The organism is Knoellia sp. B-D-2, from assembly GCF_057714695.1.
This window is the reverse complement of sequence record NZ_CM173189.1, coordinates 1,410,484-1,467,121: the sequence shown is the minus strand read 5'-3', so window position 1 is coordinate 1,467,121 and position 56,638 is coordinate 1,410,484. Positions and strand designations below refer to the sequence as shown.

Genomic DNA, 56,638 nt, shown 5'->3' with positions numbered 1-56,638 from the left:
TTCGGCAACGTCCGTGACAGCAGCTGGCTCTCGGACGACCACTTCCAGGCGCATCCCGGCACGTGGCGCGTCGTCATCGACCACCCCTTCGACGAGGCCGGCCACTCCTCCGCCGAGGACCTGCGCCGTCTCGACGAGCTCATCACACGCGGTGTGCAGTCGCAGACCATCGTCTGGCTGCCGCACTTCCTCTCCGATGAGCGGATCCGCGACCTCCGGCGACTCGTGATCCTCAACTGGCTGCTCGAGGGATCCGGTGACAGGTGGCAGAGCCACGCCGACCACCTCAACGAGGGTGACCGGGCCCTGGCGAAGAACATCCTCGAGTCGAACCGCAACACGCTCCGCCGCAGCCTCGAGGACGCGATCCAGCAGGCCTACGGCGCGGCGAGTGTGCGACCGGGGACGCTGGTCGACGACGCCGCCCACGACCGCATTCTCGTCTCGCTCGACCGGTCGTTCGCCCCGGCGAAGCCCGTCGGTGCCACGTTGGGAGCAGCGTTCGAGCACCTGTTGGGGCAGGCCTTCGAGGCGACGTGGCCCGGACACCCGCACTTCGAGCCCGGAGACATCGAGGTGCGTCCGGCCCAGCTCAAGCTCGTGGCGGCACATGTGGCGCGAGCCATGGCCGACCGGGACAAGCGGGTCGAGCTCCAGGGTGACCCGCTCGCCGTACGCCGCGTGGCCAACGCGCTCGGTGTCGGCGCCGCTTCCGAGATGCACTTCATCTTCGGTGACGACCGGTTCAGCCCGTGGAGTCAGGAGATCGAGAAGGCCCTCGGCCGACGCGCGCAGGAAGGTGGCGCGGCACCCGAGGCGCCGGTCACCGTGTCGGAACTGCGGGGCTGGATCGACGCGGTGCGGCCGGCTCACGGGCTGCGGCCGGAGGTGAGCGACCTCGTCATCATCGCCTGGGCAGCCCTGCGTCAGCGGGCGTGGTTCCAACACGGCGCTGCTCTGCAGGCTCCACCGGAGCCGGGCTCGCTCACTCCTGCAATGGAGCTGCGCACGCAGCCGATGCCCACAGCGTCTGAGTGGTCGGAAGCGGTCGCGGTGGCAGCTGCTCTGTTCGGCATCAACAGCAGCCCGCACCTGACGGCACCGGCCGTGGCCGGTTTGGTCGACGCAGTGAAGTCCGCCGCTGATCAAGGAGTGGCTGTGGCGCCGGGTCTGGTGACCCAGCTGGAGCAGGCTTACCGCCGCGCCGGCGTCGACACGACGGCTGGGGATCCGCAGCGTCTTGAGTCAGCCCGAACGGTTGCCGCGCTCGTCCAGCAGCTCAGGCACCTGAGTGGAGTCGCGCTCGTGCAGACGCTGGCTTTGGCATCGTTGGGGTCGCGCGCCACGGCAGCCGGCAAGTCGCTCTCGTCGGCGTCGGCCGTCACGTCGAGCCTCAGTGGATTCGCCTGGGAGCGGCTCACACCTCTGTTGGACGCCATGAGGGGCGAAGGGGCTCGCGCGGACTCGGCGGCGGTGATCGTCAATGCCCTGCGTGGAGCGCTGCAGGCCGACGAGATCGTCACTCCCATCGCCGCGGCGCTGCGAGGAACCGACGATGCGATCTTCACCTGGTTGGCGGGAGCAGGCCCCGGTCCGGATCCTGAACCGGGCCCCGGTCCCGGGTCGAGGGCCTCGGGGCGTGCGACGCGCGCCGCGAGGAGTAGCGACGAGGAGCTCCTCGAGCTGGTGAAGGCGTTCTTGGCTGAGCACGCGGACGAGGCTGTCGACGTGTCGTGGCGAGTTCTCGAATGACGACGTCAACCTACGTCGCCCCTGTCACGCCGGCCATGGCGCTGGCGATGGTCGACGAGGCCAGCAGTGCGCGGTTCCGCTATCCGCACGGCGTGATCGGCCTCGTCGCACAACCGGATCCTGCGGCGCGAGCCGAACTCGAAAGGGACGGAAGGGTTGTGCGCATCCGACCAGCGGAGTCCGCGCTCGCCGTACGTGAAGCACTTCAGGAGCACCGCGACGGTGACTGGATGGTCATCCTCACCGACCGGTCCGAGGACGACCTCGGCGCCGGCATCCTGTCCCACTTCATCTGGGGCCGACTTCGCCGCCCCGACCCGTGGGAAGCCGTGCGTCACCGGTTCAAGGCCAATGGGATCGACCCGCTGCTGACCACCGCAACGGCGAACCGCGACCTCGCCACCGCCATCTTGGCCGCGACCCCACCCGATGGATGGCCCGCTGCCCCGGCTGGGGTCCTCACGCGAAACCACGCCATGCGAGCCCTGGCGCGGACGACGCTGGGGATGACGAGCGAGACGATCGACCTCATCTCCGTCCTCGCATGGTCGGTGCTCCCTTCTGCAGTGAGGGACCTCTCCGAGCTGCGCAGCCGGCACGGCGATCGCCTGGCCGATGAGCTGCTCGCCTGGCTGGCGGAGAACTGCGGTGCCGGGGCCGCCCCGGTGCGCGCGCTCCTCGAGCGTGGCCAGCTCGGTGACCTCGTGCCTCTCGGGCTCGTGGCACACCTGCTCACCCACGACACGGACTTCTCCGACTCTGAACGTCATGTGGCACAGCTGGCGTTGGTGCGCCTGGAGCCCCTCATCGGGAAGCAGCCGAGAACGGTGGTCGCTGAATGGGGGCGGGCTACCACCACCGTCGCGGTCGACCTTGCGGCGGACAGCCGCCAAGCAGCGCATCGCACTCGTGTCCTCACGCGCACGGACGCCCTGCTTGAGCAGCTCGACGCGAACTCTCTGGCCATCCACTCGGAGCTCATGCCACGGGGGTTCCGGTCGCGGCTCGCGGTTGTCGCCGAAGCGCTCTCCCACGGGTGCTCCGCGCTCCAGGATGACCGCGAGCGTGCGCTCGCGGCCGCAGTCGCGGTGGAGAGCGCATGGGCCAGAGCACGGGCGCATCGCCTCGCGTCACAGGACTCGGCTGAGGTCCGTGCGTTCACGGCCGCGATCCGCCTCTGGCGATGGCTGCTCACTCCCGACGCGACGCCCGATGCGGCACTGGCCGAGCGAGCGCAACGGCACATCAGCGTCGACTCCTGGGCGGATGCGGCGATCAACGACACCGCCGCAGGCGTCGACGATGCGACCCTGTCGCAGGCACTTCGCCACGTTGCGGAAGCCGCTCTTGCCCGACGCGACACAGAGGAGCGGGCCTTCGCATCAGTCCTTGCCTCGTGGACCTCTGCCGACCAAGGCGCAGCCTCAGGTGCTCTCACCAGCGGCAACGGCCCGGTGTGGCCCCTTGAGGACCTCCTGCCCCGCGCCGTCATCCCCATGGCGAAGAAGACGCCCGTCATGCTCCTCGTCATGGACGGCATGAGTGCCGCGTCCGCGAACGAGATCCTGCGCGATGCGGTCGACAACCTCGGCTGGGTCGAGGCGGCGTTGCCGAGTGCGGGGGTCGAGCGGACCGCAGCACTGGCAGCGCTGCCGTCCCTGACGAACGTCAGTCGCGCCTCCCTCCTGTGCGGCAAGCTCACCCGTGGTGAGCAGACGATCGAACTCTCCGGCTACCGCGCGATCACGAAGGACGGCGCCAGGATCACGGCCGAGCTCTTCCACAAGAAGGGCGTCGACACCACGACTCCCGGCGCGCTCGTCAACGACGGCGTGGGAGCGGCCATCGACGACCCCGAGACGCAGCTCGTCACCATCGTCCTCAACACCATCGATGACGCCCTCGACCGGAGCGACCCGTCCGGCACGGTGTGGACCGCCGATGCCGTGAAGCACCTCGCTCCGCTCCTGGCTCGCGCGCGATCCGCCGGGCGTGTGGTCGTCATGACTGCCGACCACGGCCACATCGTCGAGAGACGGCAGAGCGTGATGCGCGGAAACTTCGGATCCAGCAACCGCTGGCGGCCCGCCGGCGGTGATGTCGGGCTGGACGAGGTGGCGATCCGCGGGCGTCGAGTCCTCGCCGATGGCGACGTGGTCCTCGCGGTCAGCGAGAACCTCCGGTACGGGCCCCTCAAGGCCGGATACCACGGCGGCGCGAGCGCGGCCGAGGTCGTTGTGCCGGTCGCCGTGCTCCTGCCGGATGCGGAGACCAACCCGCTCGACCTCACACTCCTGCCGCCGCAAGCTCCACCGTGGTGGGACCTTCCGACGACGGAGGGCGGCACCGGACCCGTCAACGTGGCACACGGCATACCGACATCTATCAAGGCGCCGCAGGCGACCTCGCTCTTCGACGACGTGACTCTCGCGGCACCCGGCACCGAGGTCAGCGCGTCCGCGGCGCTCGCCGATGCCGTCGTCGCGAGCGATGGCTTCCGCGCCCAACGTGGGCTGGCGGGTCGACTGATCGTGGACGACCAGCAGATCAGCGTGCTCATCGGTCGACTTGCCGACGCGCCCGGGCAACGCATTCCGCTCAGCAGTGCTGCGTCCGCGCTGCGGGTGAGTGAGGTGCGAGTCCGGGGTGCACTCGTCCAGGTCCAACAGCTCCTCAACGTCGAGGGATATCCCGTCATTGAGGTGGAGCCGGAGACGAGGACGGTCGTTCTCAACGAGCGGCTGCTCCGCGAGCAGTTCGGGATCCGCCGTGGCTGAGGTCTCTCCACGCCGCCGCCGAGAAGTCATCGACGCGTTGCGTCGAGGCACCGTGCCTGAGTCGGGTCTCGACCTCTTGGCGGTCGGGCTGGACCGGTTTTCGGCCGCCATCGATGGCGAGCTCGACACGGTCTCGGACCGCGGCGCCGTGTTCAAGGCGGTACGTGGTGAGTACGGCGCGGGCAAGACCTTCTTCACCCGCCACCTCGCGGAACGTGCATTGCGTCGGGGTTTCGCTGCCGCTGAGGTGCAGATCAGCGAGACCGAGACACCACTGCACCGACTCGAGACGGTCTACCGCCGAATCACCGAGTCACTGCGGACGGCGTCGATCCCTCCGAGCGCCTTCCGAGGCATCCTCGACTCGTGGCTCTTCACGTTGGAGTCTGACGCGCTGACGGCGGACCCCTCGCTCGAGCAGGCAGGTCCAGCGGCGCTGGCCTCCGCCGTTGATCGACTTCTGGAACGGCGGCTCGCTGAGGTGAGCAGTCGGACCCCGGTCTTTGCTCAGGCCATCCGCGGTTATCGCGCCGCTGTGGCGATGGGTGACAGTGCCACGGCCGACGGTCTGGCTTCGTGGATGGGTGGACAGCCGCAGGTGGCCGCGTCAGCCAAGCGCTCCGCCGGAATCCGTGGCGACCTCGACCACTACGGTGCGCTGGGATTCCTCCAAGGTCTGCTCATCGTGCTGCGGGACGCTGGGCATCCCGGTTTGGTGTTGGTTCTCGATGAGGTGGAGACGCTGCAGCGGATCCGCGGAGACGTCCGTGACAAGGCCCTCAACGCGTTGCGTCAGCTCATCGACGAGATCGACTCAGGACGCTTCCCCGGCCTCTACCTCGTCATCACCGGCACTCCGGCCTTCTTCGACGGCCCATCTGGAGTGGCGCGCCTGGCTCCGTTGGCGCAGCGGCTGTCGACCGACTTCGGATCCGACGCACGGTTCGACAACCCGCGTGCGGTGCAGGTCAGGCTGCCTGGGTTCGACCACGATGCCCTCGTCGCCCTTGGTCGGAAGGTCCGCGATCTGTTCGCTGGCGGAAGTGAGTCGCCCGCCCGGATTCGCAGCGTTGTCGACGACGGCTACATCGGCGATCTCGCCGATGCCGTCGCCGGCAAGCTCGGCGGTCGCGTGGGTGTCGCACCGCGCATCTTCCTCAAGAAGCTCGTCTCCGACGTGCTGGACCGCGTCGACCAGTTCGAGGACTTCGACCCGCGCGTTCACTACGCCCTCACCGTGGCGCCCTCAGAGTTGACCGAGGTGGAGCGGGCGGCGCAGTCGTCCAGTGGCTCGCCGGACGACATCGACCTCGATCTCACGACCTCGGACGAGTAGCCACCGGTGGAAACAACGCAGGGATTCGACCGGCTGCATCCCGTGGTGCAGCACCACATCGTCAACTCCCTCGGTTGGCCAGCCCTGCGGCCACTGCAAGAGCAGTCGATCGACCCGGTCATGAGCGGCCATGATGCGCTCCTGCTGGCACCGACGGCCGGTGGGAAGACGGAAGCAGCCATGTTCCCGATCCTCAGCCGGATGGAGGCCGAGCAGTGGCGTGGGCTGTCAGTGCTCTACGTGTGCCCGCTCAAGGCCCTGCTCAACAACCTCCAACCCCGACTCGAGACGTATGCCGGGTGGCTGGGTCGCGAGGCGCAGGTGCGGCACGGCGACACGACGGCTGGGGCCCGCAAGCGCCAACTGCTGCACCGGCCTGACGTCCTGCTGACGACGCCCGAGTCGTTGGAGGCGATGCTCGTGTCCACACTCGTGGATGCGCCTCGCCTGTTCGGCGACCTGCGGGCTGTGGTCGTGGACGAGCTCCACGCCTTCGCGGGCGATGATCGTGGGTGGCATCTCCTGGCAGTCCTCGAGCGCCTGACGGAACTGACCGGGCGTCCACTCCAGCGGCTCGGGCTCTCCGCGACCGTGGGCAACGCTGAGGAGCTCCTGTCCTGGTTCCAGGGCGCGGCCAACCGTTCCCTCCCGCTTGCGGTAGTCGCGCCCGCGGCCGAGGGACCCGTGGAACCTGCGCTCTCACTCGACTACGTCGGGAACGTGGGCAATGCCGCGAAGGTCGTGGCCGGCATACACGTCGGTGAGAAGCGGCTCGTCTTCGCGGACTCCCGGCGCACGGTGGAGTCGATGGCCGCTCGGCTGCGTGAGCTCGACGTCGACACCTTCGTCTCCCACTCCTCGCTGTCGATGGACGAGCGGCGGCGGGCCGAGCAGGCCTTCGCCGAAGCGCGCGGATGCGTCATCGTCTCGACATCGACCCTCGAGCTGGGGATCGATGTGGGCGACCTCGACCGGGTCGTCCAAGTGGGTGCGCCGTCAACGGTCGCGTCCGTGCTGCAGCGGCTGGGGCGAACCGGCCGCCGAGCGGGAACCAGTCGCAACCTGACGTTCCTCGCCACCGACGACGACGAGTTCTTGCGTGCCGCTGGACTGCTCCTGCTGTTGGGGGAGGGGTTCGTCGAGCCGGTGCAGGCGCCCCCGGAGCCAAGGCACGTCGCTGCCCAGCAGATCCTCGGCCTCGCGCTCGAGAGGGGACGCATCAACGTGACGGAACTGAGCTGGCTCGTCGACCTGGGACTGACGGATGGCACGGACAAGGACGACATCGTCCAATGGCTGTGCGACACAGGGCACCTCGACACAGACGAAGGGCTGCACTTCATCGGGCCGGAGGCCGAGCGGCGGTACGGAACGAAGAACTTCCTCGAACTGTTGGCGGTCTTCACGGCGGCGCCTGAGGTGACCGTGCTGCATGGGAGGCAAGAGGTCGGGAGCGTCGACCCCATGCTGCTCATGAGCAAGGTGACCGGCCCGCGCATCATCGCCTTGGCCGGACGCCCATGGCAGGTGACCCACATCGACTGGAAGCGCCGGCGCGCCTTCGTTGAGCCCAGTGACCAGCGAGGGAGGTCGCGCTGGTCGGGTGACGCTCGGGCGTACTCGTTCGAGCTCTCGGACGCCATTCGTCGCCTACTGCTGGGTTCCGATCCAGTCGGGGTGGACCTGTCCGATCGAGCTCACACTCGGTTGGAGACGTTGCGCGAGGAATGGTCCAGTCGAGTGTCTGCCGACTCCACCCTCCTCGTTCACGACGGGACTCGTCTGCGGTGGTGGACCTTCGCCGGGGCGCGCGCAAACACCGTGCTCAGCGCAGCCTTGGCCGCGGTATTGCCGTCGTTGGTGGAGGACTCCGCCGTGACGAACATGTCGGTGTCATTGCGGTCGGACGCCACGGCGGCTTCGATCTCTTCAGCCTTGGGTGAAGCTCGTGTGCAGTTCGGTGAAGGCTTGGAAGGTCTCGTGCCTGAGGTGAGCGAAAGCGCGTTGCGGAAGCTGAAGTTTGCGGAACTGCTGCCGCCCGAACTCGCCTGCTCCACCCTTTCGGCTCGGCTGGCTGATCCTCGTGGTGCCATGATGGTCGCAAATCAAGCGGTGCAAATGAAATACGTGACTCAGGCGCATGAGTCGCCCCATAGGTGATAGGAGACCACAGATGCCAACGAAGGCTGGAATCGAGCGAGACCGCGAAATCGTGCGCCTCTATGCCGAGGGGGTACCGGGAACCGAACTCGCCGTACGCTATGGGGTGACAAGGCAGCGAATCGATCAGATCCTCAAATCCCAAGGCTCCATAAGCGCGGACGAGGCGCGACAGCTGCGCAGTCGGCGAAGCAAGCAGGAAAAGGATGAAAAAGTCCAGAGATTTCTTGCAGAGTACGGAGATCTCGTTCACGTCTTAGCAAGATCGGGCGCGGCGAGGAATGAGGTCGAGGCAAAGTTCCAATATCTGCTGCCAGACCTTGAGCGAGACGTTCTTGGTGCTGCCCTGAGGAAGTCGGGGGCCCTCTTCGATGTGAACCGCGAGGAGTTCCATTTCGGCCTATCTCTGGTCGAGCTCGGAGTTTGGTATGTACTCGCCAAGAATAGTGATTTAGCGGGGGATCTGGGTGTGGCCCTGGATGAGCTTGCGCTCGACGAGATGGCCGAACTCTCAGAGTTGTTGCTCGAGCTCGGTTTGTCTGCGAGTCGGATTCCACCCGTTCTGCAGTCGATCGGTGCTTCTCGCCGGCGTCTCGTCGCCGACTCGGGTCTGACTATTACGAAGAAGCGATATGACGAGATTCGTGAAGTGGTTCTCGCGGACTTCGATTTAGTTGGTGGCCGAGGGTCCATGGTCTGGCCGCCCACCTCACAGACCGTAATGAAAAGGATGGGGGGCGGATATTGGAGTGATGCCCTCGCCTCACTTGGCATCACCCCGTCGGATCGTGGCCGTAGCCGGGGGCTGCTAATTTTTGATGACCTTGATTACCAAAACGCTGTCCGCGACTTCTTGGAGCATTCTCGTGCGACCGGAGGGCCGGAGTCATTCGATGCGTTCGAAATCTGGGTGGGTAATGAGGATAGGCATGGCCGTCAGCGACCGTCTGGTCCTGCGGTTCGCCTCTATTATCGTTCATGGATAAATGCGAAAAGGTCTGTCGTGCTCGGGTCCACTGGGATCCTTCCGACCCGTGCTACCACCACGGTCGCAGCCTCGGCTGCTCGCACGGCACTGCATGATGCCCGCAGTACCCAACAAACGGAACTCGAGAGGATTCGACAGCTGAAGCCGAAGGACCGGGCCACTGCACTCATGAGCTTCGTGAAAGAGTTTATGGGGGTGTTCGAAGCTCGTCGTCGCATTTGGTTGAGAGCGCTGGTCCTGGGTGACCCATTGGCTGTGTCCCGACGACTCGCTGCACCGGGTCTCAGACCTGCCCTCCGAACGCGACTCGAGGCTGTCCCGCCTGAAGTTGGGGAGGTCCTTACGGATGCATACTTGGACAGGCTGCTGAGCGGACCAATGGGGGTCTTAAACACGGATTCCTGGCTTTCGCCGGAAGCGCAGGCGGAACTCGACGCTATCGACCCCGTTCAGACGGCCTCCGCGTACGTAATGCGTGAGCTTCGCAACTTCTTCACCCACGATTCGACCGAGTCGGCCGAGCGATTGGCTGCGGCTCTACGGGAGCTTGGCGCACTAGACGAGAGGTTCGCGACCGATCGACCGATCACCCGGCGAGCCGTGTGTCAGTGGCTTCTCGGCGACGGCGCACGTCGTCTTGAGGTGCTCTCAGGCTCCGTACTCGCGGCATGGCGCGCCATGCTCGCCGCTGAAGCCGTCGCCGCTGGTTGAGTTGCGGGGCTTGGCAAAGTCGGCGACCTACAGGGTCCCTTAGGGGGCGATTCAGTGACGCGGTCGTGCTCATGCCGCCGAGTCGACCTCGTCTGGCGTGTGCGTGAAGGTGGGTTCACGCACTGGTTTCGCCGTAGGCCACCACCGCTTGCCCTCCGCCGTGCATTTGCCGCGCTATTGCGTCCGGAAGGTATCTGGACGGCATACGTCGCCTCCTTCCTCTGTAGCCGTCACCGTGACGGCGCAGGGGAACGCAAGGGAGCACGACATGGCCAAGTACGTGGGGTCGTGGTGGATCCGCGACAACATCGACGGGCGCCGGCTCGAGGCTGAGACAGCGTCCCGTGGAGTGGTGGGGTTTGGGTGACGGCGCGGCGTCCTGATTGAGGGGGCCACCGGCGAGATTCTCGATGTGTACCGCCAAGTACTCAATCGAAGGAGATCTCACCGATGGCCTTGTCCCAGTCTGCCGTGTCCGAGCTGCTCGAGGTGTTCCGCACCGGCGAGGGCACCGAATTCATCCGCGAGTGTGTGCGGGTCGCGATGCAGGAGCTGATCGACGCCGAAGCCACGTCTGCGGTCGGCGCCGGCCGCTATGAGCGCACCGGGTCGCGGGTGACCGAACGCAACGGGTCACGCCCGCGGCTGTTGACCACGACCGCTGGGGACGTGCCCTTGGCGATCCCGAAGCTGCGGGCGGGCTCGTTCTTCCCGAGCATTCTGTCGCCGCGACGGCGGATCGACCAGGCCCTGTACGCGGTGGTGATGGAGGCCTACGTCCACGGGGTGTCCACCCGCAGCGTCGACGACCTGGTCGTCGCGTTGGGCGGGTCGGGGATCTCGAAGTCCGAGGTGTCGCGGATCTGCGCCGGCCTGGACGAAGCGGTCGGCGCGTTCCGTACCCGCCGGCTGGACCACGTCGACTTCCCGTACGTGTACCTGGACGCGACGTACCTGCACGTGCGCACCGAGCAGGGCATGGTCACCTCCAAGGCCGTCGTGGTCGCCACCGGCGTCACGTCTGAGGGGCGCCGGGAGATCCTGGGCGTGGACGTCGGTGACAGCGAGGACGAGGTGTTCTGGCGCGCCTTCCTCACGTCCATGAAGAAGCGGGGCCTGGCCGGGGTCAAGCTCGTCATCTCCGACCAGCACGCCGGCCTGGTCGCCGCCATCGGCCGGGCGATGCAGGGCACCGCGCATCAACGCTGCCGCGTCCACTTCATCCGCAACGTCCTGGCGCACGTGGCCAAAGGTGAAGGTGAGATGGTCGCCGCGGCGTTCCGCACCATCTTCGCCCAACCCAAGCTGGCGCCGATGAGCAAGCAGTGGGACAAGGTCCGCGACGAGCTGGCGGCCCGCTACCCCAAGGTCGGCCCGCTGATGGACGACGCCAAGGCCGAGGTCCTCGCGTTCGCGGCGTTCCCGCGCGAGCACTGGCGCAAGATCTGGTCCACCAACCCCCTCGAGCGCCTGAACAAGGAGATCAAGCGTCGCGCCCGCGTCGTCGGGATCTTCCCCAACGAGGCTGCCGTGATCCGTCTCGTCGGTGCCGTGCTGGCCGACACCCACGACGAGTGGGCCACCGACGAACGCCGCTACCTCTCCGAAGAATCCATGGCCAAGATCGACAGGAGCGACGACAATGACACCGTCGCCCTCACCAAGGGCTGGCCGGTCGGCATCGAGATGACCTCAAAGCCCACCACTCCGAGGGACTCTTACGAGGCTGAGGGCTTCGCCTCGACGCTGGGCGGCCTCGCCGAGTTCGACTGGACCCAGAACCACGGCGAGAGCGACGTCAAGGAGTCCGACTTCGTCACGACCGCGAGCACCACGCAGCGCAGCGACCAGGTCGACGCGATGCAGATGAGCTCGCACGGCTGGCAGGACGGGTTCCTCGTCTGGGGCGGCAGCGTCGACACGAGCGAGGCGGTCGACTTCGGCAAGAACGACCTCGAGATCTTCGCGACGCACGCGTGCGACCTGCTCCACCACGGGTCGGACAACTCTGTCGGCCGCTGGATCCCCGCCTTTTCTCGGCTGCACTACATGCTCGGCTTCCACAACAGCAGCTACTCCGGCGGTGGCCAGAACGCGCGCGGCCAGTGGTTCGCCATGTACGCCGCGTGGTTCTTCTACGGCCCGCTGAGCTGGCTCTTCAAGATCGACATGCCGGTCCGCGAGGCGTGGGCCGAGGCCAACGAGATCGTCGAGGGCAGCAACGTGCAGTGGGCCTACCTGCGGGCCGAGGCCCCCGGCGCCCCCACCTACAACGAGCGGCTGCGCGTCGCCGAGACCACCGACCCCGTGAGCAACCGGTCCTTCTGGACCGCGCGCGGCACCTGCTGACCGCGCCCCAGCCGGCGCCCGAGACGTAAAGGAACCAGCCATGCCACTGACCTTCAACGAGATCGACTTCAAGGTCGAGCTCCCCGACATCCCCCACTCCACCCCGGTCGTCTCGCACACCGCGCCCTGCCTCAAGGAGCACGACGAGACGACCCGGGCCATCGCCACGGTCCTCGACATCGACGTCCGCGGCACCGCCCAGGTCCCCCACGGCTACGCCATCGGCAGCAGCCGCGGCCAGGTCGAGGTCTTCGCCGCGAGCGGCGCGGTCCGGGCGCGCAACACCGAGCGGCTCACGGCATACGAGGATGAGAGCCGTCGCTGGGAGGGTGTCGAGCGCGGCGACGACGGCACCTACCGGCTCTCCGACGACGCCGGCAAGCGCCTCAGCCACCACGGTCTCGAGGTCCTGCACCAGGTCGGCATCCGCGCCGAGTACGCCAACCTCGACGTCACCCTCGGCCAGTGGGCGCGCCTCAACGAGGACGGCAAGGAGGAGGACTCCGGTCCCGGACGTGCGACCGTCCGTCTCTCGTATGCCGTCCACGGCCTGCCGCTCATCGGTCCCGGCGCGAAGACGAACCTGCACTTCGACCCCGAGGACGACGGCCAGACACCGGCGCTCGCGCGGATGTTCCACGTCAACCGCGGCATCGAGACGACCGGCGAGGTCGCGACACAGTCGCTCGACGAGGCGTTCTCCGGGCTGCTTCGGCAGAGCTGGTCCGGCAAGGGCATCCGCGACGGCGAGGGCCGGATCACGATCACGGCGGCGACGTTCGGACTGCTCGCGCTGCCGGCCGACGTCGTGCAGACGTTCGCGGCACCGGCGCTCATGGTCGAGGGATCGGTGAGCGGCGTCGAGGTGGGCAAGGACGAGACGGTGACGGTGCGCTTCGGCCAGTACCTCCCGCTCGCCCACCCCAAGGCGCTCGCCGAGGCGGGCTACGGCGGCGGACGGCTCGAGCCGGGCGTCGTCGTGAGGGGCCGCGCCAGAGGCGCCTGATCGCCACCCGGCGTCGGGTGGGTTGCGCGTTCTGCCGAGCGACTCAGCTCGGCTGGACGGTCCACTCCGGCGGCTCGTCGGTGCCGGCGTCCTCGTCCTTCTCCGCGTCCTCGGCCGTCTCGTGCACCGTGCCCTGGGCGTGGTGCGAGGGGGCGTAGATCGCATACAGCTGGAGCGGCTCGTCGCCGGTGTTGACGACGTCGTGCCACGTGCCGGCAGGCACCTGGATGGACCAGCCGTCGCTGACCTCGGTGTCGGCGAGCTCGGTCTCGGACGGGCCCATGCGGCATACGCCGGTGCCGGCGTCGAGGCGCAGGAACTGGTCGGTCTCCGGGTGGACCTCGAGTCCGATCGAGGAGCCGGCGGGGATCGACATGAGCGTCACCTGGAGGTACTTGCCGGTCCACGCCACCGAGCGGTAGGTCGTGTTCTGCTTCGTCGCCGTCTCGATGTCGAAGGCGTTGGGCTTCGGTCCGTTGTCCTTGACGCTCATGGCAGAGGTCCTCTCACTCGAGTGGTTCGAGCCTATCGGGGGCTCAGGAGGCGCGAGGGGGAGGCGGCGGCGAGGGGTGGTCGGGTCCACCGAAGCCCACCTGCCAGCCATGGGGCGTCCACGAGTCCGAGAAGGCGACGGGCACGGTGGGGACGCGTTCGCACTCGGCGAGCAGGCCGGCATACCACCGCGTGTATGCCGAGTCGTCACCTCGCAGGGTCGCCTCGGGCAGGTGCGTGAGCACCACGTCGGCGACCTCGTCAGGGGTCGTGCGCGAGGTCATGATGCTGCCGCCGAACTCGGGACTGGCCCCGGACGTCCACGACACCGTGGTCGCGCCGGTGCGGATCCCCTTGCCGAGCCGGTCGCCCGCATCGACGTCGTCGCTCGCGACGACGGTCAGTCGCCAGTACATCCCAGAGGGAGGGAGCCCGAGACGATCCGGGTGCGTTCGAGCCCGCGCTCGTGCAGTACCCGGATGCCGCGAAGCAGCAGCAGGCAGTGGTCCATCACCGGGAGGTCGCTCACCCGGACATCGTGCAGAACGTCAGCCGGCTACGCGCTGGCGACGTCCCCGCGGGCGACGTGCGGGTAGGTCGCCTCACGACCTTGGAACGACAGGATGTTGGCGTTCTTGATCTCGCCGTCCTGGATCTCGATGGCGCGCGCGATCGTCGGCTCGTCCTTCCAGGCGTCCGGGCCGCCGAGCACGGTGCGCAGATGGGGGAGCAGCGCCGAGCTGATCTCCCAGGTCGCGGAGTTCCACAGGTAGGACGGGGTGTGGTCGACGGCGTAGTAGGTGATGTTGTCGCCCACGACGAAGGTCGGGTCCTCGAAGGTCGTCGGCTTGGCCCAGCTGAAGCCCATGCCCTCGTCGCACGAGACGTCGACGATGAGGCTGCCCGGGCGGAACTGTGGCAGGTCGTCCTCGGTGAGGAAGGTCCACGGCGCCTCGGTGTCCTGGAGCACGCAGTTGACGACGATGTCGTTGTCGGCGAGGTAGTCGGCCAAGGGGACGCGCCCCTCGTTGGTGACGACCATCGTCAGCGACGGGTCCTCGTCGTGGTGGTCGAGGTGGACGATCTCGACCGAGTGGATCGGGGAAGCCACCGCGGCCACCTTGCGGTTGGTGAGGACGCGGACGTCGGCGATGCCAAGCGCGCTCAGGGCCGTCACGGCGCCGCGGGCCGTCGCGCCGAAGCCGATGACGACCGCGCGCAGTTTCCGTCCGTAGCTGCCGGTCGACCCGATGAGCTCGAGCGCCTGCAGCACTGAGCAGTAGCCGGCGAGCTCGTTGTTCATGTGGAACACGTGCAGCAGGAAGCTGCCGTCGCGGGCCCAGTGGTTCATTGCCTCGAACGCAATGAGCGTCTGTCGCCGGTCGACGGCCTGCTGGGTGAGCGCGGCATCCTGGACGCAGTGCGGCCAGCCCCAGACGATCTGCCCGTCACGCAGGTCGGCGAGGTCCTCGGCCTGGACCTTGGGGAGCAGGACGACATCGCAGTCGGCGATCAGCTCGTCCCGGGTCCGGACGCCGCCGATGAGGTCGGCGACGGCCTCGTCGGACATCCCGAAGGGAAGTCCGTACCCCTGCTCGACGAAGATCTGCGACCGGAGGTCGTCATCAATCCTGGCGAGGTGCTCCGGGTGGATCGGGAGCCGGTGCTCGTTCTCCTTGCGGGAGTGAGCGAGGACGGCGACGGTGAGCAGGGGGTCCAAATCAGCGCTTCTTCCCGTGGAGCGTGGTCTCGATGCCGGAGGTCGCCGAGCCGTCCGACTTGGCCTTCTTGTCGGCGCGCTTCTCCTTGATCGACTTGCCGGACTTCTTGGAGAGCGAGTGGCGTGGAGATTTGTCGGACATGACCGGCTCCTAGGTGAGGGGACCAGAAGGGTCCCGCTTCCTCGGAGGGTACGCCCTGTGCATGAGGCAAGGCTCCAGCCGACGTGGGTCGTCATCGCGCCAACCCGCGGTCGACGGGCACACTTGAACCTGTGAACGGCTCCGAGCACGCGCTCCTCGTCACCCACGCCACCCGATGGGCCGAGGCCAGGAAACGGCCGCTCGACGCCGATCTGCTCGAGACGGTCCTCGACCTCGTGTCGGCCTATGACGATCGCTCGCCGCAGGCGTGGCCGGAGGGGTCAGCCACCAACCTCGTCCTCCACCGTTGGCCGGCGAACGGTCCCGCCGAGCTGCCGGACGCGACGACGCTGCGGGACACTCTCGACACCTACTGGCGGTTCCTGCGAGGCACTGGCCGCATGACCAGCGCCTCGGCCGCCCCCGCCGACCTCGTGAAGGAGCTGCGCCGGGCGCTGCCGCGGATGGCCGAGGCAGCGCAGGACCGGTCGAACTGGTCCCAAGGACGGGTCCTGCAGGACTTCGGCGAGTCGATCGGCATCAGTCTGGAGGGTGCCGGAACGAAGGAGGAGCTGCAGGGACGACTGGACCGCGTCATGACAGCGTGGAACGATCTGCCGACCGAGGAGCGGTTTCGCCTCATGCCGGACGCGAGCCCCAAGTCGGCGCCAGGCGCCACCGCCACGGCCAGGATTCACTCGACGGGCCTGGGTGGTCTGGACGACGACGACCGGGCGAGCGTCTATCCGCACTACCGGCGCGGCATCCCCGCCGTGGCTGCACAGGAGGCGCGCGCGTCCGGTTTCGCGCGACGGGTGAGCCGGCTCGTCGACTGGCTGGGCGCGGGGAGGCCGGTGACCCGGATCGGGGTGCTGAAACCGGCCGTCGCACGCCAGGCCTATGTCGAGCTCGACCTCGCGACGTGGGACAGGCGCTACCTGATGGCCGTCGGAGTCCGTTCCGCACGCCGCAGTCTCAGTGCCGAGGACAAGGCCGAGTATGCCGCCGCGCGGGCTGCCGAGATCACTCGCGCCGGCGAGTGCCTTCCCTTGGATCGACTCTGGTGGTCTGCCGTCGCGGCCGACCTCATCAAGGTGACCTCCACGACGGCCACGCGTGGTCGTGACGTCGAGCCCGAGGCCGACGGGGAGGCGTTGATGCTGGGGCTCACTCTTGTCACGGCGCTGGTGGGCCGCTTCGGGAGCGTGCACGTGGACGTGCTGGCCTCGATCCTCGTGCCCGCGATGATTGCGCCGGACGGGGAGGTCGACCTCGCCGAGGTCCGTGAGGCTCGGTGGCGTGCAAGCCCTTTCACGGAACGGGCGTCCGACGACCCGGAGCTCGAGGAGATCTGGCGGGACATCGCCACCTACGACGTCACCCGCTGCGTCGCCATTTTCGACGACACCGGCATCTGGGTCCGTCGCGGGGACGACCTGACGATCACCGACTTCGGCAGGGAGTTCGCCGTGATCGTGACCGCGATGGCGGACGAGCTCCACGAGGAGAACGGTGTCTAGCTCGGAGAGCGCGGCGCACCCGGACGGGCGTCGTGCACCGTCGGGTTCACCGGATCGACCCGCCGGGTACGCGCAGGAGGCCTAGCGTGGAGACATGCCGACGACTGTGGGGACAGAGGCGCAGAACGCGGGCGCGCGAGGAGGTTCCGCCACCGGATCGGTGGACGCGGTGCTCGTCGTGGAGGGGCTGGCCCGCTCGTTCGGGTCGCTGCGAGCGGTCGACGGGGTGTCGCTGCGGATCATGCCCGGCGAGACCTTCGGGCTGCTCGGGCCCAACGGCGCCGGGAAGACGACCGTGATCTCGATGATCGCGGGGTTGCTGCAGCCCGATGAGGGCACGGTCACCGTCGCCGGCGTCCCGATGGGGCGCTCGTCGGTGGCGGCCAAGCGCCACATCGGCCTCGTCCCGCAGGACCTCGCGATCTACCCGGAGCTGTCCGCGCGGGACAACCTCCTGTTCTTCGGGAAGCTCCAAGGGATGCACGGCCGGGCGCTGCGCGACCGCGTGGCCGAGGTGCTCGACCTCGTCGGCCTCGGTGACCGGGCCAAGGAGCAGAGCAAGAAGTTCAGCGGCGGCATGAAGCGCCGCCTCAACATCGGGATCGGGCTGCTCCACCAGCCGGACCTGCTCATCCTCGACGAGCCCACCGTCGGGGTCGACCCGCAGTCCCGCAACGCCATCCTCGAGTCGGTCGAGGCGCTGTCGGGCGAGGGCATGGCCGTCCTCTACACGACGCACTACATGGAGGAGGCCGAGCGGCTCTGCGACCGGATCCTCATCCTCGACTCGGGCCGCGAGCAGGCCGAGGGCACCCGCGACGAGCTCATCTTGCTCACCGGTGACGCCGACCGGGTCCATCTCTCGGGCAGCGGCGACCTGGCCGCAGCGGAAGGTGCCGTGGCCGGCATACCGGCTGTGGCGAGCGTCCATCGCGACGCCCACGGGTTGGATCTCACCGTGCGGGGGGCGCCCACCGCGATCGCCTTGATCGTCAACGCGGCCACCGGGGCCGGCATGACGCTCTCCGACGTGGAGATCAGCCGGCCCGACCTCGAGTCGGTGTTCCTGCACCTCACCGGCAAGGCGCTGAGGGACTGACATGGGGCGGGTCCTCACGATGGTGCTCTCGGACCTCAAGCAGCGGGTGCGGGACTTCTCGGTCCTCGTCTTCGCGGTGCTGGTGCCGCTCGCGCTGATGTTCGTCATGAACCTCGTCCTGTCCGGTGTCGCCGACGAGGGGCTGCAACCCATCACCGTCGCGGTCTCCGTGCCCGAGGGCGACCAGCTGGCGGCGGTGCTGCCGCAGGTGCTCGGTTCGGACAGCGAGGGTGAGCTCCGGATCACCCTGCGCGAGGCGGGTCCCGGGGAGGTCAGGGGTCTCGTCGACGACGGGACCGCGGGTCTCGGCGTCGTCGTGCCCGCCGACTTCACCGCCGCCCTGACCGGCGGCAGGGGCCCCGAGGTCGAGATCGTCAGGGGTGACGACTCGGGCATCGCCGGGAGCGTCGTCACCGCGATCGTCGACGGTGTTCTCGCCCAGCTGACCGCCGGCACCCGGGCGGCCGTGGCAGCACAGGGCCTGGGCGTACCCCCGGCCCAGCTCGGTGCCGTGGCGCAGGCTGTCGCCACCGAGGCCCCGCAGGTGACGTGGACCGAGGGTCGGACGGCGACCGAGCAGCTCGGCCTGGGCGAGAGCATCGTCGCCGGGCAGAGCGGGATGTTCCTGCTCTTCACCGTGGGTTTCGGCGTGCTGGCGCTCGTGACCGAACGCGGTCAGGGCACCCTGGGCCGCCTCCTCTCGATGCCGATGAGGCCGTGGCTCATCGTGCTGGCCAAGGGCATCGTCAGCTTCGTCCTCGGGATCCTCGCGACCTCGGTGCTGCTGTTCGCGGGGGCGACGTTCTTCGACGACGTCGACTTCGGCTCTCCCGTCGCCGTCGGGGCGCTCGTCCTGCTCGTCGTCGCGGCCACGACCTCGATCATGTTCGTCATCGCCAAGGTCGCCCGGACCGCGGAGCAGGCGGGCATCGCCCAAGCGATCGTGGCCGTGTCGCTGGGCATGAGTGGTGGCGCGTTCTTCCCCATCACCAACACCGGGTGGGTGGGCCAGCTGCTGTCCGTCAACCCGGTCAAGGCGTTCACGAACGGTCTCGGCATCACGGCCGGCGGCGGTGGGGTCGGTGACCTCGGCCCGACCGCGCTGACCATGGCCGTCTTCACCGTGGTGTGCCTCGCCCTGGCGTGGGTGCTGCCCCAGCGGAAGGACGTCCTGTGAGGTCGGTGCTCGCGATCGCCGAGGCGGAGCTGCGCCGCTTCCTCGCCGACCGCTCCAACATCTTCTTCGTCTTCATCTTCCCGCTCGTCCTCGTGGCCGTGCTCGGTTCGTCGTTCGGCGGCGGGGACGCCCCCAGCGCGAGGGTGGCCGTCGTCGGTGGCCAGTCCGCTCTGCGCACCGCGGTCGTCACGCAGCTCGAGAGGGTCGACGCCGACGTCACGGTCACCGGGGACGACGACATGCGCCAGCGGGTCGCCCGCGGCGGCGCCGACGTCGGGATCGTCGTCACGCAGGAGGCCGACCGGGCGTTCGCCGCGGGCGAGGGCCCCGCGCTCGAGATGGTGACGGGCAGCCAGTCCAACGCGCAGGCGGCGGCCCAGGTGGTCCGGACCGCCGCAGCCGCGGCCACGCTCCGCTCGGGTCAGGAGCGGGCGCTCGCGGCTGCGGCCACCGCTGCCGGCGTCGACGGGGACATCGGCAGGGCGCTCGACCGGGCGGGCACGAGCATCCGGCCCGCCGAGACCCAGGTGCGCGACACCAGTGGTCTCGCCCAGGAGTTCGGTGGTCTCGGCCAGTTCGACCTCGGGGCCTCGACCCAGCTGCTGCTCTTCACCTTTCTCACGACCCTCAGCGGCGCGGCCGCCCTCATCCAGGCCCGGCGAGACGGAGTCATCCGGCGCGTCATGGCCAGCCCGGTGAGCTCGGTCCAGACGATCCTCGGGCTCGGGCTCGGGCGGCTGGCGATCGCGCTCTTCCAGGGCACCTACATCGTGCTCGCGTCGCGGCTGCTCTTCGGCGTCAACTGGGGGAACCTCACCGCGGTGCTCGGCCTGCTGCTCGTCTTCGGGCTTGTTGCGGCTGGCCTGTCGATGGTCGTCGGCGTCGTCGCCGACAACGAGGGCCTGGCGAGCGGGCTGGCCGTCGGTGGGGGCCTCGTCCTCGCCGCACTCGGTGGCTGCATGATCCCCCTGGAGCTCTTCCCCGACTCGCTCCGTCCGGTCGCCTTCCTCACGCCGCACGCCTGGGGCTACGAGGCGTTCGCCGAGATTCAGCGGCACGGCGGGACCCTGCTCGACATCCTCCCGCAGCTGGGGGTGCTCACCGGGATGGCCGCGTTGTGGCTCGCCCTCGGCTCGTTCCTCTTGCGTCGCTCCCTCGCCCGCGCGATGTGAGGCCACTGGTACGCCTTCGTATGCCGTGTCGCGCATCGCCGCCGTACCCTGCCGGCCCGCCGGGGCCGTTGGTCCCTGTGCCGGGTCACGTCCGCGGGCTTGACTGGCAGTGGTCCATCACCAACAGAGGAGTGCAGCATGAACAGGCTCGAAGGTCGCGTCGCCCTCGTCACCGGCTCGGCCAGTGGCATCGGCAAGGCCACCGCGCAGCGTCTCGCCGACGAGGGCGCCGCCGTCCTGGTCACCGACATCCAGATCGAGGCGGGCGAGGCCACGGTGAAGGAGCTCGTCGACGCGGGTCACCGCGCAGCCTTCTTCAGGCACGACGTGACGAGCGAGGCGGACTGGGAGGCCGCAACGGCCAAGGCGGTCGAGGAGTTCGGCGGGCTCGACATCCTCGTCAACAACGCCGGCATGGGTGACATCAAGCCCATCGAGGACACGACGCTGGCGGAGTGGGACCGCACCGTCGCGATCGACCAGACCGGTGTCTTCCTCGGCATGAAGATCGCCGCGCCCCACCTCAAGGCGTCCGAGCACGCGTCCATCATCAACATCAGCTCGATCTTCGGCACGAGCGGTGGGTTCGGGGTCTCGCCCGCCTACCACGCAGCCAAGGGCGCGGTTCGCACCCTCACCAAGAACGTCGCGCTCCATTGGGCCACCGAGGGCATCCGGGTCAACTCCATCCACCCCGGCTTCATCGAGACCCCGATCCTCGAGCAGGCCAGGGGCACCGAGATCTGGGACGGCATGACCGCGCTCACCCCGATGGGCCACCTCGGTCAGCCAGCCGACATCGCCGCGGGTGTCGCCTACCTCGCGAGCGACGACTCCGCGTTCGTCACCGGGCTCGAGCTCTACATCGACGGTGGCTACATGGCTCGCTGACTCGGCCACCCCAGGGACGCCGTATGCCGCGGACCCGACCCCGCGGCATACGGCGCATGTCCGTTCCCCACGTCACTCACCGGTGAGGGACCGCTGAGGACGGAGCCAGCGCTAGGGGGAGATCAGGTCGATGAACCGCTCTGCGTCGCGTACGCGGGGGAGGTTGTTGAACATGACGTAGGGCGACGGTCGGCCGTCGACCAGGTCCCGCAGCCGGCGCAGCTCGTCATCGGTGTGCACGTGCCGCGAGCCCGTGGTGCCGTGCAACCGGTAGTAGGTCTGGTCCGGCGTCACCGTCTCGGTCTGCATGGGGTCCACGACGTGCACCAGATTCAGCTCGGCACAGAGCTCCGTGAGCAGTGGCGTGGCCCAGTCACCACGGGGCTCCCACAGCAGCCGCCCGGCTGGCCGCTCCACCTGCGACATGAAGCTGCGTAACCGTGCGACGTTGTCGGCCGTCGGGCGAAAGCTTCTTGGGCACTGCAGCAGCACGGCAGTGGCCTGCAGGACCCGGGCACACTCGAGCGTCCGCTGCCAGCCCGCCAGGACCGGAGGTGTCGTCCGGAACGCCCCGACCTGGCCGCGTGCGCTGTCCGGCAGCGGCTGCTTCATGCGTCGGTAGGTGGGGCTGTTGGACTCGTGGGTGATGATCTGCCACGCCTTCATCGTGAACTCGAAGCCGGCCGGCACCTGCGTCCGCCAACGCGTCAGCACTGCGTCCGCTGGGGGCTCGTAGAACGTGTGCTGCACCTCGACGACGGTAAAGCGCTGCACGTAGGAGGACTGGGAGACCGTCCACCCACACAGCCCGACGCGAACATCCACCTGACTATCCGTCCCACGTGGAGCGGGCTTGATCCGACGCCGTGCACGGCGCCATCCAGTCGGCCATGCAGTGAGTCTCCCTGAAGGGACGCCTGCGCAGTGGCCGTGCCATCGGGATCGGTTCCAACGACGCCTGGCGGGAGCCCTGGGTCATGTCAGTGCCAGGAGCTGAGTGCAGCAGCCACGGCCTCGCCCGGGGGCGGCGTGCGGGTGAGGAGGTCTCGACCCGTGAGGCGGCGAGCGACACCACGATGATCACCAGCGCTGGTGAACGTCCTCGACCCACCCGAACAGCCTGTCCACGACCACCTCGCCGACGCGCCCCTTTCACGTGCCGAAGCACTGCTGCGTGCGCGAGGCCAGGACGCCGAGCTGGGTGACCGACCGGCGGAGGTGCTCGGGATGGAAGGTCAGCGCCACTGGCCCTCCCTCGATTCGCCACGGTGCCATCCAGTCCTCCGGGGAGTACTCCCACCGAAGGTCGTCACTGATCTTGGTGAGCCGCCCGTCCACGACGACGGCGTTCTCGGTGGACCCGGTTCCATCGGTCCACCTGCCGCCGAGCTGGAGGCCGATGGTGCGCCCCTCGACCGTGCCCGAGCCGGAGCCCCAGTTCCAGGAGATGGCATACGGCCAGCGCCCGCGGCCGTGGTCCAGGGTCGCCCACGAGGCTCCGTCGGGCATCGCAAACGACGTGCCATCCACGGTCAGCCGGCCCACCGCCGGGCGGGCCGGGTCCTTGACCGTGTATTGGAAGAGCCGGTCGCTCCACGGCACCACGACGCCGAGCCGTTCATGTCCGGGCTCGAGGTGGGCGATGACGTCGAGGTCGACGCGCTCGGAGTGGGCGCGCAGCCGCGTGCCGTCGGGCCTGGGGTCGATGTCGATGGACAGGCTCTTCGTGCGCGCACGGGCCGAGCCCCGGTCGAGGGTGCCCGGCGGGGTCGTGCCACGGCCGAAGGGCGAGATCGCGTCCACCGCGATCTGCGCGCCCGAGCGCCGGTCGAGGACGAACAGTGACGGCACCGCGGCATACCCGATGTCGGACACCACGAGTGCGGCGACGTGCGTCTCAGACGTGACCGCCCAGTACTCCCAGCGCTTGTTGCGGCCCCAGCCGACCCGGCCGCGACCGACGCCGTCGGTGCGGTGCAGCGGGGTGCGTGTCCAGCCCACGGCGTCGGGGTTGAGCCGGCCGTTCGCCAGCGTGAGGTCGACAGGTTCGGTGATCTCGCGTTCCCGGGGCACGAGACCCATCATCCATCGGGGGTCGGGCTGCCGGACGCGACGAAACCGGCGCCACCGCTGGCCGCGGACGCAACAGGGAGTTCCGCCTGCTGTCAGCCGGTGGGTAGTTCGAGCACGAGCTTGCCTCGGCTCTCGCCGGCGACGAGTCGGGCGAATGCTGCGGGTGCATCACGCAGTGGGTACACGTGGTCGATCCGCGGCGTGACGACGCCCTGGGCGACGAGTGCGGTCACCGCCTCGAGCTCGGCTCGCGACTGGGGGACCACCAGCACGCCGACTCTCTTTCCCGTGGCAAGCCCCACCATGGGGCCGGCGACCGCGGTCCCCAGCAGGATCCTGGCCGGGCCGCCGACCATCGCGTACCTGCCGCCGCGCCGCAGAGCGCGGTGCACGCGGAACGGCGAGCGATGGGCGACGAGATCCACGATCAGGTCGTAGCGGTCGCGTTCGTCGGCCCAGTCCTCGGTGGTGAAGTCGATCGTGCGGTCGGCCCCGATCTCGCGCAGGAAGTCTCCCTTGTCGGCTCTGTCGACCGCCGTGACCTCCGCGCCGGCATGCTTGGCCAGCGCGACAACGAACACACCGCCGGCGCCGCCCGCGCCGTTGACCAGAACCCGATCTCCCGGCCGGACATCGGCGGTCGCCCTGCGCGCGATGCCGCCCGCCTGCGGGATCGTCGAGGCCACCGCGAACGACAGCCCGCCAGGCTTGCGGGCCAACAGGTGGGGTCGCGTGCAGACGAGCTCGGCAAGCCCGCCCCGGTATCCGGCCAGTTCGCCGAACAGCTCGTCTCCCACGGCATACTCCGTCACCGCACTGCCCACCGCCGCGACGACGCCAGCGACGTCGGATCCCGGCACCGGGTGCCGCGGGCGGCGCAGCCCGTTGGACCATCGCGCGTACGCCGGACTTCCCAGGAGGTTCTCGCGGTCCGAGCCGTTCAAGGAGACCGCACGCACTCGCAGCAGAATCTCGTCGTCGGCGGGGACGGGCTCCGGCAGTTCGCCCAACCGGAGGACGTCCGGCGGGCCGTACCTGTCCTGGATGACCGCTTGCATCGGGACCCTTCAGGTGCCCGTTCTGGGATCCGACAGGACGTCGCGCCACGAGTGCTGGGGTGCATAGCCGAGGAGATCCCGCGCTTTGTCGATGGAGTAGAAGGTCTCGTCCGGTCCCATCTGGCGACTCACCTTCACCCCGTCGTAGAAGCGGTCCCGGATCTCGTCGGTCGTGTCAGCGACGGACATGTCCGCGTTGGCAACGTTGAAGACCTCGTAGCCGAGCCCGTCGACCTCGAGGCACCGCTGCACCATCTGGCCGAGGTCGCGTGTGTCGATGTAGGCGAAGATGTTGCGTCGTCTCAGCGACGAGTCCGCGAGGAAGGCCGGGAACATCTCGGCGTACTCGTGCGGCTCGATGACGTTGTTGATCCGGAGCCCGTACACGTCGGCACCGGTGCGGACCTGGAAGGAGCGTGCCGTCACCTCGTTGGCCACCTTGGACATGGCGTAGGAGTCCTCGGGGACCGTCGGGTGTCCCTCGTCCAAAGGCAGGTACTGGGGTCGCCTCTCGCCCTGGGCGAAGCAGATCCCGTAGGTCGTCTCCGAGGACGCGAACACGATCTTTCGGACGCCCAGCCGCGTTGCGGCTTCGAGGACGTTGTAGGTACTGAGCACGTTGGTCGAGTAGGTCTTGGCGTCCGACGTGAGCAGGATCGCCGGCACGGCGGCGAAGTGCACGACAGCGTCGTACGCGGGCTTCTCAGCCAGCTCCAGCTCCTGCATGCGGGCCAGACCAGCCATCGCCGAGTACGTCTCGCCGGTGTCCGTGAGATCGACCTTCAGATCAGCCACGGCTGGGTTCCTCAGGGGAACGAGGTCGGCGTTGGTGACCTGATGACCGCAGTCGGCCAGGTGCGACGCGACGTGCTTTCCGGCCTTGCCGCTGCCGCCCGTGAAGAAGATGCGCATGCGTCGATGAAACCACCGACACGTCCAGTTCACGCTCCGGAGCATGGGCCGGCCCTCGCACTCTGATGCGGGCAGACGCAGATGCCGTCCCCAAGAACGTATCTGGCCGGCACACCTGCTCCTCCTCTCCCCTGTAGCCACCACCGAGGTGGCACGACACAGTCAGGGGAACCAACATGGCCAAGTACGTGGGGTCCTGGTGGATCAAGGACGGCATCGACGGCCGCCGACTCGAAGCCGAGGGCTTCGCGTCGACGCTCGGCGGGCTGGCCGAGTTCGACTGGACCCAGAACCACGGTGAGAGCGACGTCAAGCAGTCCGACTTCGTCACCACCACCAACGTCACGCAGCGCTCCGACACCGTCGACGCGATGCAGATGAGCTCGCACGGGTGGACCGACGGGTTCCTCGTCTGGGGCGGCGACGTCACGACGAGCGAGGCAGTCGACTTCGGCAAGAACGACCTCGAGGTCTTCGCCACGCACGCGTGCGACCTCCTCCACCACTCGTCGGGCAACTCCGTCGGCCGCTGGATCCCCGCGTTCCAGCGCCTGCACTACATGCTCGGCTTCCACAACAGCAGCTACTCGGGCGGCGGACAGAACTCGCGCGGTACGTGGTTCGCCATGTATGCCGCGTGGCTCTACTACTGGTCCGGCAGCTGGCTGTTCCGCGTGGACATCCCGCTGCGCGAGGCCTGGGCCGAGGCCAACGAGATCGTCGAGGGCAGCAATGTCCAGTGGGCGTACCTGCGCGCGCAGACCCCCGACGCACCGACCTACAACGAGCGGCTCCGGGCCGCCGAGACCACCGACCCCGTGAGCGGACGGTCGTTCATGACCGCTCGCGGCACCTGCTGAGGAGCGAAGCCATGCCACTGTCACTCCGGGACGTCGACTTCAAGGTCGACCTGCCCGACATCCCTTCCACCGCACCGGTGGTCAGCCACACCCCGCCGTGCCTCAAGGAGCATCGCGAGACGACCCGCGCCGTCGCCGAGGCCCTCGACATCGACCTCAAGGGCACCGCGCAGGTGCCGCACGGGTACGCCGTCGGCAGCGACCGCGGCCAGGTCGAGGTCTTCGCCGCGAGCGGCGCGATCCGCGCGCGCAACGCCGAGCGACTCACGGCATACGACGACGAACGCCGGAAGTGGAGCGACGTCGAGCGCGACGACGACGGCACCTACCGTCTCGGCGACGATGCGGCCAAGCGCCTCACCCACCACGGGCTCGAGCTGCTCCACCGCGTCGGCATCCGCGCCGAGCACGCCGGCCTCGACGTCGTCCTCGGTCAGTGGGCCGAGCTCGACGAGGACGGCGCCGAGGTCGACAGCGGACCCGGGCGTGCGACCGTGCGCTTCTCGTATGCCGTCGACAGCCTGCCGCTCATCGGTCCCGGTGCGAAGACCAACCTCCACCTCGACCCCGAGGAAGGCGGCCGCAGCGTCTCGGTGGCCCGCATGTTCCACGTCAACCGTGGCGTCGAGGCCACCGGCGAGGTCGCCACGCAGTCGCTCGACGAGGCGTTCTCCGGCCTGTTCGCGCAGAGCTGGTCGGGTCACGGGCTGCGCGACGGCCAGGGCCACATCACCATCACGGGGGCGACCTTCGGGCTGCTCGCGCTGCCGGCGGACGTCCTCCAGAGCTTCGCCGCCCCCGCCCTCATGGTCGAGGGCGAGATCAGCGGCATCGAGGTCGGCAAGGACGAGACGGCGACGGTGCGCTTCGGCCAGTACCTCCCCCTGGCGCACCCCAGGGCGCTCGCCGAGGCCGGCCACGGCAGTGGCCGTCTCGAGCCGGGTGTCGTCGTGAGGGGTCGGACGAAGGGCAAGTGAGCGGGGGTCGGGACGTCCGGTGGCCGCGTGCCACCGGACGTTTCGACGGCGTTCGCCGATCACTCAGGATCCGTGAATGCTGTTGCGCCACAGTGGAACTCGCCCGAAACAACCTGTGGAGAACTCTTGACCCTCGAACTTGCGTTCGACTATCATGGAGCGTATGGACGACGTCGTCGACACCGACCCGAGCAGCCCCCGCGGCTCGCTCGAGACGGCACGCGCGGCGCTCGTCCAGCTCCGTGACGTCCTCCCCACCCTGACCGGCGTCGAGCTCGCCGAGGCCATGGGCCTCGTGGACGCGGTGAAGGCCGAGGCCTCGGCGTGTCAGGTCGTCATCACGACCGAAGCCGCGCACCGCGGTGAGTTCGCGTCGGCCCGCCGCGGCGTGGGTTCGGCCCACGACTGGGTCCGCGAGCACGCTCCGTCCCTGCGCCAGGGAGGCGCGGGGCAGCTGGCCTCGTTCGCCCAGGACGTCGCCCACGCCACACCCGGAGGCCAGTGGTCCACGACCGGCCCCTTCGCCGGGGCGTATGCCGACCCGGAGCGTCCCGAGGGCATCGTCTGGGCCCGGGTCGTCACCGGAGAGGTTGGCATCCCGCTCGCCCTCACCGCGCTGTCCGAGGTCCGGCGGATGGTCGACCTCCTCCGGCCCGAGGCCGTGCCCACGGTGACCAAGGCGATCCTCGACCTCGGCGTCGAGTGGGGGATCGCGCAGGCCAAGAAGATCCGTCCCCGGCTCCTGGCCGCCCACGGCGCCGACGGCGAGTTCGACGACAGGCAGCGTCGCCTGCGGGCGGGGGCGCACCTGTCGAGCCCTCGCATCCTCGAGGGTGACCTCACCGGCTACTCGATGTTCCTGACGCCGGAGCAGAGCGCCATCCTCGAGGCCGCCCTCGGACCGCTGTCCGCTCCGGCTCCCAATGCCGTCACCGGGGAACGCGACCTCCGCCCGGTCGGGCAGCGTCGCGCCGAGGCCCTCGCCGCGATCTGCGCGGGCCACGCCGCGACGGACGCCGATGGCCGCGCCCCGGCTGCGGCGCCCACGGCGCTGCACGTCCGGATGACCCTCGAAGGCCTCATGCGACTGGTCGGCGACGAGCCCGGCTCCACCGCGAACGGGTGCGGCACGACCATCGGGTCGGTCGCCGCGGGCACCCTCCTCAGCCCGGCCACGATGCGCCAGCTCGCGTGCGACGCCGACGTCATCCCGGTCGTCCTCGGCTCGGACGGCGAGGTCCTCGATCTCGGCCGGGCCGTGCGCCTCGTCACCCGAGGCCAGCGCCGCGCCCTCTGGCACCGCGACACCGGCTGCACCTGGGTAGGGTGCACCGCACCACCGGACTGGGCCAAGGCGCACCACATCGTCCACTGGGCCGACGGCGGTCGGTCGGACCTGTCCAACGCTGCGCTCCTCTGCCAGCGCCACCACACCCAGGTCCACGACCAGCGCCTCATCGCGACGGTCCATCCACCCGACGAGCACGGTCGATCGGTCACGTGGGACCTCACCCACGGCAGCTACGACCGCGAGCTCCCGCACCGCCTCACCCAAGAGCGTCGAGAGCGGCAACGACGGCGCGCTCGGCTCGACACCGGCGGTCCGGACCCGTGGCTGGGCGCCGCGGCCGATGACCTCGACGAGGCGGATCGCCTCCTGGCGTGGCACGACGCGTTCGACTGGCAGGACGCGCAGAACTGGCGGGACTGGGACGCCGCCGACGCCTACCTGCACGCCCACGCTGCCTGACGCCCCGACCGAGGGCGGAGGGAACCCGCGGGCGGTCCTGCGCAAGGGTCGCGGCTACCGTGACCGGGTGCACCCACCCTCCGCCCTGCTGGCCCTTCCCGGACTGGGACTCGGCCCCGAGTCGTGGCGACCCACGCTGGGGTACCTCACCGGCGGCGGGACGGCATACGTGCGGGTGAGTCCGGGCTACGGCGAACCGGCACCGAACGGGCAGGACCTCAGCCCCCGCGCCCTGGCAGCAGGCATCCTCGCCCGGGTGCCCGCGGGCGTCCCGCGGTTCCTCGTGCTCGGGCACTCGGCCGGGTCCCAGGTCGCCGCCCACGTCGCCGCGCTCGACCCGTCACGGGTGGCCGGCCTCGTCCTCGTCGGGCCGAGCACGGACGTGCGGGCCGCGACCTGGCCGCGACTGGTGAAGCGCTGGCTCCCGACGTCGTGGCGCGAGCCGAAGCGTCAGGTGCCGACGCTGGTGCGCCAGTACGCCCGCAGCACCCTCCCGGCGATGGTCCGGTCGATGGAGGCCGCGCGGCAGGACTCCATCCTCGAGACGCTGCGCCCCGTCACTGCTCCGGTGCTCGTCATCCGCGGCCCGCACGACCACATCTCCCCGGCCGACTGGGCCGTCGCGGTCGCCGCCGAGGGTGGCCCGGGAAGCCGAGCGGTCACGCTCTCCGCGGGCGCCCACATGGTCCCGTTCACCCACGGCCGGCTGGTCGCGGCCGCCGTCAGTGACTTCCTGACCGACCTCGACGCCCTGACCTGAGTGCGGGGATGAGCACGCGCTCGTAGTCGTCGACGAGGGAGCGCTCGTCGCTGAGCAGCAGGAAGAGCGCCGCGCGCAGCATGGCCTGCCGCCGCTCACCCTTCGCCCACTCGCGCAGCGCGGCCCCGTCGGCGCCGAGCGACACGACGGCGTCGAGGACGGTCACCGCTTCGGCCCACAGCACCGGCCGCCAGTACGCCGAGACGTCGATGACGAGCGGGACGCCGTCGGCGTCGAGCAGGACGTTGCCGGCGAGGTCGCCGTGGACGAGCTGGTTCGGTCCGAACGCCGTGTCGTCGAGGGCCGCCATGATGCGCGTGGCCATCGGCACGAGGACGTTGGGTATGCCGGTCGGCTGGCTCTCCCCGAACGCCACCTGCGCGGCCCGCGCCCACCGGTCGGTGCGGCTCTCGATCCCCGGCGGTGGCGCGGTGACGCGCGACGCCAGCCGGGCGTGGAGCAGGCGGCCCGTGGCGACGAGCACGTCGAGGTCGCGGCACTGCCGGGCGTTCGGCTCGAAACGGGTGGCACTCCAGCCGTCCACGACCCACGTGAGGTCGCGGGTCGGGATCGGCATGGCGATGCGCAGCGAGCGCGGCCGCTCGTGGTCGAGCTCGACGGCGAGCGGGGCGAGGATCGGGTTGAGCCACGCGCTGGTCGCGGCGTCCCGCCCCGGCGACAGGACGAGGTCACCGGCGACGACGCTGTAGCCACGCCCGCCCGGCACCGGACGGACGTCGTCGGGCACCGCGAAGAGGTCGAGGACGCGAGCGGACGGCTTCACCCCTCCACGCTGCCACACCTCGCCGTCGAGGGATCAGGAGTGTGAGCGAGGGATGACAACCGTCCGCGCGACCAGGCTCGGATCGGCTACCCCGTGACGATGATCCCGACCCAGATCGCCGACTCGTTGGTCTTGCAGGAGATCGATGTCGTCTGACCCGGTCCCGCGTACCCGGAGTAGCGCATGGTGGTGTTCCAGCCCTGCGTAAGGGTCCACCACCGGCACTGGACGGAGACCTTGAAGAGGAACGAGTCACCGTTGGCCCGTGGTGAGCAGTGGCCCGTGGCCTTCTTGCCGGAGATCGCCTTCGTGCACGACGGGAACGTGCTGGCGGCCTCTGCGGACGTGGGTGCGACGACCCCCAGGGCTGCCGACGCAGCAAGTGCCGTGACACCCGCGCCCAGTCGCCGAAAAAGCGTTGTGCTCATGATGGTTCCTCCCGAGAAGGAGAGGTTCGTGGCGAACCCCTGCGGGTTCACCAAAGCACCGAGGCCCACGCCCCATAACCCACGAAAACGCGGGCCCTCCCAGAGTCAGGTGTCCATCGCGGGGCCGAGGAGCTCGCGCACGCGCGGTGCGACCTCGTCGGCGAAGAGCCGGATCGACTCCATCCGCAGGTCGTGCGGGAGTTGGCCGTTGGAGTACTTGAACTGGAAGCGCCACGCCCCGAGCACCTGCATCGTCGCGGCGACCTTGCGCGCCACCGTCTCCGGCGACCCGCAGTACACCGCACCCTCCGGCGACATCTGCGCCCGCGCGGCCGCCTCCGACATCGGCGCCCACCCGCGCTCGCCGCCGATCTTGCGCATCTGGTGGAGGAAGTGCGGCAGGTACTCCTCGACCGCCTGCTCGTCGGTCGCCGCGACGTGGCCCGGGGAGTGCACCCCGATCGGCAGGCCCTCGTGCCCGAACTGCGCGCACGCCCGCCGGTAGAGGTCGGCCAGCGGCTCGAACGCCGCGCTCTGACCGCCGATGATCGCGATGACGACCGGGAAGCCGTACTGCGCCGCCCGCACCACCGACTGCGGCGTCCCGCCGACGCCGACCCAGGTTCGCAGGTGGCCGGACTCGGTCGGCGGCATCACCGGACCCGCCGACACCGGCGGCCGGATCGTCCCGGACCACTCGAACGGCTTCTCCTTCAGCACCTCGGCGAGCAGGTCGAGCTTCTCGCTGAACAGCGCCTCGTAGTCGTCCAGCGACAGCCCGAAGAGCGGGAACGACTCGACGAACGACCCTCGCCCGACGGTGATCTCGGCCCGCCCGTTGGAGAGGGCGTCGACGGTCGAGAAGCGCTGGAAGACCCGGATCGGGTCGTCCGACGACAGCACGGTGACCGACGTGCCGAGCCGGATGCGCGTGGTCGTCGTGGCCAGGCCCGCCAGCACGGTGTCTGGCGCCGACACCGCGTAGTCCGGCCGGTGGTGCTCCCCGACGCCGAAGAAGTCCAGGCCCAGCCGGTCGGCGAGCTGCCCCTCCGCGAGCACCTCACGGATCACCCTCGCCGCGGGCAGCGGCGAGCCGTCCGGGCCGAGGGCGATGTCGCCGAACGTGTCGAGCCCCAGCTCGATGGGTGCAGTCGTGCCGGATCCGGCCCCGCTCGTCTCGCTCATGCGGCCAGCCTAGGAGCACCGGCAACCTCCCAGCGGGCGCACGTAGGGTCGGGCCATGACCGTCAGCCCCTTCGCCCGTGCCCTCGACACCGCGCTCGACCGGAGCGTCGTGCCCGGCTTCTCGAAGATCGGGTATGCCGTCCGCCGTCGCCTCCCGACGTGGCCCGCGGACCCCGCCATCGGCGCCCTCGCCGGCCGCCACATCGCCGTCACCGGTGCGACCTCGGGCCTCGGCACCGCCACCGCCCGGCAGCTGAGTGACCTCGGCGCCCACGTCCACCTCATCGTCCGCAACACCGACAAGGCGGCTGACATCGCCGCCGAGCTGCGGGGTGCGTCGACCACGTGGAAGTGCGACATCGGCGACCTCGACAGCGTCCGGGACTGTGCCGCAAGGATTGTCGCCGACGGCCCGCCGCTCGACGGCCTCGTCCACAACGCCGGCGCGATGCCGCCCGAGCGCTCCGAGTCCCCGCAGGGCCACGAGCTCTCGATGTCGATCCACGTCCTCGGCCCGGTCCTGCTCACCGAGCTGCTCCGCCCCGCCATGAAGGGACGCGACGCCCGCGTCGTCTTCGTCACCTCGGGGGGTATGTACACGCAGAAGCTCCCCGTCGACGACCCCGACTACACGCACGGCAAGTACTCCGGGTCGACCGCCTACGCCCGCAGCAAGCGCACCCAGGTGGAGCTGCTCCCGCTCCTCACCACCCGCTGGGCCAAGGACGGCATCTCCGTCTACGCGATGCACCCGGGCTGGGCCGCGACCCCCGGCGTCACCGACTCCCTCCCCGCGTTCGACAAGGTCATGGGCCCGGTCCTGCGCAACGTCGACACCGGCGCCGACACGACGACCTGGCTCATCGCGTCCCAGCCGCGCCCCCGCGGTGGCGGCCTGTGGATGGACCGCCGCGAGCGCCCGACGTCCTTCCTGCCGAAGACCAGACCGACCTCCGACGAGCGTCGCCGCATCTGGGAGTGGGCGGCGCAGGCCGTCGACCTCACCCCCTGAGCACCGTGCACCCGGACGACTGGCACCGCCACGTCACCACGGTGGCCGCCACGGACGAGCACCTCGCCGCCGAGCTGGCCGACCACGGCACGCCGGAGCGGTGGTCCAGGCCTCCTGGCTTCCCCAGCCTCGTGCTCCTCATCCTCGAGCAGCAGGTCTCGCTCGCCTCGGCGGCCGCGACCTACGCGCGGATCCGGGCACGGACCGGGGCGATGTCGCCTGCGGCGGTCCTCGCCACGACCGCCGAGGAGCTGCGCGCCGACGGCGTCTCGCGGCAGAAGGACCGCTACCTGCGCGCGCTCGCCACGGCCGTCGCCGACGGTGAACTGGACCTGGACCGGCTCGTCACCCTGCCTGACGTCGAGGTGGCCGCGGCCCTCGTCGTGCTCCCGGGCATCGGCCGCTGGACCGCCGAGGCCTACCTCCTCGCCTGCCTCGACCGTCCCGACGTCTGGCCGGTCGGTGACCGCGCGCCCCAGGTCGCCGTGGCCGAGCGGCTTGGCCTCGCGGAGGTCCCCGACCAGAGGGCACTCGAGGCCATCGGGGAGCGGTGGCGACCCCACCGGTCCACCGCCGCACGCCTCCTCTGGCACGGCTACCTCGTGCGCCGTGGCCGTCGCGAGACCGTCCTCGACCTCAGCCCCTGAGGAATAGTCCAAACGGGTCATCTTTCTTGACACGTTCCAGAAAAGGGGAGACGCTGGGCGGGTGATTCCGGACGTCGAGGGCCTGCTGCGAGAGGCCCACCTCCGCGTCACGCGGCCCCGGGTCGCTGTCCTCCACGCGCTGCACGAGAGCCCGCACGCGGACACGGCGACGGTCATCCAGACGGTGCGCGGACGGCATACGTCCGTCTCCCACCAGGCCGTCTACGACTGCCTCGGCGCGCTCACCGACGCGGGTCTCGTGCGGCGGATCCAGCCCACCGGCTCGGTCGCGCGCTACGAGCTCCAGGCGGGCGACAACCACCACCACGCCGTGTGCCGACAGTGCGGTTCGATCACCGACGTCGCCTGCGCCGTCGGCGAGGCACCCTGCCTGCACGCCTCGGACCCGGACGGCTTCGCCGTCGACGAGGCCGAGGTCATCTACTGGGGCCTCTGCGAGACCTGCCGGACCTCACCCACGACCACCAGCACCACCCCCACGACCAGCACTGACACCGACAGCACCACAGCGGAAGGACGCCGATGACCGTCAACGACAACATGCCCGACGAGGCCGAGGTCAAGGAGATGAACCAGGAGGCGCCGACCACCCCTGCGGACGTCTCCACCCCTGAGGAGGCCGCCGGGGTCGGCGGCTGCCCGGTCATGCACGGCGCCGCGGCGCACCCCACCCAGGGTGACTCGAACCGCGTCTGGTGGCCGAACCGGCTCAACCTCAAGATCCTCGCCAAGAACCAGCCGGTCGTGAACCCGCTCGGTGCGGACTTCGTCTACGCCGAGGCGTTCCAGGCCCTCAACCTCGCCGAGGTCAAGCAGGACATCGCGGAGCTCCTCACCACCTCGCAGGACTGGTGGCCCGCGGACTTCGGCCACTACGGCCCGTTCATGATCCGGATGGCGTGGCACAGCGCCGGCACCTACCGCGTGCAGGACGGCCGGGGCGGCGGCGGCACCGGCCAGCAGCGCTTCGCCCCCCTCAACTCCTGGCCCGACAACGGCAACCTCGACAAGGCCCGCCGCCTGCTGTGGCCGGTCAAGAAGAAGTACGGCGCGTCCCTCTCCTGGGCCGACCTCATGATCCTCGCCGGCAACGTCTCGCTCGAGTCCATGGGCTTCAAGACCTTCGGCTTCGCTGGCGGCCGCGTGGACGCGTGGGAGCCCGACGCCGACGTCTACTGGGGCCCGGAGAACGAGTGGCTCGGCGACGACCGCTACACCGGTGACCGCAAGCTCGAGAACCCGCTCGCCGCGGTCCAGATGGGCCTCATCTACGTCAACCCTGAGGGCCCCAACGCCAACCCGGACCCGCTGCTGTCGGCGATCGACATCCGCGACACCTTCGGCCGCATGGCGATGGACGACGAGGAGACCGTCGCGCTCATCGCAGGTGGCCACACGTTCGGCAAGACGCACGGAGCCGGTGACCCCGGCGCCCACGTCGGCCCCGAGCCGGAGGCCGCGCCGATCGAGAACAACGGCCTCGGCTGGATCAGCGACTTCAACACCGGCAAGGGCCTCGACACGATCACCAGTGGGCTCGAGGTCACGTGGACCTACCACCCGACCCGCTGGGACAACGAGTTCTTCCACATCCTCTTCGCCTACGACTGGGAGCTCACGAAGTCCCCGGCCGGTGCGAGCCAGTGGAAGCCGAAGAACGGAGCCGGCGACGGCCTCGTCCCCGAGGCGTTCGGCGACAGCAAGCGCGAGCCGCGGATGCTCACCTCCGACATCGCCCTGCGCGTCGACCCGATCTACGGCCCGATCTCCAAGCGGTTCCACGACAACCCCGAGGAGTTCGCGGACGCGTTCGCTCGGGCCTGGTACAAGCTCACCCACCGCGACATGGGCCCGGTCGACCGCTACCTCGGCCCCGAGGTCCCGGAGGAGGAGCTCCTCTGGCAGGACCCGATCCCGGCGAACGAGCTCGGCACCACGGCGGACGACATCGCCGCGGCCAAGGCCAGGCTCGCCGAGTCCGACCTGTCCGTGAGCCAGCTCGTCCGGACCGCGTGGGCCGCCGCCGGCAGCCACCGCACGTCGGACAAGCGCGGCGGCGCCAACGGTGGGCGCATCCGCCTCGAGCCGCAGCGCAGCTGGGACGTCAACGACCCGGCCGAGCTCACGGCGATCGTCCAGACGCTCGAGGGCATCGCTGCCGACGTCAACGTCTCGTTCGCCGACCTCGTCGTCCTCGCCGGCAACGTCGGTGTCGAGCAGGCCGCTCGCGCCGCCGGTGTCGAGGTCGAGGTGCCGTTCAGCCCCGGCCGCGGCGACGCGACGCAGGAGCAGACCGACGTCGAGTCCTTCGCGTGGCTCGAGCCGACCGCCGACGGGTTCCGCAACTACGAACGTCGCGACAACACGCTCCCGGCGGAGTACCTCCTCGTCGACCGCGCCAACCTCCTCGGCCTCTCCTCGCCGGAGATGACCGTCCTCGTCGGCGGCCTGCGGGTCCTCGGCGCGAACAGTGGCGGCTCGACCGCGGGGGTCCTCACCGACCGCGTCGGCACCCTGTCCAACGACTTCTTCGTCAACCTGCTCGACCTGGGGACGACGTGGACGCCGGAGTCCGACACGGACACCTACGTGGGCACCGGTGCTCAGGGCCAGACGTGGACGGGCACCCGCGCCGATCTCGTCTTCGGCTCGAACTCCGAGCTGCGCGCCGTCGCCGAGGCCTACGCCTCCGACGACGCCCAGGAGAAGTTCGTGCGCGACTTCGTCGCCGCGTGGGCCAAGGTGATGGACCTCGACCGCTACGACCTGAAGAAGTAGCCGCCCGCCGCCCCAAACGACTTATTGCGCATTTGTGCACCCTTCCAGCGGACGTTCGCCGTCCCGGATCCGGTGCACAAATGCGCAATAAGTCGTGCTCGCCCGGCACGACGAGGCATTGAGCACGACGACGAGTCGCGGGAGAATGGTCCCGAGGTGAGCAGGATGGTCGTCACCCTCGGCATGGTCGCGCTGGTGATGTTCTGCGCCCTGACGTCGGTGGTCGTCGCCGTGCGGGAGCGACCGAAGAAGGAGCCACTGCCTCCCGTGCTCCTCGCGCTGGAGCTGGCCCGGCTGGCCGAGCACGTGCGGGAGGTCGAGGACGGCAACCAGCCGTGGAAGGCCGAACGGCTGGCCGCCAGCACCCTGGCCTACGACCTGGCGTTGCGGGACTACTGCCGCAGCGTCGAGATCCCCGTGCGCGAGGGTCGTGGCTTCTTGTCCCGCAGCGAGCGCTTCGAGATGGAGTCGGCCCTCCTCACCCACGGCCACGACTGGTAACCCCGGGGCCCCGGCTCCGAGCCGACTTATTGCGCATTGGTGCACCCCTCCCGCGGACGTTCGCCGTCCGGGATCCGGTGCACCAATGCGCAATAGGTCGTTCTGCCTCGCGGGGCCCTGTCGCGGGAATAGCCTCCGGTCATGACGAATGCCTCGCTCGACCGCCGCAGCATCCTCAAGGGCGTGGCCGCCGCGAGCGCGGCGCTCGCCGTCCCCCGCGCCTTCGACCCCGCGGCCGCTGCCGCCCCGGCCCGCAGGGGCATCTTCGGGTACGGCGTCGCCAGTGGCGACCCGACCGGTGACGCCGTCGTCATCTGGACCCGGGCGACCCCGCCACCGCGCGGCAGGGGTGGCACCGTCGCCACTCCCGGCAGCGGGCTCGGGGCGCCGATCCCCGTGCGCTGGCAGGTCGCCCGCGACTCCGCGTTCAGGAGGATCGTCGCCCGCGGCACCGTCATGACGAGCCCCGACACCGACCACACGGTCAAGGTCGATGTACAGGGACTCGACCCCTACACGCGCTACTGGTACCGCTTCCAGAGCCTGGGTGAGTTCTCCGCGACCGGCCGCACCCAGACCGCCGGTGACGTCGCCGGGGAGACGCACGCCCTCCGGCTCGCCCTCGTCAGCTGCAGCAACTACACGGGCGGGTACTTCACGGCCTACCGCTCGATCGCCAAGCGCGACGACCTCGACTTCGTCCTGCACGTCGGCGACTACCTCTACGAGTACGGCAACGGCGCCGACCGCTACGGCCCGGAGTCCCTGAGGGGAGTGCGCGACAGCCAGCCCGCCACCGAGACGATCGACCTCGAGGGCTACCGCCTGCGCCACGCCCTCCACAAGGCCGACGCGGACCTGCAGGCCGCGCACCGGCAGCACCCGTGGATCACGATCTTCGACGACCACGAGGTCGCCAACAACGCCTGGGCCGCCGGCGCCGGCAACCATCAGGGGTCGGAGGGCGACTACCTGGCCCGCCGCGCGGAGGCCATGCGGGCCTACCTCGAGTGGATGCCGTTCCGCCTGCCCGACCAGTCGCAGGACACCCCGCACCGGGGCACCCGCTTCTTCAAGCGGTTCACCTTCGGCGACCTCGGCGACCTGTCGGTCCTCGAGACCCGGCAGAACCGCAGCCTCCAGGTCACCGTCCCGGGCGTCCCGTTCGACGGCTTCGTGCCGATCGGGGTCAGCCCGGCGATCGACGGCGCGATCGCGCACCCGGCCAGGCACCTGCCCGAGCCCGAGCAGCTCACCTGGATCAAGGACGGCCTCGCGGAGCAGGGCCGCCGCTGGCACCTCTTCGGCAACCAGGTCATGGTCTCGCCGGTCCTCTACCCGGGCGCGGCCCTCGGGGCGCCCGGCTTCACCTTCGTCAACGCCGACCAGTGGGACGGCTACACCGCCGACCGGACCAACCTCCTCACCCACGCGGCCGCGCAGCCCAGCGCCGATGCGGGCGACATGGTCGTGCTCACCGGCGACATCCACGCGTCCTTCGTCTGCGACCTGCCCGTGGCGTCGGCGCCCGGCAGCCCGAGCTACACGTCCGCGGGCGTCGAGTTCGTCTGCCCCAGCGTGACGAGCGACGGGTTCGTCGAGGTCCTCGCCGGCACGCCCCAGCTCGCGGGCCAGCCGCCGGAGGTCGTCGTCGGCGCCACCCGTCAGGCCATCGGCGCCGCCCAGCAGCTCAACCCGTGGCTGCGCTACATCGACGGCATCTCCCACGGCTTCGCGATCATCGACGTCACGCCCGAGCGGGTCCAGGCCGACTACCACCACACCCCCGTGCCGACGAGCGCCCAGCCCGACCCGCGCACCGTGTCGACGATCGAGCCGACCTACGCCCGCAGCTTCCAGACCCTCGCCGGCAGCCGCCGCACGAGCGCGGCCAGCGGCCCGGTCGGGCCCCGCTCCGACCGGCCGGCGGGTGCTGGGCCGGCGCGGTTCAGGCAAGGCTGAGGAGCAGGCGCGCGGCCGCCCACGTGGCACCGGCGTGCACCGCACCGAACGTCCCGATCCATCCCCAGGCCGGTATGCCGGTCAGCCGGCTGAGCACGACCGCGTCACTTCCCGGGTCGCGTCGTCCCGCTGACGCGACCGCGCCGAGGTGGCGCCAGCCCCCGACGATGAGCACGAGCCCGGTGGCGGCGACGACGAGGGCCTGGACCTCGTCGTTGCGCCACCACCACAGGGCCCCGATCCCGGCGCCCGCGGCCAGCACGGCGAACAGCGTTCCGGCGGAGCGCACGAAGACCAGCACGACGACGAGGGTGAGCAGGCACGCGAACAGGAGCGTGGCGGCATACCCGGTGGAGACGGCATACAGCATGAGCAGACCGACGAGCGGCGGGACGGGGTAGCCCGCCCACGTCGTCGCGACCCGGCCGACGCCGCGGGCGGGTCCGACGGTGACGGCGTGGCCGGACATGTCGCCACGCACGACGAACCCGGTGAAGCGGCGGCCGGACAGGACGCCGACGACGGCGTGGCCGAGCTCGTGGACGAGCGTCACCGCGATGCGCAGCCGCAGCCAGAGCGCCGGGGCGAGGGCGACGAGGAGCGCGACGAGGACGGCCAGGACGAGCGCGCCCGCTGCCAGGCCGGGGGTCGCGGCCGAGAGGCGCGCGGTCAGCTCGGCGGAGACGTCCATGGCGCGAGAACGTAGCCGCCGCGCCTGTGACCGGCGGTCAGGTCCGGGGTGCGGTCTGCTCGATGTGCGTCGCGAGCGTCGAGCGGAGGGTGTCGGCGGAGCGGGACCGCAGCAGGGCGAGGAGCTCCTCGTGCTCGCGTACGAGGCCGCGCAGGTGCGTCGCGGTGGTGACCTCGCCGAGGCGGCCGAGCCTCACGAACGCGCCGAGCTGGCCGAGCATCCGCGACAGCGTCGGCATCCGGGCGGCGCCGGCGAGCGCCAGGTGGAACTCCTCGTCGAGCCGGAGGAAGGTCTCGGCGTCACCGGCCTCGGCGGCGCGACGCTGCTTGAGCACGAGCAGCTCGAGGCGGTCGAGGTCGTCGTCGTCGCGGGTCGTGCAGGCCTGGACGGCGGCCGCACCCTCGAGGGCGACGCGCAGGGTGGTGACCTCGCGGCGGTGCTCGGGGGAGACGTCGACGACGAGGAGCTGGCGGCGTGGCCCGGGCTGGAGGAGCCCGTCGCTCTGCAGGCGGCGCAGCGCCTCGCGGACGGGGGTGCGCGACACCGCGTGCCGTCCAGCGAGGACCACCTCGTCCAAGGGGGTGCCGGCGGCCAGCGCCCCCGACACGATGTCGGCGAGCACCGCGCGCCGCACGCGCTCGGCCTTGGTCGACGACCCCGTGGTCGAGAGCTCGGTGGCCACGGGACCTACTTCGCGAAGATCTGCGACTCGTCGGCGAACGCCTTGAACTCCATCGCGTTGCCGGCGGGGTCGAGGAAGAACATCGTCCACTGCTCGCCGGGCTGGCCCGCGAACCTCAGGTAGGGCTCGATGACGAACGTCGCCCCGGCCGCCTTCATCGTGGCGGCGAGGTCGTGGAAGTCGTCGGTGGCGAGCACCGCGCCGAAGTGGGGCACCGGGACCTCGTGGGAGTCGACGTGGTTGTGACCGGCCGGGCCGGGGTGGACCGCGACCTCGTGGGTGACGACCTGGTGGCCGTAGAAGTTCCAGTCGATCCACTGCTCGGCGGAGCGTCCCTCGGAGAGACCGAGCACGCCGCCGTAGAAGGCGCGGGCGGCGGCGATGTCGTCGACGGGGACGGCGAGGTGGAAGCACGGGCGAGCGGTCACGGCATACTCCTGATTGGTTGTGTGCAAGTCAGTCAAATGTATACAAGTGTTCGCGAGACCGCAACGGCGTACCGTCGACGGCGTGACCTTCGACGTCGCGAGCGCGGCCTACGACCGCTTCATGGGGCGCTACTCCGCGCCGCTCGCGACCGAGTTCGCCGGCTGGGTGGGGGTGCGCCGGGGCGACCGGGTCCTCGACGTCGGCTGCGGGCCGGGGGCGCTGACCGGGGTCCTCGTCGAGCGGGCCGGAGCGGCGCACGTCGTCGCGGTCGACCCGTCGGCGCCGTTCGTCGACGCGTGCCGGTCGAGGTTCCCGCTGGTCGAGGTCCACCGTGTCCCGGCCGAGCAGCTCCCGTTCGCCGACGGGATCTTCGACCACGCGCTCGCGCAGCTCGTCGTCCACTTCATGCAGGACCCCGTCACCGGGCTCGCCGAGATGGCCCGGGTGACCCGGCGGCACGGCCAGGTCGCCGCGTGCGTCTGGGACCTCGCCGGTGACCGCTCGCCGCTGAGCCCGTTCTGGTCGGCGGCGCGGCGGCTCGACCCGCGGGTCGTGGACGAGTCGGAGCGGGCCGGGGCGCGGGAGGGGCACCTGGCCGAGCTCGCGCTCGAGGCCGGCTTGCTGGAGGTCGAGTCCGCGGAGCTGTCGGTGACCGTGGCCCACCCGGACTTCGAGGAGTGGTGGGAGCCGTACACGTTCGGGGTCGGGCCGGCGGGCGACCACGTCGCCGCACTCGACCCGGCCGGCCGGGAGGAGCTGCGCGAGGCGTGCCGACGGTCCTTCCCGGACGGTCCGTTCGAGGTCACGGCGGTGGCGTGGGCGGTCCGCGGCCGGACGTGACCGGCACCCGGCCGGCACCAGGCCGGCACCAGCCCGGCACCCGGCCTTGTGTGCGCCGTGGACGCACGACAGGCTGGGCGGGTCAGCCACCTCGACGACCCAAGGAGAACGCCATGGCAGGAACCACCCGCACGGCCACCAACCACTGGGAGGGCGACCTCTTCACCGGCAGCGGCCAGGTCACCCTCGAGTCGTCCGGCATCGGCACCTTCGACGTGAGCTGGCCCTCGCGAGCCGAGGAGGCGAACGGGAAGACCAGCCCCGAGGAGCTCATCGCCGCCGCGCACTCGTCCTGCTTCAACATGGCCTTCTCCGGCGCCCTGGCCAAGGCCGGCACCCCGCCGACCTCCCTCGACACCACCGCCGCAGTGACGTTCGTGCCCGGCACCGGGATCACCGGCATCGTGCTCTCGGTCGTCGGCGCCGTCCCCGGCATGTCCGCCGAGGACTTCCAGGCCGCGGCCGAGGGAGCCAAGGAGGGCTGCCCCGTGAGCCAGGCCCTCAAGGCCGTGCCGGTCAGCCTCGAGGCCACCCTGTCCGAGTGACCGAGTGACCGAGTGACCGAGTGACCGTGCGGTCCTAGCTCGCCCATTCCTCGGGTCCGGGACGCGCAGAGCGGCCCGGTCCCGCGGGGGTCGCCCCGACCTGTCGGGCGACCTCCATGGCGGCCCGGCGCGCGGCGCGGCTGGCCCCGATGGTGCTGGCCGAGGGTCCGTAGCCGACGAGGTGGACCCGCGGGTCGCGCGCGGCCGTCGTGGCGGCCTGCACGTTGCCGGGCACCCGCACGAGCGGGATCCCGCCCTGCGGTCCGCGCAGCCCCAGCGGGTCCAGGTGGTCGACGGCCGAGCGGAACCCGGTCGCCCACAGGATGGCGTCGGCCTGCTCGAGCGTCCCGTCGGACCACCTCGCCTCGTGCTCCTCGAGGCGCTCGAACATCGGGCGCGGGTCGTCGTACGCGCCGAGTCGCGCCGCCGCCTGCTCCTGCTCGCGCAGCATGAGGCCGGTCGCGCCCACGACACTCGTCGGAGGCAGCCCGGCGACGACCCGTCGCTCGACCTCGGTGACGACCTGCAGGCCCGTCTCCGGCCCGAACTCGCCCGTGCGCCACTGGGGCGGTCGGCGGGTGACCCACACGACGTCGGCGACGGGCGCGAGCTCGCCGATGAGCTGGACCGCCGACGCCCCCGCGCCGACGACGATGACCCGCCGGCCGCGCAGATGGTCCGCACCGGGGTACGTGGCCGTGTGGAACTGCTCGCCGCCGAAGTCGGCCGCCCCCGGGTAGGTGGGCCAGTTCGGCCGCGTCCACGTCCCGGTCGCGTTGACGAGGGTGCGGGTCGACCACCGGCGGTCACCGGCGTGGACGACGAGCAGGTCGCCCTCGCTCGTGACGGCGGTGACGTCGACCGGCCGCTCCACCGGGACCCGCTGCCGCCGCTCGTAGTCGGCGAACCAGGCTGCCGGGTTGGCGTCGAGCACGAGGTGGTCGACGCCGCGCTGGGTCAGGAAGTGGGACGCGGCCAGGCCTCCCTGTCCGGCGCCGACGACGATCGAGTCCCAGACGTCCACACGGCGTCCAACGCCGGCAACCGGCTCCGTATGCCGGCGTCCGCGTCGGTCATCCCGACGCGGGCCCGCGGGGGCACAGGCACGGGCGGACGGCATACGTGCGGCCTTTGGCAACTTTCGTGTCACGAGCCCGCAACAGAAGGGGTGTCGTTCGGTCGAGACTGCCAACCGACCGCGGCACCCTTGGGCAGGTGCTGCCAATGAGGGGCCTTGGCCCGACGCAACAGACTTTCGGGCACACCGAGTGACCGACCCCCCGCCCCCATGCGTCGGTCCCGTCCACCAGAGGACTCGTCATGACCGTTCTGCGCTCCCCCCTCACCTCGTCGACCGCCACGGTACGCCTGACCCGCCGCGCGGCCACGACCATCGCCTTCGCCTCGATCTCCGCCCTCGTGCTCGCCGGGTGCGGCAGTGACGACCCCGAGGCCAGCACCGGGGACGGTGACGGAGGTGGCGACAAGCAGGTCATCGCCGCCATCTTCTCCGGCCCCACCAACGACGCCGACTACAACGCGATCGGCCTCAAGGCCCTCAAGGCGGCCGAGTCCGCCGGCGCCGAGATCTCGTTCAGCGAGAAGGTCGCCGTCACCGACGTCGAGGCCCGCCTCACCGAGGCCGTCGGCGACGGCGCCACGGTCGTGTGGACCCACGGTTCGCAGTTCTACGACGCCACCGCCAAGGTCGCCAAGAACAACCCCGACGTCAACTTCATCGCCGAGTACGACGGCCTCCCCAAGGACCAGCCGGCCAACGTCTGGACCATCGACCGTCAGTTCCACCTCGGCTTCTACGGGATGGGCATCTTCGCCTCCAAGCTGAGCAAGACCGGCACCATCGGCTACGTCGGCGGCCTCTCCCTCCCGTTCTCGATGGCCGAGGTCCACGCGATGGAGCAGGCGATCAAGGACTCCGGCGCGAAGACGACGATCAAGCCCGTCTGGACCGGCGACTTCAACGACGCCGCCAAGGCGCAGCAGTTCTCCACCCAGCTGCTCGGCCAGGGCGCCGACGTCATCGTCGGCTCGCTCAACGTCGGCTCGACCGGCACCTTCCAGGCGTTCGAGGGCCGACCGGCCGGCGACGGCTGGGTCACCGCCAAGTACACCGACAAGTCCGCCGCCGCGGGCGAGCACTACGCGGGCAGCCTCGAGTACGACTTCGACAAGCCGGTCGCCGACGTCCTCGCGAAGATCAAGGGCGGCGAGGAGAAGGGGAACCTCCTCCTCGGCTTCGACACCGGTGTGACGATCAAGGTCGCCGAGGGTGTGCCCGCCGACGTCAAGGCGGCCGTCACCAAGGCGATGGACGACGTGAAGTCCGGCGCGGTCAAGGTCGAGCTCAACACCGCGAAGATCGGCTGACCGTTGCTCCGGATGTCCGGAATCCGTAAGACCTTCGGGCCGGTCGTGGCTCTCGACGGGGTCGACTTCACCGTCGCCGAACGCGAGATCCACGGCCTGCTCGGAGGCAACGGGGCCGGCAAGACCACGCTGATGAACGTCCTCTACGGCCTCTACGCGCCGGACTCGGGGGCGGTCTCCGTCGACGACCGCGAGGTCGAGATCCGCTCGCCCCGCGACGCGATCGCCCACGGCATCGGCATGGTCCACCAGAACTTCCTCCAGGTGGACGTGTTCACCGTCGCCGAGAACATCGTCCTCGGCACGGACTCCTCCACGCTCACCGCCGCCGACGGCTCCTCGCAGACCCCGGCGCAGCGGATCACCGAGCTGTCCGAGCGGTTCGGGCTCACCGTCGACCCGAGCGCCCGTGTCGCCGACCTGCCGGTCGGCGTGCGCCAGCGTGTCGAGATCCTCAAGGCGCTCTACCGCGGTGCGCGCATCCTCGTCCTCGACGAGCCCACGACCAACCTCACCCCGCAGGAGGTCGACGACCTCTTCTCGTCGATGCGCGCGATCGTCGACGACGGGATGTCGGTCGTCCTCATCACGCACAAGATCCGCGAGACCATGGAGGTCTGCGACCGGATGACGATCATGCGGGACGGCCGGTGGATCACCACGGTCGACAAGGCCGACACCACCGCCGACGACCTCGCCGCCACGATGATCGGTGAGGTCGCCGGCGGGGACGCCGAGGCCGCCGCGCTGGCCGAGGCGGCCCAGGTCGCCCTCGGTGAGGAAGAGCTCGGCGAAGCCACCCTGACGCACCCCCTCCCGGGGGCGCAGGAGGCTCCGTCCGGGGGAGCGGCCGCGGACACGGTGACCCCTACCCCTGCACGGGTCACCGTCCGCGGCCTCACCGTCGCCGGGTCGGGCGGCAAGCCGCTCGTCGACGACGTGTCGCTCTCCCTGCGGCCGGGAGAGATCCTCGGCATCGCCGGTGTCGCCGGCAACGGCCAGGGCGAGCTCGCGGAGGCCCTCACCGGCACCCGCACCGCCACCGGCTCGCTCGTCGTCGACGACGAGGAGCTCGTCGGGCGGCCCACCGCGACGTGGCTGCGCCGCGGCGTCGTCTACGTCCCCGAGGACCGGCAGCGCGACGGCATCCTCCCCGGCGCGGGCATCACCGAGAACCTCGTCCTCGGGTCGCACCGGACCCGGTCGCGGGCCGGGATGATCAACTGGCGCGCCGCGCGCAGCGAGGCCGTCGAGGCGATCAAGGAGTTCAGCGTCAAGACGCCCAGCGCCGCGACACCCTGCGGCCAGCTCTCGGGCGGCAACATCCAGCGCGTCATCCTCGCGAGGGCGTTCGCCCACGAACCCAAGCTGCTCCTCCTGCACAACCCCACGCGCGGTCTCGACATCCGCTCGACCCAGTTCGTCTACGACCGGGTCCGTCGCGCCGCGGCCGACGGGTGCGTCGTCATCGTCATCTCCGAGGACCTCGACGAGGTGCTCGCCCTCGCCGACCGCGTCACCGTCGCCTACTCCGGCCGGCTCGTCGGCGAGTTCGCCCGCGGCGAGGCCAACCCCTACGACCTCGGTCGCCTCATGACAGGAGTGGGCGCGTGAGCAACGACGTCACGCAGAACCCGGCTGCCACCGAGGTCACCGACGTCGCCGTCGCCCCGCCACTGGCGCAGCGCGCGCGGTCCTTCGCCTTCGCCGCCATCCCGTATGCCGTTGCCGTCCTGGCCGCGTTCGTCGTCGTCGGCATCATCATCACCGTGCTCGGGCACGACCCGACCAAGGCGTTCCGGGCCGTCCTCACGAACTCGTTCCGCAACCAGACCGGGTTCGTGCAGACCCTGCACAAGTGGGCGCCGCTGACGCTGCTCTCGCTCGCCTTCGCGATCCCCCTCGGCGCCGGCCGGTTCAACATCGGTGGTGAGGGCCAGATGATCCTCGGCACCGTCGGGGCCGCCGCGGTCGGCATCACCATGTCCGACCTGCCGATGGTGATCCTCCTGCCGCTCGTCATCCTCGTCGGCGTCCTCGCCGGCGCCATCTGGGCGGCGATCTCGGCCTGGCTCATGGAGTCCTTCAAGATCAACGAGATCCTCTCGACGGTGCTGCTCAACTTCGTGTCGTTCGAGGTGCTCGACTACGTCGCCTCCGTCGTCTGGTCCGACCCCGGCGCCGGTGGCGCCGTGACCCTGCCCGTCGGCGAGGGGGCCGTCCTGCCCGGCATCGGGCGGCCGCCGATGCACACCGGTGTCCTCATCGTCGTCCTCGTCTCCGTGGTCGCCGCCGTCATGGCCAAGCGCAGTGTCGCCGGCTTCGAGCTGCGCGCCGTCGGGCTCAACGAGCGGGCGTCCAAGCTGCACGGCATCCGCACCGGCCGCGTCGCCGTCACGTCGATGGTCGTCGCGGGGGCCCTGGCCGGGCTCGCCGGGGCGATCGAGGTCGCCGGGGTGCACCAGCGCACGCTCGAGGGCGTCCAGTCCAACTTCCTCCTGCTCGGCATCATCATCGGGCTCATCGCGCGCGGCTCCCTCACGGCCGTCCCGTTCGTCGCCTTCGGCATCGCCGTCCTCGAGGTCGGGGCCGGCTCGATGCAGCGGGTCTCCGGCGCACCGGTCGAGATCGTGCTCATCCTCGAAGGGCTCATCCTGCTCTTCCTCCTCATGTCCGACGTCGCGACCGAACGGTTCCGACGGGCCAGAGCCTCACGCGCCGCCAAGGGAGCACTCGCATGACCGAGTTCCTCACCCTCACGATCACGGCGATGGTGCCGTTCCTCTTCGTCGCGCAGGGGACGATGCTCAGCGGCCGCGCGGGCATCTTCAACGTCGCGCAGGAGGGGCTCATGCTCCTCGGCGCGGCGGTCGGCTACCTCGTCTCCCTCAAGATGGGCGGCAACGTCGTCGGCCTCATCGTCGCCGCGCTCGCGGGGGCCGTCGTCGGCTTCATCCTGTCGTGGGCGACGACCTCGCTGCGACTCGACCAGTTCGTCGTGGGCCTCGCGCTGTTCTTCCTCGCCGGTGGTACGGCGTCGCTGCTCTACCGGATCGTCATCGGCAACGACGAGCCGCCGCGCATCAAGCCGCTGCCGGAGCTCATCCTCGGCCAGGACGCCATGGTCTTCGTCGCCATCGGCCTGTCCGTCTTCCTCTGGTGGTGGCTCTACCGCACCGACGCCGGAATGCGCCTGCGCTCGGTCGGGGAGAACCCGAAGGCGGCCGACTCGCTCGGCATCAACGTCGCCCGGACCCGGATGTGGGCCGGCACGGTCGGGGCGGCCCTCATGGCCGTCGGTGGCGCGTACCTGCCCATGGTGTTCTCCGGCGTGTACGCCGACGGGATCGTCGCCGGTCGCGGCTGGCTGGCGATCGCGCTCGCCTTCTTCGGGGGCTGGCGCCCGCAGTTCATCCTCGCCGGCGCGGCCTTCTTCGCCGCCATGGACGTCCTCGCCCAGCGCGCCCAGGTCTCCGGCATCGGCATCCCGCACCAGTTCGTCTCGATGCTCCCCTACCTCGCGACGCTGCTCGTCATGGTCTTCGCCCTCCGCTGGGCCCTGGTCCCGCAGTTCCTCGGCAAGAACTACGACCGCGAGTCGCGGATCGTCGGATAGCGGCCATTCGCCCGCGCCGGCGGGGGTTCACCGGCGAGAATCGCCGGGTGATGGACACGGGTGGGCGGGGCTCCCGCACGGGTGGGCGGCTTCTCGTCGTCTTCCTGTGCCTCAGCGCTTTGGCGCTGTCGCTGTTCGGTGTCGTCGGGGTCGTGGCACTCACCGCCATCGCCGGGTCCCCGGACGCGGGCCCGTCCGTCTCGGCCGCCACGGCCGCCGCCGCTCCGGTCGCGCCGCCTACCACCGCCGCCGCTCCGGTCGCGCCGCCCACTCCCGCCGTCGCGCCGGTCGCGCCGCCCACTCCCGCCGTCGCGCCCTCCCCCACGACCACCCCGCCGCCGCCCCGCGCGGCACCGGCCCCCGCCCCCGCCCCCGCCCCCGCAGCGACCCGGGCCCGCCCCGCCGCCGTCCTCGTCCCGGTCGTCGGAGTCACCGACGGCGACACGATCAAGGTGCGCATCGGCAGCACGACCGAGCGGGTCCGGCTCATCGGCATCGACACCCCGGAGCTCACCGGCGGCGAGTGCTGGGCCCAGAAGGCGGCGAGCAGGATGCAGAGCCTCGTCCAGAGCCGGTCGGTGCAGCTCGTGCCCGACCCCAGCCAGAGCGACCGCGATCGCTACGGACGGCTGCTGCGGCACGTCGTCACGCAGGACGGCACTCGCGTCGCCCAGGCGCTCATCGAGGGCGGCTTCGGCAGGGAGTACACCTACGCCAAGCCCTACCTCCACCGCGACGCCCATCTCGCCGCGCAGAAGCGGGCGAGGGAGGCTGGTCTCGGGGTGTGGAGCGCCGCGTGCGCGGCCCCGGCGGCCGCCGCCGCTCCCGCTCCCGCCCCGGGTGCCGCGCCCCCGGCGGCACCCACCGGTCGCTGCGTCATCAAGGGCAACATCTCGTCGAAGGGCGAGAAGATCTACCACGTCCCCGGCGGCGGCAGCTACGAGGACACCGTCGTCACCGCGAGCAAGGGTGAGCGGTGGTTCTGCACCGAGCAGGAGGCCGAGAGCGCCGGGTGGCGCAAGGCTCGCAACTGACGGCGTCGCGTCAGCGGAGCGCGGGCACCCGGCGGCACACGGCATACGTCGCGAGGGCGGCGACCGCCGTGGCGACCGTGCCCCACGCCAGGTCGACCGCGACGATGGACGCCGGGAAGCCCTCGATGACGGCGAGGCTCGTGAGGTCCCACGTCGCGTAGGCGACGAACCCGAGGACGGCGCCCGAGACCAGGGCGAGTCGGGACGACTCCGCGGCGAGCGCCGGCCGGGTCGCGAACCAGGTGATCCCGAAGACGTAGATGACGTAGAACGCCCCCGCGGCGGCGGCGTTCGGCTTCACGGCGAGCAGGTCGCCCATCTGCGAGTCGTAGAGCGGGCGCGCCACGATCCCCAGCCACAGGCCGTCGAGGACGCCGAAGACCGCGGCGGCGACGGCGTACCGGCCGAGCTCCCGGAGCATCAGTCGCGCACGGGCAGTCGCTCGTCGAGCCACGCGAGGACGTCGGCGGTGACCTCGTCGCGGTTGGTCTCGTTGAGCAGCTCGTGCCGCGCGTCCGGGTAGAGCGTCATCGTCACGTCCATGACCCCGGCCTCGCGCAGGCTCTCGGTGACCGATCGCGGGCCCTTGCCGTCCTCACCCACCTGGCACCGCGATCCGGACATGACGAGGACGGGAAGGTCTTTGGGGAGGGCGCGGAACGCCTTCGGCCCCGTGACCGAATGCCAGCCGCGCAGCAGGTCGCCGTACGAGACCGCGCTGAGGACCGAGCCGCAGAGCGGGTCGGCGAGGTACTTGTCGACCTCGGCCTCATCTCGGGACAGCCAGTCGAACGGCGTCCGCGTCGGCTTGAACGCCGAGTTGACCTGGTTGTTGTAGATCTTGTCGAGCAGGCCGGAGGGCCGGCGGCGACCGAGGAGCCTGGCCTGCGCGATCGACAGGGCGAGTGCGGGGAGGGCCACGGGTGGGGGACTGCCACCGGTGGCCGACAGGACGAGGCCAGCCAGGTCGTGACCGTGCTGGACGGCATACGCCCTGCTGAGGAAGGAGCCCAGGCTGTGCCCGAAGAGGACCACCGGGACGCCCGGGTGCTCGGCCTGGGCGAACTCGGTGACCGTGCGGAGGTCGCCCACGATGGTGGTGAACCCGTCGCGGTCGGCGAAGTGCCCGAGCTCTCCCTCGCGGGCGGTGTGACCGTGTCCGCGGTGGTCGTTGGCGTAGACCGCGTACCCGGCCCCCGTCAGCGCCTCGGCGAAGCGCTCGTACCGACCGGCGTGCTCGGCCACGCCGTGCACGATCTGGACGATCGCTCGTGGCGGGCCGTCGGGCAGCCAGCGGTAGGTGTGCAGCGACGTGCCGTCGGCAGCGCTGATGGCAAGGGTGCTCGACTGCATGGACGGCTCCTGTGACGGGGTGGGCTCGCGGCTGCCGACGCTACCCGGTGGGCGGGGCGCCCGCGGGCCGTTGTGGTCCCGCTCTCGCAGGCCGGTATGCCGTTGTGTCCCGACCACGAGCTCGTCACGGGGCGGCTCGGTCCCCGAACGCCACTGTGCACTGCTGCGCGGGGGCGCAGCAGCGCACACCCCCCACGCCGCTGTGCACTGCTGCGCGGGGGCGCAGCAGTGCACAGCGGTTCGTGCGAGGTGGGATCAGCCGCGGTAACCGCGCGACTGCGACGAGAAGGTCGCCGCGCCGCCGCCACTGCTGCGCTGGCCGCCACCGCCGGAACGGGCCGGGGCGCCGCCGCTGCCGGAGCGACGCGGGGCACCGCCGGAGCGCTGGCCACCACCGCTGCTGCGCTGGCCGCCACCGGAGCCGGAGCCACCGGCGCGGGCCGGGGAGCCGGAGCGCTGGCCACCGCCGGAGCGGGCGCCGCCACCGGAACGCTGGCCGCCGGAGCGCCCACCGCCCGAACGCTGGCCGTCGCCCTGCGAGGAGCCCGCGGGGTTGACGAAGCCGCCGGGGAAGCTGCGCTCGCCCGGGGCCAGCTCGGTGAGGAGCGGGTGCGTCGCGTTGACCTTCGTCGTCGTCGGCTTGATGCCGGCCTTGCGGGTGAGGTCGCGCACGTCGCGGATCTGGTCGTCCATCATCAGCGTGACGACGGTGCCCGAGGCGCCCGCGCGGGCGGTGCGGCCGGAGCGGTGCAGGTAGGCCTTGTGCTCGACCGGCGGGTCGGCGTGGATGACCAGGCCGACGTCGTCGACGTGGATGCCACGCGCGGCGATGTCGGTGGCGACGAGCGTCTGCGCGGTGCCGGCGTGGAAGGCGTCCATGGTCCGGGTGCGCGCGTTCTGGCTGAGGTTGCCGTGCAGCTCGACCGCGGGGATGCCCTCGGCGTTGAGCTGGCGGGCGATCTTCTTGGCGCGGTGCTTGGTGCGGGTGAAGACGACCGTGCGGCCGGGGGCGGCGACGAGGTCGACGAGCACCGGCAGGTGGCCGTCCGCGGTCACGTGCAGGACGTGGTGGCTCATCGTCGAGATCGGCGACTGGGCCGAGTCGGCCTCGTGGGTCACCGGCGAGGAGAGGTAGCGCTTGACGAGGGTGTTGACGCCGGCGTCGAGCGTGGCCGAGAAGAGCATCCGCTGCCCGTCGCGCGGCGTCCGGTCGAGGATGCGCTTGACGACGGGGAGGAAGCCGAGGTCGGCCATGTGGTCGGCCTCGTCGAGCACGGTGACCTCGACGGCGTCGAGGTTGACGTGGCCCTGACCGATGAGGTCCTCGAGACGACCCGGGCAGGCGACGACGACGTCGACGCCGCGGGCGATGGCCGAGACCTGCGGGCCCTGGCCGACGCCGCCGAAGACGGTCTTGGACGTCAGTCCGAGGGCCTGGGCGAGCGGGGCGAGCGCCTCGTCGAGCTGGATGGCGAGCTCGCGGGTCGGGGCGAGGATGAGGGCGCGGGGACGCTTCGGCTGCCGGCGACGACCGTCGGCGGCGAGGCGGGCGAGCACCGGGAGGACGAACGCGTAGGTCTTGCCGGAGCCGGTGCGGCCCCGTCCGAGGACGTCGCGGCCGGCGAGGCTGTCGGGCAGGGTCGCGGCCTGGATGGGCGTCGGCAACGTGATGTCGCGGTCGGCGAGGACGCGGACGAGGGACTCGGGGACGCCGAGGGCGGCGAAGCCCGAGGCAGTCGTGGGACGGGTGAGGGTGGTGTCAGTGGACACGAAGAGGTACTCCAGAGAGTTCTGATGCAGTCGGTTCTGCCCGGCACGTTCCGAGTCGCGACGCAGCGATCAACATCAGTGTTGTCGTCGTCGTGGTCTCTCGGTCGCGGCGCATCGGCATCGACAGTGAGAAAGAAGAAGCAGGTCCGTGGCAGAACGAACAGGACCGCTGCTGACAACACTACTGGTAGGCAGCCACATTCCCTGCATCGTCGATCCCTAGACTGGCGCGGTGGCGACGAGGCTGATGGCGGGAGTCGACGTCGGGGGGACTCGCGTCAAGTCGGTCCTCGCCGACGACGACGGCGCAGTCCTGTTGTCCCACAGCGCCTCCACTCCCGAGCGTCCCGGTGCCGCCGTCGTCGACGTCATCGTCGACGCCGTCACGACGTTGCTCGACCTGGCCCGCGCGGACGGCATCGACGGGCGGCTGGCCGCGGTCGGCGCCGTCGTCCCCGGACTCGTCGACGAGGCGACCGGGACCGCGGCCTGGTCCGCGAACCTCGGGTGGCGCGACCTCCCGCTGCGCGAGCTGCTCCTGGCCCGGTTCGACGTCCCGGTCGCCGTGGGCCACGACGTGCGCGCCGGCCTGCTCGCCGAGTTCCACCTCGGGGCGGCGCAGGGCGTGCCCGACGCGCTCTTCGTGCCGCTCGGCACCGGCATCGCCAGCGCCCTGCTCGCCTCCGGCCATGTCGTCGCCGGTACCGAGTGGACCGGGGAGATCGGCCACGTCACGGTGCAGCCGGGTGGCCCGGTGTGCGGGTGCGGGCGCCGGGGCTGCCTCGAGGCGGTCGCGAGCGCGTCCGCCCTCGGGCGGGCGTGGCGCGAGCTGGGCCGCGACGGGGACGCCGAGACGCTCAGCCTGGCCGTGGCCGACGGCGACCCCGAGGCGATCCGCCTCTGGGAGGACGCCATCGACGCCCTCGTCCGGGTCATCGGCCCGGTCTGTGCCGCAGCGGGCACCCGGGTCGTCCTCGTCGGGGGTGGGCTGGCGCTGTCGGGGGCCGTGCTGCTGGAACCCTTGCGCGACAAGCTCGTCGGCGTCCTCGGACACGAACGCATCACCGTCACCCGCGCCGCGCTCGGAGACCGTGCCGGAGCGCTCGGAGCAACACTTCTCGCCATGGAGGCCACCGCGTGATCTTCACCCTGACCCCCAACCCGGCTCTCGACATCACGTACGCCGTGCCCCGGCTGCACGTCGGCGAGAGCCACCGCGTGTCCGTCACCGGCGTGCACGCCGGCGGCAAGGGCCTCAACGTCGCCGGGGTCCTCGCCTGCATGGGCATCGACCACGTGGCCATCGCACCGGTCGGCGAGCGCCAGCGCGACTTCTTCATCGAGGACGCCGCCCAGCGCGGGCTCCGGCTGCGGCTCGTCGAGTCCCCGGCGGGCACGCGCCGGTCGGTGAGCGTCTTCGGCACGGACGGCCGGGCCACCGTCCTCAACGAGCAGGGCGACGTCCAGCCGCAGGAGGTCTGGGACGAGATGATCGCGATGGTGCGCACGAGCTGCACCCCCGGCGACGTGCTCACGGTCTCCGGCAGCGTCCCACCGTTCACGTCGGATGACGTGCTCGTCGAGCTCTGCCGGACGGCGGTCGACGCCGGTGCCGAGCTCGTCGTCGACGGGCGCGGCAACTGGGTGCGCGAGGTGCTGCGGACCACGCCCGCCCTCGTCAAGCCCAACGCGTCCGAGGCCGCGTCGATGACCGGCGTGACCGACCCGAGGGAGGCGGCCCAGGCGCTCGTCGAGATGGGTGCCTGGGCGGCGGTCGTCTCGCAGGGGGCCGACGGGCTCGTCCTCGTCACCGCGACCGGCCGGGTCATCGAGGCCCGTCCCCGCGCCCCGTCCGAGGGGAACGCCACCGGCGCCGGCGACGCGCTCACCGCCGCGATCGCCGCCGGGCTCGACGGCACGGCCCGGGACGCGGTCGACTGGCCTGAGGTGCTGCGGGTCGGCATCGCCTGGTCGGCGGCTGCGGTCCGTCAGACCGTCGCCGGGGTCATCGACCGCACCGACGTCGTCACCCTCCTCGACGACGTCGAGGTCACCGAGCTCTCCTGACCACCCCCACGCCCCCCGTCCCCAACTCGCCAATTCCCCGGTTGGGGACCGACACGCCGTGTCCCCAACCGGGGAATTGGCGAGTCAGGGACGGGCGAGGAGGCGGAGGAGGCGATCGGCCTCGTCGGTGACGGCGTCGCGGGCGGCCCCGAGATATTTCCGGGTGTCGACGGTCGGCGACTGGTCCAGGCGCGCGACCATCGCCTCGGTCCACACGCGGCCCAGGTGGGTCGCGATGTTGACCTTCGTCATCCCCGCCCGGACCGCGGACACGAGCCCGTCGTCGGGCACCCCGCTCGATCCGTGCAGGACGAGCGGCACCGGCACGGCCGCGGCCAGGGCCACGATGAGGTCGGTGTCGAGCACGGCCACGCGCTCGGTCATCGCGTGCGAGCTCCCGACGGCGACGGCGAGGGCGTCCACCCCGGTGTCCGCGACGAACCGGGCTGCCTCACCCGGGTCGGTGCGCACGCCGGGCGCGTGGACGCCGTCCTTGCCGCCGACCTCGCCGAGCTCGGCCTCGACGCAGATGCCGGCGGCGTGGCACTGCTGCACGACCCGCCGCGTCGCCTCGCGGTTGGCGTCGTCGGGCAGCCTCGACCCGTCGAACATCACCGACGTCAGCCCGAGCCGCACCGCCTCGTCGACGAGGTCGAGCGACTCCGCGTGGTCGAGGTGCACGACGACCGGCTGCGAGCACGCCTCGGCGATCGCGAGGGTCGCGGCCGCGATCGGGCGCAACGAGCCGTGGTAGCGCACGCAGTTCTCACTGATCTGCATGACGACCGGCAGCGAGCAGCGCTCTGCCGCAACGGCATACGCCTCGGCATGTTCGATCTGGATGACGTTGAACGCCGCGACGCCGCGGCCGGCGGCGCGCGCCTCGGCGAGCACCGGGGTGAGCGCGGACAGGCCCATCAGTTCGCGTCGTCGAGGATGATCGACCGGGTGAGGTGGCGCGGCTCGTCGGGGTTGATCCCCGCGGCCTTCGCCCGGGTGACGCAGTAGCGGTGCAGCCGCACGAGCTCGGCCATCGGGTCGATGTCCCGGTGCTCGAAGTGCGCGCCCGTGGACCGCACCTGCTCGGCCAGGCCCTCCGGCACCTCACCGATGGCCCACGTCGCGCGGCCGGGTGCGGCGATGCTGATCGGGCCGTGGCGGTACTCCATCGCGGGGTACGCCTCGGCCCAGAACTGCACCGACTCCCGCAGCTTGAGCGCGGCCTCGTTGGCGAGACCGACGGTCCAGCCGCGCCCGAGGAAGCTCACCTGCTCGACGTCGAGGAGCCCGGCGTATGCCGCGTCGTCGCCCTCCGCGAGCACCGCACGGGCGTCGGCGATCGCCGCCTCCAGCGACTCCCCGAGCGAGGCGCGGAGCAGCGCGAGGACCGTGGTGGCGAAGCGGGTCTGGACGACCGACTGCTCGTCGACCTCGGGCAGAAGGATCGTCGACGCGGCGGACCGGGCGACGGCCGTCCCGGCGGTGGCGACGATCGCGACGTGGGGGGTGCCGGCCGCGTTGAGCGCATCGACGACCTCGATGACCTCGGAGGTCGTGCCGGACCGGGTGATGACGACGACCCGGTCGTAGCCCCGCGCGAGGTGGTGCTCGCTCGCCGAGAAGGCGTCGGTGACGCCCTGGCCCAGGGACTCGCGCAGGACGGCATACGCCTGCCCCATGAACCACGACGTGCCGCAGCCGATGGTCGCGACGCGCTCACCGGCACGGGGGAGGAGGTCGGCGACAAGGGGGAGGCGGGCCACGACGGCCGCCCAGTCGTCGGGCTGGGTGGCGATCTCCTGCTCGAGGTAGGTCACGGAAAGGTCCTCACCATGTCGTCGGATTGCGCGAAACTGATCGACAGACAGCCTAAGTGGGCAGAGTCATGCACCACAACCCCTCGCGCGTGCGTGGAGTGCGCGCGTAGAGTCCCCGCATGCTCCCCACCAGCGAGGCGGCCCCGGACGGTCCGCGCCACCGCGCCTCGCGGCTGTCGGCGATCCTCGACCTGCTCGCGACCCGGGGCGGGCTGAGCGTGAGCGCCGCCGCGGAGGAGCTCGCCGTCTCGGAGGCGACGATCCGGCGCGACTTCGCCGAGCTGAGCCGTCGCCAGCTCGTCACCCGCAACCACGGCGGCGTCGTCGCGACGTCGGTGGCCTACGAGCTGCCCTACCGCTACCGATCCAGCCAGCACGACACCGACCTCGACCGCATCGCCCGGGC

General features: G+C 70.7%; 53 protein-coding genes and 1 pseudogene (2 of these 54 running past the window's edge). 33 read left to right on the top strand and 21 right to left on the bottom strand.

All coding sequences use genetic code 11. The annotated features are described in order from the left end of the window. From AC3EU2_RS07045 to AC3EU2_RS07010, 8 genes and pseudogenes are all read left to right on the top strand, one after another. On the top strand, positions 1-1,752 hold the 3' portion of the coding sequence (locus AC3EU2_RS07045) for a DUF6079 family protein (RefSeq protein WP_488179002.1). Its footprint begins 1,986 nt before the window's first position; 1,752 of the gene's 3,738 nt are visible here — the last part of the coding sequence; its start codon lies off the left edge, out of view; it ends in the stop codon at positions 1,750-1,752. Then, entirely contained in the window at positions 1,749-4,529 is a 2,781-nt protein-coding gene (gene pglZ, locus AC3EU2_RS07040; protein WP_488179001.1) for a BREX-2 system phosphatase PglZ, read from the top strand. Before AC3EU2_RS07045 ends, pglZ begins: the two co-directional genes overlap by 4 nt. Then, on the top strand, positions 4,522-5,865 hold the full coding sequence (brxD, locus tag AC3EU2_RS07035) for a BREX system ATP-binding protein BrxD (RefSeq protein ID WP_488179000.1): 1,344 nt from the start codon (positions 4,522-4,524) through the stop codon (positions 5,863-5,865). The genes pglZ and brxD overlap by 8 nt, the downstream gene beginning before the upstream one ends. A 6-nt stretch (positions 5,866-5,871) precedes the next feature. After that, complete coding sequence (locus tag AC3EU2_RS07030; RefSeq protein WP_488178999.1) at positions 5,872-8,025, top strand: DEAD/DEAH box helicase; 2,154 nt, start codon at positions 5,872-5,874, stop codon at positions 8,023-8,025. Positions 8,026-8,038: 13 nt separating this feature from the next. After that, positions 8,039-9,724 (top strand): hypothetical protein, encoded by a 1,686-nt coding sequence (locus AC3EU2_RS07025; RefSeq protein WP_488178998.1) that lies wholly within the window; start codon positions 8,039-8,041, stop codon positions 9,722-9,724. 450 nt (positions 9,725-10,174) lie between these two features. After that, positions 10,175-11,371, top strand: a pseudogene (locus AC3EU2_RS07020) (IS256 family transposase); the annotation flags it as partial. A 39-nt stretch (positions 11,372-11,410) separates the two neighbouring features. Further along, entirely contained in the window at positions 11,411-12,073 is a 663-nt protein-coding gene (locus tag AC3EU2_RS07015) for a DUF6345 domain-containing protein (RefSeq protein WP_488179449.1), read from the top strand. A gap of 40 nt (positions 12,074-12,113) precedes the next feature. Next, positions 12,114-13,079: a hypothetical protein gene (locus AC3EU2_RS07010; protein ID WP_488178997.1), complete on the top strand. Its 966-nt coding sequence runs from the start codon at positions 12,114-12,116 to the stop codon at positions 13,077-13,079. Between the two features lie 43 nt (positions 13,080-13,122). On the opposite strand, the gene AC3EU2_RS07005 is transcribed toward AC3EU2_RS07010, so the two are convergent. Genes AC3EU2_RS07005 through AC3EU2_RS06985 form a run of 5 tightly spaced genes read right to left on the bottom strand, consistent with a single transcriptional unit; the run spans position 13,123 to position 15,433 of the window. Then, a complete protein-coding gene (locus AC3EU2_RS07005) occupies positions 13,123-13,572 on the bottom strand; it encodes a cupin domain-containing protein (RefSeq protein WP_488178996.1) in 450 nt (149 codons plus the stop codon). Between the two features lie 43 nt (positions 13,573-13,615). Then, entirely contained in the window at positions 13,616-13,987 is a 372-nt protein-coding gene (locus tag AC3EU2_RS07000) for a hypothetical protein (RefSeq protein ID WP_488178995.1), read from the bottom strand. Next, on the bottom strand, positions 13,972-14,100 hold the full coding sequence (locus AC3EU2_RS06995; protein ID WP_488178994.1) for a hypothetical protein: 129 nt from the start codon (positions 14,098-14,100) through the stop codon (positions 13,972-13,974). Before AC3EU2_RS06995 ends, AC3EU2_RS07000 begins: the two co-directional genes overlap by 16 nt. A 27-nt stretch (positions 14,101-14,127) precedes the next feature. Further along, a complete protein-coding gene (locus AC3EU2_RS06990; protein ID WP_488178993.1) occupies positions 14,128-15,291 on the bottom strand; it encodes a N(5)-(carboxyethyl)ornithine synthase in 1,164 nt (387 codons plus the stop codon). A gap of 1 nt (position 15,292) precedes the next feature. After that, positions 15,293-15,433 (bottom strand): hypothetical protein, encoded by a 141-nt coding sequence (locus tag AC3EU2_RS06985; protein WP_488178992.1) that lies wholly within the window; start codon positions 15,431-15,433, stop codon positions 15,293-15,295. Positions 15,434-15,564: 131 nt separating this feature from the next. On the opposite strand from AC3EU2_RS06985, the gene AC3EU2_RS06980 reads away from it, so the two are divergent. The 5 genes from AC3EU2_RS06980 to AC3EU2_RS06960 all read left to right on the top strand — a co-directional run bounded on the left by AC3EU2_RS06980 (position 15,565) and on the right by AC3EU2_RS06960 (position 21,292). After that, positions 15,565-16,953, top strand: a complete 1,389-nt coding sequence (locus tag AC3EU2_RS06980) for a hypothetical protein (RefSeq protein WP_488178991.1) — start codon at positions 15,565-15,567, stop codon at positions 16,951-16,953. 94 nt (positions 16,954-17,047) lie between these two features. Next, entirely contained in the window at positions 17,048-18,052 is a 1,005-nt protein-coding gene (locus AC3EU2_RS06975) for an ABC transporter ATP-binding protein (protein ID WP_488178990.1), read from the top strand. A gap of 1 nt (position 18,053) precedes the next feature. Further along, on the top strand, positions 18,054-19,229 hold the full coding sequence (locus tag AC3EU2_RS06970) for an ABC transporter permease (protein WP_488178989.1): 1,176 nt from the start codon (positions 18,054-18,056) through the stop codon (positions 19,227-19,229). After that, positions 19,226-20,401: an ABC transporter permease gene (locus AC3EU2_RS06965; protein WP_488178988.1), complete on the top strand. Its 1,176-nt coding sequence runs from the start codon at positions 19,226-19,228 to the stop codon at positions 20,399-20,401. The genes AC3EU2_RS06970 and AC3EU2_RS06965 overlap by 4 nt, the downstream gene beginning before the upstream one ends. A gap of 138 nt (positions 20,402-20,539) precedes the next feature. Further along, positions 20,540-21,292, top strand: coding sequence for an SDR family NAD(P)-dependent oxidoreductase (locus AC3EU2_RS06960; protein WP_488178987.1), 753 nt, complete (start codon positions 20,540-20,542; stop codon positions 21,290-21,292). A gap of 111 nt (positions 21,293-21,403) precedes the next feature. Here the strand turns inward: AC3EU2_RS06960 and AC3EU2_RS06955 are convergent, their stop codons facing one another. The 4 genes from AC3EU2_RS06955 to AC3EU2_RS06940 all read right to left on the bottom strand — a co-directional run bounded on the left by AC3EU2_RS06955 (position 21,404) and on the right by AC3EU2_RS06940 (position 25,335). Next, entirely contained in the window at positions 21,404-22,117 is a 714-nt protein-coding gene (locus tag AC3EU2_RS06955) for a DUF72 domain-containing protein (protein ID WP_488178986.1), read from the bottom strand. A gap of 327 nt (positions 22,118-22,444) precedes the next feature. Further along, entirely contained in the window at positions 22,445-23,365 is a 921-nt protein-coding gene (locus AC3EU2_RS06950) for a DUF2804 domain-containing protein (RefSeq protein ID WP_488178985.1), read from the bottom strand. A 92-nt stretch (positions 23,366-23,457) separates the two neighbouring features. Further along, positions 23,458-24,423, bottom strand: a complete 966-nt coding sequence (locus AC3EU2_RS06945; protein WP_488178984.1) for an NAD(P)-dependent alcohol dehydrogenase — start codon at positions 24,421-24,423, stop codon at positions 23,458-23,460. Positions 24,424-24,432: 9 nt separating this feature from the next. Further along, complete coding sequence (locus AC3EU2_RS06940; protein ID WP_488178983.1) at positions 24,433-25,335, bottom strand: NAD-dependent epimerase/dehydratase family protein; 903 nt, start codon at positions 25,333-25,335, stop codon at positions 24,433-24,435. Between the two features lie 176 nt (positions 25,336-25,511). Here AC3EU2_RS06940 and AC3EU2_RS06935 point away from each other — a divergent pair, with 176 nt between their 5' ends. The 4 genes from AC3EU2_RS06935 to AC3EU2_RS06920 all read left to right on the top strand — a co-directional run bounded on the left by AC3EU2_RS06935 (position 25,512) and on the right by AC3EU2_RS06920 (position 29,682). Beyond that, the gene (locus AC3EU2_RS06935) at positions 25,512-26,195 is read left to right on the top strand and encodes a DUF6345 domain-containing protein (protein WP_488178982.1); all 684 of its coding nucleotides are present in this window, start codon (positions 25,512-25,514) and stop codon (positions 26,193-26,195) included. A gap of 11 nt (positions 26,196-26,206) precedes the next feature. Continuing rightward, positions 26,207-27,172, top strand: a complete 966-nt coding sequence (locus tag AC3EU2_RS06930) for a hypothetical protein (RefSeq protein WP_488178981.1) — start codon at positions 26,207-26,209, stop codon at positions 27,170-27,172. A gap of 163 nt (positions 27,173-27,335) precedes the next feature. After that, positions 27,336-28,922 (top strand): HNH endonuclease signature motif containing protein, encoded by a 1,587-nt coding sequence (locus AC3EU2_RS06925; RefSeq protein ID WP_488178980.1) that lies wholly within the window; start codon positions 27,336-27,338, stop codon positions 28,920-28,922. 67 nt (positions 28,923-28,989) lie between these two features. Then, complete coding sequence (locus AC3EU2_RS06920) at positions 28,990-29,682, top strand: alpha/beta fold hydrolase (protein ID WP_488178979.1); 693 nt, start codon at positions 28,990-28,992, stop codon at positions 29,680-29,682. Here AC3EU2_RS06920 and AC3EU2_RS06915 read toward each other — a convergent pair. The 3 genes from AC3EU2_RS06915 to AC3EU2_RS06905 form a co-directional block, all read right to left on the bottom strand. Next, complete coding sequence (locus AC3EU2_RS06915) at positions 29,645-30,466, bottom strand: aminoglycoside phosphotransferase (protein ID WP_488178978.1); 822 nt, start codon at positions 30,464-30,466, stop codon at positions 29,645-29,647. The two genes, AC3EU2_RS06920 and AC3EU2_RS06915, sit on opposite strands and share 38 nt — an antisense overlap. A gap of 86 nt (positions 30,467-30,552) precedes the next feature. Next, the gene (locus AC3EU2_RS06910) at positions 30,553-30,894 is read right to left on the bottom strand and encodes a hypothetical protein (protein ID WP_488178977.1); all 342 of its coding nucleotides are present in this window, start codon (positions 30,892-30,894) and stop codon (positions 30,553-30,555) included. A 105-nt stretch (positions 30,895-30,999) separates the two neighbouring features. Next, positions 31,000-32,079: an LLM class flavin-dependent oxidoreductase gene (locus tag AC3EU2_RS06905; RefSeq protein ID WP_488178976.1), complete on the bottom strand. Its 1,080-nt coding sequence runs from the start codon at positions 32,077-32,079 to the stop codon at positions 31,000-31,002. Positions 32,080-32,134: 55 nt separating this feature from the next. Here AC3EU2_RS06905 and AC3EU2_RS06900 point away from each other — a divergent pair, with 55 nt between their 5' ends. The 6 genes from AC3EU2_RS06900 (at position 32,135) to AC3EU2_RS06875 (ending at position 39,000) form a co-directional block, all read left to right on the top strand. Further along, complete coding sequence (locus tag AC3EU2_RS06900; protein WP_488178975.1) at positions 32,135-33,091, top strand: SDR family NAD(P)-dependent oxidoreductase; 957 nt, start codon at positions 32,135-32,137, stop codon at positions 33,089-33,091. A gap of 5 nt (positions 33,092-33,096) precedes the next feature. Then, entirely contained in the window at positions 33,097-33,738 is a 642-nt protein-coding gene (locus AC3EU2_RS06895; protein ID WP_488178974.1) for a DNA-3-methyladenine glycosylase family protein, read from the top strand. Positions 33,739-33,799: 61 nt separating this feature from the next. Then, positions 33,800-34,285 carry a Fur family transcriptional regulator gene (locus AC3EU2_RS06890; protein ID WP_488178973.1) on the top strand — a complete coding sequence of 162 codons (486 nt, stop codon included), beginning with the start codon at positions 33,800-33,802 and terminating at the stop codon, positions 34,283-34,285. Continuing rightward, positions 34,282-36,537, top strand: coding sequence for a catalase/peroxidase HPI (gene katG, locus AC3EU2_RS06885; protein ID WP_488178972.1), 2,256 nt, complete (start codon positions 34,282-34,284; stop codon positions 36,535-36,537). The genes AC3EU2_RS06890 and katG overlap by 4 nt, the downstream gene beginning before the upstream one ends. A 156-nt stretch (positions 36,538-36,693) precedes the next feature. Continuing rightward, positions 36,694-37,038, top strand: a complete 345-nt coding sequence (locus AC3EU2_RS06880; RefSeq protein ID WP_488178971.1) for a hypothetical protein — start codon at positions 36,694-36,696, stop codon at positions 37,036-37,038. Between the two features lie 141 nt (positions 37,039-37,179). Continuing rightward, positions 37,180-39,000, top strand: coding sequence for an alkaline phosphatase D family protein (locus tag AC3EU2_RS06875; protein WP_488178970.1), 1,821 nt, complete (start codon positions 37,180-37,182; stop codon positions 38,998-39,000). Here the strand turns inward: AC3EU2_RS06875 and AC3EU2_RS06870 are convergent. The 3 genes from AC3EU2_RS06870 to AC3EU2_RS06860 are packed head-to-tail and all read right to left on the bottom strand — an operon-like array spanning position 38,987 to position 40,801. Further along, positions 38,987-39,691: a M50 family metallopeptidase gene (locus AC3EU2_RS06870; RefSeq protein WP_488178969.1), complete on the bottom strand. Its 705-nt coding sequence runs from the start codon at positions 39,689-39,691 to the stop codon at positions 38,987-38,989. The genes AC3EU2_RS06875 and AC3EU2_RS06870 overlap by 14 nt on opposite strands. A 37-nt stretch (positions 39,692-39,728) precedes the next feature. Then, positions 39,729-40,373: a GntR family transcriptional regulator gene (locus AC3EU2_RS06865; protein WP_488178968.1), complete on the bottom strand. Its 645-nt coding sequence runs from the start codon at positions 40,371-40,373 to the stop codon at positions 39,729-39,731. A 5-nt stretch (positions 40,374-40,378) separates the two neighbouring features. Beyond that, a complete protein-coding gene (locus AC3EU2_RS06860) occupies positions 40,379-40,801 on the bottom strand; it encodes a VOC family protein (protein WP_488178967.1) in 423 nt (140 codons plus the stop codon). Positions 40,802-40,883: 82 nt separating this feature from the next. Between AC3EU2_RS06860 and AC3EU2_RS06855 the strand changes: the two genes are divergently transcribed. Continuing rightward, positions 40,884-41,642, top strand: coding sequence for a class I SAM-dependent methyltransferase (locus AC3EU2_RS06855; protein ID WP_488178966.1), 759 nt, complete (start codon positions 40,884-40,886; stop codon positions 41,640-41,642). A 113-nt stretch (positions 41,643-41,755) separates the two neighbouring features. Further along, complete coding sequence (locus tag AC3EU2_RS06850) at positions 41,756-42,187, top strand: OsmC family protein (protein ID WP_488178965.1); 432 nt, start codon at positions 41,756-41,758, stop codon at positions 42,185-42,187. 34 nt (positions 42,188-42,221) lie between these two features. Here the strand turns inward: AC3EU2_RS06850 and AC3EU2_RS06845 are convergent, their stop codons facing one another. Beyond that, a complete protein-coding gene (locus tag AC3EU2_RS06845; RefSeq protein WP_488178964.1) occupies positions 42,222-43,211 on the bottom strand; it encodes a flavin-containing monooxygenase in 990 nt (329 codons plus the stop codon). Positions 43,212-43,507: 296 nt separating this feature from the next. Between AC3EU2_RS06845 and AC3EU2_RS06840 the strand changes: the two genes are divergently transcribed. Genes AC3EU2_RS06840 through AC3EU2_RS06820 form a run of 5 tightly spaced genes read left to right on the top strand, consistent with a single transcriptional unit; the run spans position 43,508 to position 49,225 of the window. Further along, a complete protein-coding gene (locus AC3EU2_RS06840; protein ID WP_488178963.1) occupies positions 43,508-44,575 on the top strand; it encodes a BMP family ABC transporter substrate-binding protein in 1,068 nt (355 codons plus the stop codon). A 12-nt stretch (positions 44,576-44,587) separates the two neighbouring features. Beyond that, positions 44,588-46,189, top strand: a complete 1,602-nt coding sequence (locus AC3EU2_RS06835; RefSeq protein ID WP_488178962.1) for an ABC transporter ATP-binding protein — start codon at positions 44,588-44,590, stop codon at positions 46,187-46,189. Beyond that, complete coding sequence (locus tag AC3EU2_RS06830; protein WP_488178961.1) at positions 46,186-47,316, top strand: ABC transporter permease; 1,131 nt, start codon at positions 46,186-46,188, stop codon at positions 47,314-47,316. Before AC3EU2_RS06835 ends, AC3EU2_RS06830 begins: the two co-directional genes overlap by 4 nt. After that, complete coding sequence (locus AC3EU2_RS06825) at positions 47,313-48,191, top strand: ABC transporter permease (RefSeq protein ID WP_488178960.1); 879 nt, start codon at positions 47,313-47,315, stop codon at positions 48,189-48,191. Before AC3EU2_RS06830 ends, AC3EU2_RS06825 begins: the two co-directional genes overlap by 4 nt. Positions 48,192-48,241: 50 nt before the next feature. Then, positions 48,242-49,225, top strand: coding sequence for a thermonuclease family protein (locus AC3EU2_RS06820; RefSeq protein WP_488179448.1), 984 nt, complete (start codon positions 48,242-48,244; stop codon positions 49,223-49,225). 10 nt (positions 49,226-49,235) lie between these two features. Here AC3EU2_RS06820 and AC3EU2_RS06815 read toward each other — a convergent pair whose 3' ends face one another. The 3 genes from AC3EU2_RS06815 to AC3EU2_RS06805 form a co-directional block, all read right to left on the bottom strand. Further along, positions 49,236-49,646: a DUF2177 family protein gene (locus tag AC3EU2_RS06815; protein ID WP_488178959.1), complete on the bottom strand. Its 411-nt coding sequence runs from the start codon at positions 49,644-49,646 to the stop codon at positions 49,236-49,238. Further along, positions 49,646-50,578, bottom strand: coding sequence for a lysophospholipase (locus AC3EU2_RS06810; RefSeq protein WP_488178958.1), 933 nt, complete (start codon positions 50,576-50,578; stop codon positions 49,646-49,648). The genes AC3EU2_RS06815 and AC3EU2_RS06810 overlap by 1 nt, the downstream gene beginning before the upstream one ends. A 255-nt stretch (positions 50,579-50,833) precedes the next feature. Next, positions 50,834-52,348 (bottom strand): DEAD/DEAH box helicase, encoded by a 1,515-nt coding sequence (locus AC3EU2_RS06805; protein ID WP_488178957.1) that lies wholly within the window; start codon positions 52,346-52,348, stop codon positions 50,834-50,836. A 232-nt stretch (positions 52,349-52,580) separates the two neighbouring features. Here AC3EU2_RS06805 and AC3EU2_RS06800 point away from each other — a divergent pair, with 232 nt between their 5' ends. Together AC3EU2_RS06800 and AC3EU2_RS06795 are read left to right on the top strand one after the other, a co-directional pair. Continuing rightward, a complete protein-coding gene (locus AC3EU2_RS06800; RefSeq protein WP_488178956.1) occupies positions 52,581-53,489 on the top strand; it encodes an ROK family protein in 909 nt (302 codons plus the stop codon). Then, a complete protein-coding gene (locus AC3EU2_RS06795) occupies positions 53,486-54,415 on the top strand; it encodes a 1-phosphofructokinase family hexose kinase (protein ID WP_488178955.1) in 930 nt (309 codons plus the stop codon). The genes AC3EU2_RS06800 and AC3EU2_RS06795 overlap by 4 nt, the downstream gene beginning before the upstream one ends. A gap of 84 nt (positions 54,416-54,499) precedes the next feature. Here the strand turns inward: AC3EU2_RS06795 and AC3EU2_RS06790 are convergent, their stop codons facing one another. Then, entirely contained in the window at positions 54,500-55,333 is an 834-nt protein-coding gene (locus AC3EU2_RS06790; protein ID WP_488178954.1) for a class II fructose-bisphosphate aldolase, read from the bottom strand. After that, positions 55,333-56,232, bottom strand: a complete 900-nt coding sequence (locus tag AC3EU2_RS06785) for an SIS domain-containing protein (protein ID WP_488178953.1) — start codon at positions 56,230-56,232, stop codon at positions 55,333-55,335. The genes AC3EU2_RS06790 and AC3EU2_RS06785 overlap by 1 nt, the downstream gene beginning before the upstream one ends. A gap of 119 nt (positions 56,233-56,351) precedes the next feature. On the opposite strand from AC3EU2_RS06785, the gene AC3EU2_RS06780 reads away from it, so the two are divergent. Next, on the top strand, positions 56,352-56,638 hold the beginning of the coding sequence (locus AC3EU2_RS06780; RefSeq protein ID WP_488178952.1) for a DeoR/GlpR family DNA-binding transcription regulator. The gene runs 523 nt beyond the window's last position; the window shows 287 of its 810 coding nt (coding positions 1-287); its start codon is at positions 56,352-56,354; the stop codon falls past the right edge of the window.

What these genes read in the sequence shown, in the direction of transcription:
- pglZ (WP_488179001.1), top strand. Translation starts at nt 1,749, where the DNA reads ATGACGACGTCAACCTACGTCGCCCCTGTCACGCCGGCCATGGCGCTG.
- AC3EU2_RS07025 (WP_488178998.1), top strand. Translation starts at nt 8,039, where the DNA reads ATGCCAACGAAGGCTGGAATCGAGCGAGACCGCGAAATCGTGCGCCTC.
- AC3EU2_RS07015 (WP_488179449.1), top strand. Translation starts at nt 11,411, where the DNA reads ATGACCTCAAAGCCCACCACTCCGAGGGACTCTTACGAGGCTGAGGGC.
- AC3EU2_RS07010 (WP_488178997.1), top strand. Translation starts at nt 12,114, where the DNA reads ATGCCACTGACCTTCAACGAGATCGACTTCAAGGTCGAGCTCCCCGAC.
- AC3EU2_RS07005 (WP_488178996.1), bottom strand. Translation starts at nt 13,572, where the DNA reads ATGAGCGTCAAGGACAACGGACCGAAGCCCAACGCCTTCGACATCGAG.
- AC3EU2_RS07000 (WP_488178995.1), bottom strand. Translation starts at nt 13,987, where the DNA reads ATGTACTGGCGACTGACCGTCGTCGCGAGCGACGACGTCGATGCGGGC.
- AC3EU2_RS06985 (WP_488178992.1), bottom strand. Translation starts at nt 15,433, where the DNA reads ATGTCCGACAAATCTCCACGCCACTCGCTCTCCAAGAAGTCCGGCAAG.
- AC3EU2_RS06975 (WP_488178990.1), top strand. Translation starts at nt 17,048, where the DNA reads ATGCCGACGACTGTGGGGACAGAGGCGCAGAACGCGGGCGCGCGAGGA.
- AC3EU2_RS06970 (WP_488178989.1), top strand. Translation starts at nt 18,054, where the DNA reads ATGGGGCGGGTCCTCACGATGGTGCTCTCGGACCTCAAGCAGCGGGTG.
- AC3EU2_RS06960 (WP_488178987.1), top strand. Translation starts at nt 20,540, where the DNA reads ATGAACAGGCTCGAAGGTCGCGTCGCCCTCGTCACCGGCTCGGCCAGT.
- AC3EU2_RS06945 (WP_488178984.1), bottom strand. Translation starts at nt 24,423, where the DNA reads ATGCAAGCGGTCATCCAGGACAGGTACGGCCCGCCGGACGTCCTCCGG.
- AC3EU2_RS06940 (WP_488178983.1), bottom strand. Translation starts at nt 25,335, where the DNA reads ATGCGCATCTTCTTCACGGGCGGCAGCGGCAAGGCCGGAAAGCACGTC.
- AC3EU2_RS06935 (WP_488178982.1), top strand. Translation starts at nt 25,512, where the DNA reads ATGGCCAAGTACGTGGGGTCCTGGTGGATCAAGGACGGCATCGACGGC.
- AC3EU2_RS06930 (WP_488178981.1), top strand. Translation starts at nt 26,207, where the DNA reads ATGCCACTGTCACTCCGGGACGTCGACTTCAAGGTCGACCTGCCCGAC.
- AC3EU2_RS06925 (WP_488178980.1), top strand. Translation starts at nt 27,336, where the DNA reads ATGGACGACGTCGTCGACACCGACCCGAGCAGCCCCCGCGGCTCGCTC.
- AC3EU2_RS06910 (WP_488178977.1), bottom strand. Translation starts at nt 30,894, where the DNA reads ATGAGCACAACGCTTTTTCGGCGACTGGGCGCGGGTGTCACGGCACTT.
- AC3EU2_RS06905 (WP_488178976.1), bottom strand. Translation starts at nt 32,079, where the DNA reads ATGAGCGAGACGAGCGGGGCCGGATCCGGCACGACTGCACCCATCGAG.
- AC3EU2_RS06900 (WP_488178975.1), top strand. Translation starts at nt 32,135, where the DNA reads ATGACCGTCAGCCCCTTCGCCCGTGCCCTCGACACCGCGCTCGACCGG.
- katG (WP_488178972.1), top strand. Translation starts at nt 34,282, where the DNA reads ATGACCGTCAACGACAACATGCCCGACGAGGCCGAGGTCAAGGAGATG.
- AC3EU2_RS06875 (WP_488178970.1), top strand. Translation starts at nt 37,180, where the DNA reads ATGACGAATGCCTCGCTCGACCGCCGCAGCATCCTCAAGGGCGTGGCC.
- AC3EU2_RS06870 (WP_488178969.1), bottom strand. Translation starts at nt 39,691, where the DNA reads ATGGACGTCTCCGCCGAGCTGACCGCGCGCCTCTCGGCCGCGACCCCC.
- AC3EU2_RS06850 (WP_488178965.1), top strand. Translation starts at nt 41,756, where the DNA reads ATGGCAGGAACCACCCGCACGGCCACCAACCACTGGGAGGGCGACCTC.
- AC3EU2_RS06840 (WP_488178963.1), top strand. Translation starts at nt 43,508, where the DNA reads ATGACCGTTCTGCGCTCCCCCCTCACCTCGTCGACCGCCACGGTACGC.
- AC3EU2_RS06835 (WP_488178962.1), top strand. Translation starts at nt 44,588, where the DNA reads ATGTCCGGAATCCGTAAGACCTTCGGGCCGGTCGTGGCTCTCGACGGG.
- AC3EU2_RS06825 (WP_488178960.1), top strand. Translation starts at nt 47,313, where the DNA reads ATGACCGAGTTCCTCACCCTCACGATCACGGCGATGGTGCCGTTCCTC.
- AC3EU2_RS06820 (WP_488179448.1), top strand. Translation starts at nt 48,242, where the DNA reads ATGGACACGGGTGGGCGGGGCTCCCGCACGGGTGGGCGGCTTCTCGTC.
- AC3EU2_RS06815 (WP_488178959.1), bottom strand. Translation starts at nt 49,646, where the DNA reads ATGCTCCGGGAGCTCGGCCGGTACGCCGTCGCCGCCGCGGTCTTCGGC.
- AC3EU2_RS06810 (WP_488178958.1), bottom strand. Translation starts at nt 50,578, where the DNA reads ATGCAGTCGAGCACCCTTGCCATCAGCGCTGCCGACGGCACGTCGCTG.
- AC3EU2_RS06790 (WP_488178954.1), bottom strand. Translation starts at nt 55,333, where the DNA reads ATGGGCCTGTCCGCGCTCACCCCGGTGCTCGCCGAGGCGCGCGCCGCC.